Genomic DNA, 48,601 nt, shown 5'->3' with positions numbered 1-48,601 from the left:
TATCCAATCTATCGCATCAAAGAGAAATAATATTCCTAGGAAATCATTAAACTATAAAACGCCATTGGAAGTGTTTTTGAGTTATGTTGATAATGATATTTTGTCTAGCTTAATTTGACAAATGAAAGATAAATAAAATAAATTACCTATCAATTTAAATACTTCTCAATTCTCACATTTTATACCGATACATTCATCTTCAACTGAGTCCTATTTCAACATAATATATTTATTATTTTTCCAACCAAATTTAATCTTTATTTCTATTTCTTAACTCGATCTAACAAAGTATTCTTGTTCCAAATAAAAAAGACTGTATAATTTTTGATGTGGATGAAGAAATTCATCTACATCTATTTTTTACACAAAAAAAGAAACATATGAATTTTCCAGGTAAAATTACAGCGACAAAACCAAATTTTAGAAAGGAAGATTCATATGTCTCACAACCATTGTATCCGAGTTTTGCTTGATTTGAAAGATAGATGAAAATATTTACTTTGATTCTATTTTTGTGAAGAAGAGATTACTAAAGAAGTTAGATTTAAAATTTATAAAGGAAAACTTACTTATAAGCCTTGAGCTTATCCCTGCTGTAGCATTAAAAACAAAAAATATTCCATTGTCAAAAATGGTTTTATTACTTCTCGAATAAAGTGGTTAAGTGCTGCTCATTACCCAACCTATCTTTTATTAAAGAAACAACGAATTCTTTATCGTCTATGACATTCGCCTTTTCTAGCAGAGTCTTTAGAAATTGATAAAGAATGTTTTATTAATAATAGAGTTAAACAATCTATCGGCAATGATAACACTAGACTTTATCAGGTAGTTAATTTATTTTTTAAGCATCATGCCTTTATGTCAATAAATTTTCGGTATCACTTTGAGCAGTCGTGATAACCACTTCACCACAGCTACCCAAAATAACTAGTTAAACTTCTGTTGTCAGTACCATGATTGCACTCTCTATGAGCCTATCTGTAATTCTCATAATTTTTAATAGATAATTACTTGTAAATTTAAAATAAACTGTGGGATTATTATCCTTGTTCCTTTATTTTTTAGATATTTTTAATGTACAAATAAATTTATGATTAGCTATCAATAAATCACGAATGATAAGTAATCAATCGAATTACAATTCACTTTCAATCAATATTATTAAGTACGTTATAAATATTCCATAATTCATCGCAATCTTGGCGAGCAGTTATCTTTTCCATTTGAAAGCAACTTTGGTCTGTACCATTTAAGTAATTCCGTAGATGGTTATCTGGAAAACCATGCATCGCAGCATCTTCATGTGTACTGACATAATACACCTTATCGATATTTGCTAACATCATCGCACCTACACACATTGGACACGGTTCACATGTTGCATAAATTTCACAACCTGTTAAATCCATTGTCCCCAATATTTTGCTTGCCTTTCTAATGGCCATTATTTCTGCATGTGCCGATGGATCCGTATCTCTAACCATCGTATTCGCGACTGACGCTATAACACGCCCCTCTTTCACAATTGTAGCACCAAAAGGACCTCCTCCATAATTCATCATTCCTAATATTGCTGCATCACAAGCTAATTCAATATAATCTTTAGACTCCATTACTACATCCTCCTTATAAAAACAAGTTATTTGTTGGTTGAATAGTTGCCGCTTTTTTTAATATTTCTTGTGCTTTTTCATTCTCTCCAATAGTAGTTAAACTATTAGCCAAATGAAACATAAAATCTACTCTTGATGGATATTTAGCCAATAGCGTTTCCGTTAAGTTAACGGCTTCCTGATGTTTACCAAGCTCACGCAAGTAATTAGTCTGCTGATAGTCATAAAAATAGGTGTTAGTATTTTCAGCACCGTACTTAAAAAAAGATAATGCTTCTTCAACTCTACCCTGTCGTCTCTTAAGTTGAGCTAAGTAATAAATAAACTGAACATCGAATCCTGCCCCTTTTCTATAAAACATTTCTGCCTCTTTTTCATAGCCCATCTGTTCGTAAACCATCCCTTGATAAAATAATTTCTCCAGTGAATTCGGTAGTTTAGCAATATCTCTCAATGCTTGAATGTAGTTTTTCTTTTTTATCAACATGTCAATCCCAATAAAATTGCTCATTTTTTTTTCATTATTTAGTAATTTAATAACATCTTTTTGCTTCAATTCAGTTGCATAATCTATTGCTATTTTCTCCTCAAAATCCTTTATAGATATATCCGCACCATTCATTATCAGTTCATTGATAATTATTTGATATAAATAACCGCCATTTCCAAAAATCACCGCTTCCAATAATGCCGTCCATCCCAAGCGATTTACATGATTTACTGAGACACCTACTTTTAAAGCTGATCGAACGACATTCAGATAGCCCTTTTCACTTGAAGGAAGTAATGCTGTTCCACCGAAATGATTAACTTCCTGAATATCAGGACAATAGTGCAGAATTAATTCAAAGATATCGGATAAACCATTGGCTGCAGCTGCAATAAATGGTGATAAACCACTGTTATCTTTATGATTCGGGTCAGATCCTAATTCTAGTAATTTAGCTGTTTTAGTAATATTTTTAGCTAACACTGCTAACATTAAATCAGTTTGTCCCAAAGAATTAATCCCGCGATGATCTTGCACTATCGCATGATCATCAAATTCCTTCATTAAGCCATTGGTTAGTGGTTGAAAAATTTCATGATAAGAACGGTGATTTTTATTATCAGTTTCTAACACAATACTGGTATTAGTTGTTTTATCCATTTTTTGCTCAGAAACAGTCGTTTGAAGGTAAGATATCAAATAACCTGTTTCTTCAATTATTAGCTTTTCATTTAATAATGCTTCTACTGCAGCTATTATTTCATCTAAATTAACACTATTAGAAATACTCAAATTGATAATCAGATCGCTGACACTGGCATTCTGTATATCTTCATTTAATAAATCAAGCCTCTTCATTACTTCTTTATTCCTGTCAGTTCCCATTGCAATAATAGCTTTATTGACTCCCTCTATTAAATTTACCTTTTCTGAAAGATTTCCTAGCAACACAGAGTCAACATAACAATTACTGATTACTTTTACTATATGTATCATTTTTAGTTCCCCCACTTAATTTGTTATTATTAGTACGATTAGTATTTCGACTACTATATCCGTACCCGAAGATGCCCCAATCTATTGCCCCTATTTTAATTTATCATATTTTCTACACTTAATGTATAATTTTTAAACAACTAACCAAAATATATGTTGAAATATCTTAATTTCTATAAAACATATTAACTATAATACACTCATCAATAATCACCATAGTATAACCAATTTTTAACATTATATATATTATATTTATCTCGATACACTCTTCAGTATCACTTAAGACAAATTTGTGAACAATTATCGATATATTTTGAAAATAATAAAAGAGTCTTCCAGTTAACTTTATCTTTTATGTTGATATCGTAAATAAAAAGAATTTATCCACATAAATTGTGGATAAATTCTTTTTATCGTACATGAATAGTCTGTCCAGTTTCTGCAGATTTAAAAATCATTTCAATTAATTTTAAGACCGTCATAACTTCACTATTTTTTACAATAGGTACTGCTTGATGGCGTACCACTTCATAAAAATTATGATAAAATGTGTCGAATTCAGCTACACCCTTTGGCAATGGGAATGTAGTCGTGGCATCCTCAGACGGTGGTGCCATGGTCTTAGTAAGACCTTGGCCGGCTTGGATAGGTACTAGCTTGTGATGATCTATAAAACCAGTTTGTTTTACGACACGCCCTGATAAATCCCAATCATCGACTACAGCTGTGCCTTCAAGGCCCTTAACGTACCATCTTGGTAGTTTTATAAAATTAGTTGTCCCTACTTCAACAATACTTTTTAAACCATTCTCAAATGTAATGTGTGTGATGAAGCCATCATCCACATCATCTCCAAGTACAAAACTTAAGTCCGCAACAACAGATTTAATCGGACTATCCACTAGGAACAACAGCTGATCCAATAAATGAACGCCCCAATCAAGAAGCATACCGCCACCATGTTCTTTTAAATGACGCCAATCTCCAGGAATACCATTAGCGCCATGAACACGTGATTCTATTTGAAATAGACTGCCGATTTCTTGTTGGCGATATAATTCGCGAATGACTAAAAAATCTTTGTCCCATCGTCGATTTTGATGAACCATGAATACTTTTTCAGTTTCTTCAGCTACTGCTAAAACCTCATTTAATTCTGTACTTGACATCATTACCGGTTTTTCACAAACGACATGCTTTCCTGCTCGCATTGCCTGAATCGACAACTCTTTATGTGAGTCATTTGGTGTTGCAATCAACACAGCTTCAACAGCCTCATCTTGCCAAACATCTGCTAATTTATCATAAATTTTTAATCCCATGTCAGGTGCCTTAACCAATTGTTCAGGATTAATATCAAAAGCACCATAGGCATGAACACCATCAGTGTCTTTAATTAATTCTCGTGCATGGTAGCTTCCCATACCGCCTAAACCGATAATTACCATATTTATTTTGGTCATTTGTTTATTCCTCCCCTTTTAATCTCTACTGTTAAGCCCACCATAAGTCCCCAGGCTGATCTTTAATCATAATTGTTTTAAGGTTAGACACTGCTCGACTAAACCCTTCATCAATTGACATGATTGGATCTTCATGCTCAATACTCAATACATAGTCATAATTGTATAAACGTAGTGCACTAATGATATCAGACCACTCTTTCATACTATGACCACAACCGACAGAACGGAATGTCCATGACCGTGTTTGTACATCACTGTATGGTTGCATATCTGTTAAACCATACATATTTATATTTTCTTGGTCTAAGTAAGTATCTTTTGCATGGAAATGATGAATAGCATTCTCTTTACCCAAGATTTTAATCGCCCCAACAGGATCTATACCTTGCCACCACATGTGGGATGGATCAAGGTTGCAACCGATATTTTTCCCAGCTGCATCTCGTAATTTCAACATCGTATATGGAGTATGAGCTAAAAATCCTCCATGTAATTCAATACCAATTTTTACACCAGCAGTATCACACTCTTGATTAATTTCTTTCCAATACGGAATTAATTTATCTTCCCATTGATAGTGATAAATATCTGTATAATCCGTTGGCCAAGGTAATACCGGCCAATTGACGCTGGTATCAGTCGGATTACCACCAGCAACACCAGAAAAACCGTTTACTACAGGAACATTCATTAATGAAGCCAATTTAATTGTTTTACGTAATAATTCATCGCCCTCTTTAGCTTCAGCAGCTTTAGGAGAAATAGGATTATGATGCGCACTAAACGCACTGATTTCTAAGCCTTTATCTGACAACTTAGCTAGATATTCCTTACGGGCATCACTACTTGCAAGTAACGCGTCAATGTCGCAATGTGCGTCGCCAGGTGAACCTCCCGTACCAATTTCTACCGTTTGTAATCCTTGTTCAGCAACTTTTTCAATCATTTCATCAAAACTTAAATTATTAAATAGTGGTGTAAATACGCCTAATTTCATTATTTTTTTCTCCTATTCTATGATAATTTTTCCAGTGGTAGGTGGTTGCCGTAAGTTGGATAATTATTTTCCGTCGGATGACACCAATTGACTGCATTTTTTATAACTCTTTGAACTTTCGGGTGGTAATAAGACGGATACGTTTCATGACCAGGCTGGAAATAAAATATTTTTCCGTTGCCTCGGCGATAGGTACAGCCGCCTCGGAACACCTCACCACCTTGATACCAATTAATAAATACTAGTTCATCAGGTGCCGGAATATCAAAATGCTCACCGTACATTTCTTCTTTTTCTAAATCAATAAACTCCCCGACTCCCTCAACAATCGGATGACTAGGATTAACGTTCCAGATTCGACAGCGTTCATCAGCCTCACGCCACTTCAAATCACAACTTGTGCCCATTAACTTAATAAAAATTTTAGACATATGTGCTGAATGCAACACAACTAATCCCATTCCTTGTAAGACACGCTGATGTACACGATTAACAACTTCTTCAGAAACTTCATCATGTGCAATATGTCCCCACCAAATCAGTACATCCGTATCATTTAGTACATCTTCCGACAATCCATGTTCTGGATCATCTAGAGTGGCTGTCTTCACTTCAAAATCCTCTTTTAAAAACGATTTCAGTTGTTCATGTATTCCATTCGGATAAACATCTCGGACCTTTTTATCTGTCTTTTCATGACGATATTCATTCCATACTGTGACGTGTATCATATCCTTGTGTCTCTCCTCTCCTTTATTTATTTAAAAATACAGGTTCACCTGTCTTTGATGATTCGTACATCGCCTCTAATATTTCAGTAACTACTAATGCTTCTTCAGGCTTAACCACAGGATCTGTATCAGTTAAAATCGCATTTATCCATGACTCAGCTTCTTTCAATGCCGGATCCGATCCCTCGCCATCATAAAAATCTACGCCGCCTGTTTCTAGTTCAATCTGACGCTCATATAAAAGTCCACGATCTTCACCATTAATCGTTAAGCCATCTTTCATATCGGCACCGCCCAACGTTCCATGAAGTTCCGTTTGTGCCTCGCGCACATCAAGTCCATTCAATGCCCAACTTGCTTCTAAAAAAATCGTCGCCCCATCTTCCATAGTAATGAAACCGAAAGCAGAATCCTCAACTGTAAATTTTTCTGGATCCCATGAGCCCCAAGCATTTGCAGCATTTTTAGTCTGTGATAATTTATGATAAGTATTTCCAACAACATATTTTGGCTTATAATTATTCATCATCCATAATGTCAAATCTAAGGCATGTGTTCCTATATCAATTAGTGGACCTCCACCTTGGGCTTCTTCATCTAAGAATACACCCCACGTCGGAACGGCTCTTCGGCGAATAGCGTGTGCTTTCCCAACATAAATATCACCTAATTCACCATCAGAACAAACTCCATGCAGATATTCAGAATCAGTCCTAAAACGATTTTGATACCCGATTGTCAACTTTTTTCCTGTTTGTTTTGCAGCTTCAACCATTGCTCTGGCCTCTTGACTCGTTTTAGCCATAGGTTTCTCGCACATGACATGTTTTCCAGCTTCAAGACCAGCAATTGAAATTTTCGCATGTGAATTATTCGGCGTACATACATGAATCAAGTCTAACGTCGTGTCTTTTAATAATTCTTGATAAGCATCATAAACCTTTGCTGTTTTTGTACCAAATGTTTCTTTTGCTAATTCAGCTCGTGCAATATCGATATCACAAAATGCTGTCATTTCAACACCAGCAATTTTACTAAGCGCAGGCATATGTTTATTAGTAGCGATACCACCACATCCAATAATTCCGACTCTTAAAACCATAAAAAAACCTCCATCAAATGTTTTGTTATATATATCTTACAAAACATTGATAAGGTTTTCTTCCTTTAAAAAGGGTCATTTATTCCCATATATTGTCTTTTGGTATTTCAATGGTGACAAGCCGACTTGTTCCTTAAACACATGATGAAACGTCTTAACGCTATTAAATCCAGATTGTTCGGCGACATTAATCATTGGTAATTTTTTATGCGCCAAAATATATTTAGCTTGACTGATACGATAATCATTGAGGAACTGCATAAATGTTTGTCCAGTATTTTTTTTAAAAAAGCGAGCAAAATAATAAGGGCTAAACCCAACTGATTTTGCAACATCGTCCAAAGTTACTCCTTCGATGTAATGACTTTCAATATAACTGAATACTTTATTTAAGCGCTCCAGAGTTTCCTGATTATTTACTGCTTCGACAAAGTTTCCAGTTTGCATTACTTTGTTTTTCTCAGGAATTTCACGGTAATACAATACAACAAAATGATTTAAATATCCAATAACTGAAAACTCGAAACCTGCTCTTTGTTCAGCAACTTCTTCATATACCACCTTTAAATATTTAACTACTTTATTCGCAACCTCTGAAGGCCATTTCTGGCTGTGATTTTCACGTGTTTCAAATAAATTAATTAACTCATGTTCCTGATTTCCTTTTAAGTAAGCTTCACGAAACAATACTGTATCAAATTGAAAGACCAAGCGGTGACTCCCGGGTGATGCTAAGAAATAATGAGACTCACCACTGCCAAATACGAATACTTCACCCTTGTGAACTTGTACTAATTGATTATTGTACCCGATATTAACCGATCCTTCTGTCACTAAAATGATCTCTATCTCTTTATGCCAGTGGGGAGGAACAACTGTTTCACCTTCGTTTTCTAGGGTTCTAAATGGGAATGGTAATGACCACTGTGGCAGCTCCAAATAAGAACTCACTTTGTCATCTCCTTATAGTAAAAAAAGGTTAGGTATAAACTAAATCTAGTTTTTCCTAACCTCCTAAATTTTATTATTTTGCGTAATCAACAGCACGTACTTCACGTACTACTGTCACCTTAATGTGACCTGGGTATTCCAATTCATCTTCAATACGTTTGCGCACTTCTCTTACAAGCAATACTGCTTCATCATCAGATACTTCTTGTGGTTTTACCATCACACGAATTTCACGACCAGCTTGAATAGCAAAGCTGGTTTCAACTCCAGGAAAATCATTAGCAATATTTTCTAAACGTTCTAAACGTTTAATATAATTTTCTAACGATTCACTTCTAGCACCAGGTCGTGCAGCAGATAAAGCATCAGCTGCAGCAACTAAAACAGAAATAATCGATGTTGCTTCCACATCACCATGGTGAGATGCAACTGCATTAATAACAACATCATTTTCTTTATATTTGCTGACAATTTCTGTCCCTATTTCAACATGGGAGCCATCAACTTCATGATCAAGAGCTTTACCAATGTCATGCAATAGACCGGCACGTCTAGCTAGAATTGGATCCTCTCCAAGTTCCTCAGCTAAAACTCCCGCTAATTTTGCAACCTCAATTGAATGGTTCAGCACATTTTGACCATAACTAGTTCTGAATCTTAAACGTCCTAAAATCTTTATCAAATCTGGATGCAATGAGTGTACACCAACATCAAATGCAGCATTTTCACCATATTCTCTAATTCGTTCATCCATTTCTTTCTTAGATTTTTCGACCATTTCTTCAATTCTTGCTGGGTGAATCCGACCATCTTGAATTAATTTTTCAAGAGTCATGCGAGCGACTTCGCGTCGAATTGGATCAAACCCAGATAAAACGACTGCTTCAGGTGTATCATCGATAATTAAATCAATACCTGTTAACGTTTCAAGCGTCCGGATATTACGTCCTTCACGCCCAATAATTCGACCTTTCATATCATCACTTGGCAATGTCACAACAGTCACTGTCAGTTCAGACACTTGATCAGCGGCACAACGCTGTATAGCTAAAGACAACATATTTTTAGCTTTTCGATCAATCTCATCTTTTGCGCGTTGATTGCTTTCTTTTACCATCAGGGCACGTTCATGAGTTAACTCTTCAGCCATGTCGTCCATGATAATTTTCGATGCATCCTCTTTACTTAACGAGGCAATGCGTTCTAATTCTAGTTGTTGCTGTTCAATTAGTTTAGAAGCCTCGATTTCTTGTTCATCAATTAATTGCTTTCTAGAATCCAGCCTAGTTTCTTTATCTTCTAATGAGCTTTCACGTTGAACAAGAGAATCATCTTTGCGATCAAGATTAGATTCACGTTGTAATAGTCGATTTTCTTGATTTTTTAATTCAATTCTCTCTTCTTTCAACTCACTTTCAATTTTTTGACGGTAAACTTGGCTTTCTTCTTTTGCTTCTAACAAAGACTCTTTCTTTAACGTGTCCGCCTCTTTTGTTGCCAAATCAATAATGTCTGAAGCAGACTGCTTCGCAGTATTTATCGATTTTTCATAGCGTGATTTTGAGACAAAATAGCCAACTGCTAGACCTGCAATTAATCCGATGATAGTAATTGGAAGGAGTATCATAAATAAATTGGTCATAAAAACACCTCCGTACTATCTTTCTTTATATTTAGTTGTAGTTAGATATTGATAAAAAAGCATACAAAAAACCATGCCCTACAAGCATGAGTATAAAGTAATATTATACTACTATTATTCTAATAGTTGTCAGGGGTAGTGTCAACTTAATTCATTGGATAATCAGACATAAAAAAACCGCCTTCTTAACGAAGGACGGTTTTTATGTCTGATTATTTATCTAAATCTAATGCTAACCCATCTTCTGCTTCCTTTTTACTTTCCACGTCGCTCTCTTCAACAACCGGAACACCATCAATCTCATAGGCAACTCGCACTTTTTGATAAATATCTGCCATCATCTCAGGATGCTCAGCCAAATATCTCTTAACATTTTCACGACCTTGACCAATCCGCTCTTCATCATAAGAATACCAAGCGCCACTTTTATTGACGATATCTTTATCAGCAGCCATATCTAGAAGTTCCCCTTCTTGAGAAATCCCCTCACCATACATAATATCAACTTCAGCAATTCGAAACGGCGGAGCAACTTTATTTTTTACAATTTTTATTTTGGTTCGATTACCAATGATATCTGTCCCTGATTTCAACTGTTCAGCACGTCGTACTTCTAAACGAATAGTTGAATAAAATTTTAAGGCACGACCACCAGGTGTAACTTCAGGATTACCAAACATCACGCCAACTTTTTCACGGATTTGGTTAATAAATACTGCAATTGTTTTTGTCTTATTGATGGTACCTGACAATTTCCGCAGTGCCTGCGACATTAAACGAGCTTGCAGTCCAACATGTGCATCACCCATCTCACCGTCAATCTCTGCACGAGGAACTAATGCGGCAACAGAGTCAATAACGACAATATCAATAGCCCCACTTGATACAAGTGCTTCAGCAATGTTTAATCCCTGTTCGCCCGTATCTGGTTGTGATAATAATAATTCATCAATATTTACACCTAATGCTTGTGCATATTTAGGATCTAACGCATGTTCAGCATCGATAAAGGCCGCTGTTCCTCCTTCTTTTTGAACAGATGCAATAGCATGCAACGCAACAGTTGTTTTACCGGAACTTTCTGGTCCATAAATTTCGATAATACGACCCCGCGGATATCCGCCAACACCTAATGCAGAATCTAGTGCTAATGAACCAGATGAAATAGTTGAAATTCTCTGGTCAACTTTTTCACCTAATTTCATAATTGAACCTTTTCCAAAATCTTTTTCTATTTTCTTTAATGCTGCATCTAACGCCAATTTTCTATTATCAGACATTAACGAGCCTCCTAATCTTTAATCAATCTATTGATATTATCATAATCGTTTTTTACTAAAAAATCAAGAAAAAAGCGAACAAATATTCGTATATTTTAAACTAAATGCTTTCTTAAAAAATTTAATCCGTGCTTCACAGCTCCATCACGAATATAACTGCGGTTTCTCCTAATTAATAAATGTTCTGTAAATTCACCGATTGGTGTCGAAATACCAATAATAATTGTTCCCACCGGCTGACCATCAATTTCCTTGGGACCTGCCACACCAACAGCGGATACCCCGTATGTTGCATTTAAAGCAGTTCTAGCAGCAACAGCCATGGCTGTCACACACTCATCGCTCACTTCGCCATGCTTAAACATTAACACATCAGGAATACTAAGCAGTTTTTCTTTACTTTCTCTAGTATATGCGACAATCCCACCAGAAAAGACATCCGAACTCCCCTCAATATTAGTCACGCGGTGTTGGAATTCACCGCCAGTCATTCCTTCAGCAAATGAGACAGTTTGTTTACGTTGTTTGAGTTCGTTTACAAGAATTTCCTCAATTGTTATATTTTCACCGTATCCGTAAAAATAGTTGCCGACTTTATCTTGAATACGCCTTTCCAATTCATCCAGCATAGCTTCACCTTTATCCTCATTTGTACATTTTGCTGTAATGCGTAACATGACTTCATTAGACTTAGCATATGGAGCAATAGTAGGGTTAGTCTGCTCGTCCAATATTTCTTTTAACTCTGTAACTATTTTGGATTCACCGATTCCCATAAAACGCAAATAGCGTGAAACTAACTGATGACTTTGCGGCATTTTTTCTTTTAGTAAAGGAATAACTTCCTCTCTAACCATTGCTTTCAATTCACTAGGCGGACCTGGAAGTAAAATATAATTTGTATCCTTTCCCTCATAATAAGTACCGCAAGCCAACCCTGTTGGATTTTGAATAGTGAGGCTATTACTTATTGTCAACGCTTGGCGTTTATTATTTTCTGTCATTGGATTGGTTGAATATTTAAAAAAATCATTTAAGCGATTCATTGCCTCAGTATCATAAACCAAAGACTCACCAAGGAATTCAGCAACTGTTTCCTTAGTTAAATCATCATCCGTCGGGCCTAAGCCACCGCAGACAACAATAACATCACTACGTTTAGCTGCTGTTGTCAGAACATCTGTCAATCGTTGGCTGTTATCACCTACTGCCGATTGATAATAGACTTCAATACCTAATTCTGCCAGAAATTGTGAAATAAATGTAGCATTTGTATTTGTAATTTGTCCCAATAATATTTCCGTGCCTACTGCGATAATCTCTGCCTTCATTTTCATTCCCCTATCTCTAATATATGCATTTTTCTCAGTTTTATTTTAACACACATTAATTCTAAACTAACATTAAGATACTTCAACAAAATTATTAAATCTGACTAATAAGTTATTCCAGCTAATAATCTATATGATAAAATAGCAATGAATAAAATGAGGTGAAAAATATGACACAATATAAAAGCGTTTTCGATATTATTGGTCCCGTTATGATAGGTCCCAGCAGCTCCCATACTGCAGGAGCGGCCAGGATTGGTCGTGTTGTCCGTAGTATTTTTGGAGAACAACCTGAACAAGTTGATTTATATTTATACGAATCTTTTGCAAAAACTTATCGTGGCCACGGAACTGATATTGCACTTGTTGGTGGTTTATTAGGTATGGAACCTGATGATGAGAAATTAGCAGACTCTATTAAAATTGCACACGAAAAGGGAATGCAAGTAACTTTCGTTCCAAAACCTGAAAAATCTGAGCACCCTAATCTAGTTAAATTAGTTGTACGCAAAGGGACACATACACTATCTTGTACAGGTATTTCCATAGGTGGTGGTTCTATTCAAATTTCTGAACTTGACGGCTTTAAAGTTAATCTTGATATGACAACACCCACGTACTTAACAGTCCATCAAGATAAACCCGGTGTTGTTGCAAAAGTAGCAAATGTACTATCCGAACAAGATATCAACATTGGCACTATGACAGTAACACGAGAATCTAAAGGTGAAAAAGCAATTATGATTATTGAAGTAGATGAACGTGTTGAAGGCTTAACAGAAATTCTAAAAGGCATTGAACATGTTCATTCAGTTAGCTTTTTCGGATAGGAGGAATAAAAATTGTTATTTCAATCAATAGAAGAACTACTAGAACTAACAAAGAAATATGGGACAATCGCTGAAGTTATGATTCAAACTGAAATTAAAACTTCGCAATATCCGCGAGAAATAATCTTAGAACACATGTCTAAAAATTTATCTGTCATGATGGCTTCTATTAAAAAAGGTGTGGCCGGCGTTACTTCTGTAACAGGCCTAACAGGCGGTGATGCGAAACGAATGGATCACTACTTAGAAAATTCAAATTATTTGAGTGGAACAACTATCCTAAAGGCCGTACGAAATGCAGTTGCTGTCAATGAAGTAAACGCTGAAATGGGATTAATCTGTGCGACGCCGACAGCTGGCAGTGCTGGCGTGGCCGCGGGTGTTCTATCAGCCATGGTTGAAGACTATGATATCTCTCATGAAGAACAATTAAATTTCTTATTTACAGCTGGTGCTATCGGTTTGGTCATTGCTAATAAAGCCTCAATCAGCGGCGCAGCAGGTGGGTGTCAAGCCGAAATCGGTTCTGCCAGTGCTATGGCTAGTGGTGCATTAGTTATTTTACGTGGCGGAACACCACAACAAGCAGCACAGGCTGTTGCCATGACAATTGCTAACATGTTGGGATTGATTTGCGATCCAGTTGCGGGCTTAGTTGAAGTCCCTTGCGTAAAACGTAATGCCTTAGGTGCTTCCCAAGCATTTATCTCAGCTGATATGGCACTTGCAGGGATTAATAGCGTCATTCCAGTTGATGAAGTGATTGAAACAATGCATCAAGTCGGTATGCAGATGCCGTCTATCTTTAAAGAAACAGCAGAAGGCGGACTTGCAGCTACTAAAACAGGTAAAGAAATCATGCATCGACTTTATCAAAATAATAAATAAGGACAGTTGCTTTCTGCAACTGTCCTTTTATTTCATTTTTACGGTACGCGTTCGCTACTTTTTTGGACATAATCAACACCCAATCCAGTTAGAGCGCTAATAATAGAAAAAACTGGAGAAAGAATACTAAATAGTGCAAATGGCAAGTAAGTCAAAGTTGGTACACCAAAAGTATTAGCAACGAAACTACCTGCGATTCCCCATGGAATTAAATAATTTATTACTGTACCGCCATCCTCCAATGTCCGACTTAATACAACTGGATCAAGTCCTTGTTTTTTGAATTCTCCTTTAAAAGCATTACCTGGGAGAATAACAGATAGAAATTGTTCACCAATAAATAAATTAACACCAATTCCAGACAACAAAGTTACAATAATCAATGATTTAACAGAATGTAATTTAGTAGCCACAGCTCCAATCACAGTAGAAACCAATCCTATTTCCATCAAGATTCCGCCCAATGACAAGGTTAAGATAATCAATAAAACTGTGGGCATCATGCTATTGATACCGCCACGCGACAATAGTGCATCAATTTGCTGATTGCCTGTCTCAGATACAAATCCAGACTCAACGACCTTAGCAATAGTAGCAAATCCCACAGATGGATTTTGAATGATAATCATAATAATACCTAACAAAACATTTAGTAAAATTGTAATAACTGCAGGAATTTTTTTCCACGCACAGAACAGCATAAAGACGATTGGAATTAATGACCACACACTCACATGAAAATTAGTTTCTAAAACATTAGACACTTGACTGATATCACTTAAATCGGCTTGACTATTATTAAAACCAAGTACCGCAAAAACAACTAGTGAAACAACAAACGCTGGTAAAGTCGACCACATCATATGCTTAATGTGTTTAAATAAATCAGCTCCAACGATAGCTGATGCTAAATTCGTTGATTCAGAGAGCGGTGACATCTTATCACCAAATACTGAGCCAGAAACAATAGCTCCAACAACTAACGCTTCATTTAATCCTAAAGTTGAGCCGATCCCAAAAAAAGCAATACCGATAGTGGACATCACAGTAAACGCACTGCCGACAGCACTGCCGACAATCGCACAGACTAAGAAAATGGATGGTACAAACCACTTAACGCTTAATAATTTGAATCCTACTACCATCAAGGTTGGAATAATTCCCGCCTGAATCCAGACCGAGATTAACGCACCAACCAACAAGAAAATAAATATTGGAATGATTCCAGGTTGCAATCCCTTCTCAATCCCCTTATTAATATACTCTAATGATAGTTTTCTGATGATTACATATACTATGACCAACGTAATAGCTAATAAAATAGCAATATTAGGTGATATCTTCAACCCGATAACACTAACTGAAATACTTAAAATAATAATGATTAATACAATACTTGCCTCTAATAACCCTACTCGTTTATTCTCCGACATATAAACAGCTCCTTAAATAGTATGTTAACTTTCTGATATTAATTAGTGTCACAATATCGAATAATACCGCCACAGCTCATTTTTAAATTCCTCCTGACATGAAAAAAGCCCTTAACAACGTAATCATTGTTAAGGGCGAACGTGTCCGCGGTACCACCTTATTTAAAATATCACACAGATATTTTATCTCATTCGTTATTTAGATGTCTACAATTCTAGTGTAATTCATAAATAAGGCGGGTCAATTCTCAGCTTCCATTGACTTTCTGATTCTCCATACAACTTATTTACTACTTCGTTAGAAAGGTTGTTGTTAAAAGAAAAAAGCCCTTAACAACATAATCATTGTTAAGGGCGAACGTGTCCGCGGTACCACCTTATTTAAAATACCGATTTGATATTTTATCTCATTCATTATTCTCATGTCTACAATTCTAGTGTAATTCATAAATAAGACGGGTCAATTCTCAGCTTCCATTGACTCTCTGATTCTCCGTAAACTTATTTACTACTTTGTTAGAAAGGTTATCTTGTCGTTAATCATAATAGACTAAGTAGTTAAAGTCAAGAAAAATTATCTTATAATTTATCTACTTGATCAAAATCAAGTTCTGTACTTGTTTCACGACCGAACATATCAATATTTACTTTAAGTTTTTGTTTTTCCATATCAATTTCAGTAATATCACCAGTTAATCCAGAAAATGCACCTGTCTTGATTGTTACTACTTCACCAAGTTCTACGTCTAAATCTGACGTACGACGACTCATACCTAATTCGTGTAAAATACTTTCTACTTCTTCATCTAACAAAGGAGCAGGTTTACTTCCAGCTCCATGCGAACCGACAAAACCCGTTACACCTGGTGTGTTACGAACCACGTACCATGCATCATCACTCATAATCATTTCTACCAAAACATATCCAGGAAATGTTTTGCGAGCTGTTACTTTTTCCTTGCCATTTTTAATTTCGCGTTCTTCTTCTTCCGGAACAACTACACGAAAAATATTATCTTCCATTCCCATACTTTGTGCACGTGATTCAATATTTTCCTTAACTTTATTTTCATAACCTGAATAAGTATGCAATACGTACCAGCTTTTTTCCAATGATTCCATCGTCTCAGAACCTGCCTTTTCTTGATAAAATAAAAAAACCCCGTCTTCCGAAGTTTTTTCCTACGAATTCATTATAACATTGATTTTAAATCATGGCTACCACAATAAAAAGTTTAACGGATAAACAATTTTAATAATTTGTCTAAACCAAAATCGACAACAGCAAAGAATAAAGCAAATAAAATCGTTGATTGAATAACTGTTATAACATCTTTCGTTAATTTAAACTTTGTCGGCCAAGTGACAACTTTCATTTCTTCAATGACGCTTTTTAAAAATTTCATTTTTAGCTCTCCTTTACTTCGTTTCCCTGTGCAATGTATGTTTTTTACAATATTTACAAAACTTTTTTACTTCTAAACGCTCAGTTCGTGTCGCAGACCCACCATTTTTCGAATAGTTACGAGATCCACACTCAGAACACGCCAATGTTGTTTTATTTTGAGCCAAATCAGACTCCTCCTAAATTTAGCATTATCCAATTTATTTTAACATTTACACATAAAGTAGTCAAATTAGCATCAAATATTTCCATCCATATCACTGTATTTCAATGTATTCTCATAAAATTGTATGGTATTATAGACTATATGATAAATGGAGGGAGATAGACCATGCTTATTGAAACAATTTGTATACCAAAACGACGATTAACAATTGTCAATGAATCATGTACGTTAGAGGATGCTCTAGCCATCTTAGAAGACTCTGGATTTCGATGTGTTCCCGTCTTAGATGAAACCGAAAAAATCTTTAGAGGTAATATCTATAAAATGCATATTTATCGTCATAAATCAAATGGTGGCGATATGACACTACCTGTTACCCACCTGATTAAAAACGCAACAAAATTCATTCACTTGAATTCCTCATTCTTTAATATCTTTTTTACTATCAAAGAATTACCATATATTGCAGTATTGGATAACAATGATTTATTTTATGGTATTTTAACCCACAGTAGCCTGTTAACTATTCTTTCCCAATCATGGAATGTAAACGAAGGGCGCTATGCTTTAACGATTGCATCTACAGGAAAAAAAGGTGATTTGGCTAACATGACAAAAATTATTTCCAAACATTCTGAAATTGCCAGCTGCATTACTCTTGATATTGGAAAAGATGAATATATTCGTCGAACAATTATTACATTACCGGCAAACACGACAGAGGAAATACTTGACATGATTGTAAAATCTCTTGAAAAGAAAGATTTTTTCGTTGCCGAAATAGAAGATTTACAAAATCCAAGAGAAGTATAATAAAAGAATTTATAATAAGAATCGTGCTGATGGGAATTGATTTATTCCATCAGCACGATTTTTTTGCATACAAAAAAGATAGACTAATTTAATAGACTTAATCAAAGGTTTGTTTACAGAAAAATAAAAAAATGTAACACACAAATAACTATGGACAAACTTTCATCTACTCGCTAACTGCCCTAAATATCTTTCAATATACAATATACTTGTAACAAACCTGTCGAAAACGACACTTATAAAGTAATGACTCAATTTTCCGAGTTTACTCGTAGCACACCTTTCTTGGACTAAGAAGATAAAATAAACTTCGTCATAACTCCTAGTCAACTATAAGTTCAAAAAAATTTTTAGTAGACAATATTACAATCTTTCAATTGATTTGGAAAACAATCACTGTAGATTTAAAAGGTGATAAAACTAGATAAGCTCTAACGACAGATCAGGGGTAACTACAGAATCTAAAGAAAATTATTACAAGCAATACAAAAAGACAGATGGAAACCTCCATCCGTCTATAGACTCATTCTATCTAATTAATTGAATATCAACATAATTTGACGAAGAGCTCTTTTTATACAAGCTTGAAGCAATAAAAATAAAAGACAGGCATCTAGTATTAGTATTGACCATCTGCATCTGCAGATGACTCAGAACTTTGTTCAGCTTCAGCTGACGATGACATGTTGCCATCTCCTTTTGAAGCTTTAGAAATATCATCTAACTTTTCAGTTAGCTCTTTTTTAATTCTTTTGTCACTAACTTTTGATACTTTTTCCTTTACTTTATCAAATTCTTCAGGCTTTATATTAGTCCGGGCACGATTAGGATCACCATTATCAAATAAAGTCATAACGGCATCCAAAGCTGCTTTATTAGTCTTCATTTCGGGAGTCTCAGAAATTTTGGTCTTCCCTTGTGAAGAAGAAGCTTTTTGTTCTTGTTTCGAAGCTTTAGATGTATTGTTTTTACTAAACATATAGTAACTACCACCTAAAATTACAATAATTAAAACAATTATTGCAATAACTCCTTTTCCTGAACCCTTTTTTTTGGGTTCAGGATTATTTTGTTGTTCAGGATTGTTTTGTTGTTCTTCCAAGTGAATTCACACCTAATCTAGAATTAAATTCTAATTATTTACCTTTACGGAAGAATAAGAATGCAGCTGTCAATACTGACATTAAACCACCTGCAACTAAGCCAGAGTTAACTGTATCATTAGTTTTAGGTAAAGCTTTTTTAGCTTCTGCTTTCTTAGCTTCTGCTTTTTTAGCTACAGTACTTTGACCAGCTTTTTTAGCTGTAGAAGTTACAGTACCTTTTTTAGCTGTAGTTGTTGTAGTTTTACCAGTAGTTTTACCAGTTGTTTTACCAGTTGTTGAACTAGTTGGTTTTGTTGATGTTTCACTTGAAGTGTTTGTATCAGTTGTTGCTGATGTTTCACTTGAAGTATTTGTATCAGTTGTTGCTGATGTTTCACTTGAAGTATCAGTTGTTGCTGATGTTTCACTTGAAGTATCAGTTGTTGCTGATGTTTCACTTGAAGTATCAGTTGAAGTAACTAGACCTAATTCAGCACGTAATGAATTCATTACTTCTTCAACTTCTTTAGAAGTCATAGCATCGTCTACTAATTTATTCCAATATTTAACTTCCGTTTTAGTTAATTTGTCAGCATCGCCATAACCTTTAATTTCTTGTTTAGCATCATAACGAGATTGACCTAATTTGCTAGCATCAATTACGATTGCTTCAACTTCATCTACTGATTTAGCACCATCTAATAATTTATCATAGTTATAGTATTCATCTAATGAAATTTTACCATCATAATAGAATTGTGTAATTTCTTGTTTAGCAGTTTCTCTCGCTTCTTGAGTTTTCGCTTGTGCTTGTGCTTCAGCTAAAATACTATTAACTTCGTCAATTGTTGCTGCATCGTTAATTTTATCTTTGTAAGTATAGTAGTCAGAGCCTAATAAGTAACCAATAGAATGTAAATCTTCTTGTGCTTTAGCTCTAGCTTCTTTTAATTCACCTGCTGTTTGAGCTGCTGCAACTGCTGCATTTACTTCTTCAATTGTTGTTGCTGCATCAGCTTGGTTAGCGAATTTCCAATAATCTGCTGAAGATAAACCATATTTATGAGTAATGGCGCTAATTTTTACTTTAGCATCTTCTTTAGCATCATGTAAAACTGCTTGATTTTTAGCTTTTTCTAAAATTGAGTTAACTTCTTCAGCTGATTTAGCTGCACGAATTTGAGCCAAATATTCATGGTAATCAGAACCTAACTTATAACCTATTTCACCTAATTCTTGTTCAGCTGTTACCTGAGCATCAGTTAAAGCTACAGCTACATCAAGCTTACCTCTAACAACTGCTAACTGATCATTATTTTTTGCTGCAATAGCTTCATTTTGTAATTCATTACGTAGATCTTGGCTAATTTTTCCATTTTCTAAAGCAGTATCAATATCACGTCTTAATTGATTTTGTGCATCAGTTAAATCTCCAGCAGATTTTGCTGCTGCTACAACTGCATCAACTTCAGCAATTGTTGTTGCTGCATCAATTTGTTTGTCAAATGCTTCTTTTTGTTTACCAGTAATTTTTACATTACCAGAAGTATATAATGCTAGAACCGCTTTTCTTGCTTCAGCTTTTTTAGCAGCTAAATCAGTTCTTGCTTGACTTACACCTTTTGCTTCAGCAACAACTTGTTGAGCTCCTGCTTCGTTTCCAGCTACACCAGCTTGTTGGATGCGAACATTGTAAGCTGTTTTTTCATCGCGTGTTAAGTTATTTAAAGCCTCGATTTGATCAACATACACACTTGTTGCAAATTTCTTTGAAGTATCTGCTGCTTTTACAGATGCTTTTGGCGCTGTAGGTGCAGGTGTTTTAGCAGCTTCTTCAGTCGATGCTACCGTTTTAGTAGCTTCTGTAGTTGAAGCCTTTGTTGTTTGTTCTGTTTTTGGTGCAGATGCTGTAGTTGCATCTTCTGCTTGTGATACTAATGGTGCTACAACAGAACCTGCTAAGATTGCTAATGTAGCCGTTGTTAATTTAACTTTTTTCATTAGAATTATCTCTCCTTTTTCTTCGTTCATTTGATTTAGGCCTTTCAATAACATCTATCCATGTTTATAAAAAACACCGTTGCACATTTTTTTCATATAATTAATTTCTCCGCTTAGCATATCAAAAAAAGGTCAAACTATGCGTTTTTATCCGAACACTTATAGACACTTACAAAAGAACCTATGTTATTATCATACAAAAACTTATTTTTATTGTCAATAGTTTTTAATAACACTGTTGTATTTTGTTCTTTAATCATTTCAGACTTCCTGCTTCGTACAAATTTTTAAATAAACGCTAGTTATTTTCATAAATAGAGGTTTATTTTAATGTAGGACTTATAAAGAAGGGGGCTTATGTCAAAGCCCCCTTTTCTAACTATTTAACTGTTTTTAACTGTAAAAAAATCTTTTTCAACATTGGTGGAGCAATCAACGTCGTTAGAATAACTGAAATAATAACTGTTGTATAGTATTCTTGTTCCAAAAGTCCACTAGCCAAACCTGTAGTCCCGATAATTAATGCTACCTCACCACGTGAAACCATACCTGATCCGATACCTAATGAAGATAATTTATTAAATCCAGTCATACGTGCACCAATAAATCCGCCAATAAGTTTAGAGAATACAGCTACAATTGTACAAATGATTAAGAACCATAGTTGACTCGCTACACCTGTAAATGAAATACTCAAACCAACACTGACATAGAAGAAAGGAACAAAGAGTGAATTAGCAATTGGATCAACACTATGTTCAATTTCATGTTTAAATTCTGTTTGAGAAATGAATAGTCCCGCTATAAATGTACCAATGATACCAGCCATTCCTAACATTTCGCCAAAGTAGGCGAATGCAAAACAGATAATTAAAGCTGCTGTGGTCACAGGTGCCGTTACTTTAAATTTTTTCGCTACTTTAAGGATCAACGGTACAAGATAAATTCCCACACCAATAGCAACGACAAAGAAAATAACTTTCTTTAAAATAACCATTGGGATAGATACAGCTGATGCACCATCTCCACCCATAAATGACATAACAAAAGCTAACAATATGACTACTAAAATGTCATCCACAACTGCCGCACCAAGTATTGTCGTCGATTCTCTCGTTTGCATCACATCGAGCTCTTTTAAAACCTGTACCGTGATGCTGACTGATGTTGCTGAGAACAAGACACCTAAAAAGACCGAGTGGTTTAAATCAAAGCCAAATGCATAACCAACAGCAAATGCACTGATAAAAGGTATAATAATACCGATCACAGCCACTGCGACTGATGGTTTCCAATTTTTCTTTAATTGATCCATATCTGTTTCAAGACCAGCTAAAAACATTAATAACAGGACACCTATATCAGAAAACACCTGAAACACATCCGAATGATTTACCCACGATAAAACTGCAGGTCCTAAAACAATACCAATCAACAACTTTCCTAATACTGCGGGCTGACCTAACATCACTGCTAAATGCCCAAAGATTTTTGTACTAACTAAGATAATAATGATAGTCAATAAAATCTCCATAATAACCTCCCAAAAATATTTATCTCTCATTATTAATCTACAAGAAATAAATATAGTTGTAAAGAAAACTCCTTTTTCAAATTTCTACTTTTTTTCTACTATTATATATGAAGAAACTTGCATAAAAATAATTTTTTTAATACAAAAAACTGGCTATTTTAAATTAAATAACCAGTCGTTGTTTTTAAAATTTTTCAAAATGAACAGCTTTATCAACTAAATACATAATTGGTGCTGAAATTCCCATGACAAGTAATTCACTCAACATCAGTGAGCCGTAAATACCCCAAAAGGCGCCTGAACCGATAACTATTTTGGACACAAGACAGATCATAAATGCGATTAACACCATACTAATAGTAAAAACGAGCGTATTGATGACTAAACGTATTTTAACGCTCTTCACCCATTTTGCCGATACCGCAGTAATAAGCAGCGCGATTAACGTTTGACCGCCGCCGAACATGACATCAAGCACACCATTTTCTGAATAAAGCAGATTAAAGAGGACAACCCCTGCCACAACACCCCATAAGAGTTTTCGATTAAAAACCACCAGATGATTTAAACTCTCTGATACTCTAAATTGTACCGGTCCTTGTGCAATAGGCGCTACCATAATTGTCAACGTCAAATAAAGCGCTGCAATAAGCCCATTTATCACTAATAATTTTGTTTTAGATTGTGTGTAACTCTTTTCCATTTTCTTTTCTCCTCCTAGTTTTTTTTACGCAGGATGGTACAAATGAACTGCGGTTAAATTTTCATAACGTTATTATCCTATCCGCTAACGTCATTTTTGTCAAAATTTTATCAATTTTTATTGCTGTTTACTCGTTTTTCTTTTCATTTTACGATATTATATAGCATAGCGACTTAAAAAAGGAGTTGAATTTATGCAACGGACCGAGTGGCATATTATCGCCAACGAATCTGCCGGAGCCGGAAAAGGCAAGCGTGTCTTGAAGCAAGCTTGCGATTATCTCTTAAAACAAAACATCCCTTTCCATACATATTTAACCAATCACGCAGGACACGAGCGTGAAATTGCAGAGGAATTAGCGAATACGACACTGATTGATTGGTCTGACAGCGTAGATACCTTTCCATTATTAGTAATTATCGGCGGTGACGGCACACTGCACGGTGTTATCAATCAATTGGCAAAACACCCTAGAATTCCTATTGCTTATTTACCTGGAGGTTCAGGGAATGACTTCGCTCGCGGTGCGAAGATTCCTCGGCATACCATTCGAGCAATTAAACAAATTGAATCAATCACCCACCCAACTAATTTGTATTTGTTAAAAGCTCATAATAAGAGAACAAACACCATCCATTACGGATTAAATAATTTAGGACTTGGATTAGACGCTGCGATTGTTAAACAAGCGAATTCATCAAGAGCTAAGAATAACCTTAATAAAGTACACCTTGGTGGTTTAGCCTATTTGTTTGCCGCAATCAAAGTTTTACATGAACAGCCACCGTTCGGTATGACAGCTGAGACCAAAGATTATCAGCATTCTTTCAGTAAAGCATACTTATGTACCGTCACTAATCATCCCTATTTTGGAGGCGGAGTCGCTATTGATCCCACAGCTGACATTATGGAACCACAGCTCAGCTTAGTAGTTGTGGAAAAAATATCTTTACATAAAATTTTAGTCTTAGTTTGTCAATTATTAACAAAAAAACATCTTTCCTCAAAATATGTAAATCATGTAAAATCAACTGATTTTAAAATTTCAACGGCTGATCCAGTATATGGTCAAATAGATGGAGAAGAATTAGATAAGGAATCTTTTACTTTAAGGTTCTCCATTGACCAACGCTTATTTTGGCAATAAAAAACCAGTCATCTTATGATAACTGGTTTATTTCATATAATCATATGGCGAGCAGTTTGCCATACCTATTAACGGATCGATCAATTGATCCATAACCATCTCTAGTGTTAATTCACAGACAGCTACTGATTCTATTGCTTTATCCGTTAAATCATCTGAATCAAATAAAGATACTGTTGCTACTTCGTTCGTATTTGATAACTGTTGGATATCACTCTTAGTTGCTTCTGATATCTTCAATTCTTCTTTAATATCTTCCGTTTTTGTTGCTTCATAAGCCGCTAAATGCTCCGCTTCTTTTATCACGGTTAATTCATCAGTTTCTGTTAATCTATCAACTAAGGTTGTCTGCCGCGGAACCATTTCTTTTTCAATCGCCAACTTAAAAGCTTCGTATTCACCAAGCAAGATTAGTAAATTACGACTACGTGTAACAGCAGTATATAACAACTTGCGCTGAAGCATACGACCATACTGTTTTACCATCGGCAGAATAACCATCTTAAACTCGCTGCCTTGTGCTTTATGAATTGAACAACTGTATGCCAATGTAATTTTATTCCATTCATTTCGTTTATAAACAATTTCTGTTTCATCAAAAAGTAATACTAGTTCATCTACTTTATCTTCAGTTTCTTTTGATAAATTAATGCCGACAATTTCACCCATATCTCCATTAAAGACATTGACTTCTGGACTATTAACTAGATGTAAAATTTTATCCCCGATTCGATACACTTTATCTAACCATTTAACCTCTTTACGTGAATGATCCGGGTTACCATTAAGAATTTCCTGCATCATGCTATTTAAATTATCAATACCTGCTTTTCCCCGATACATTGGTGCCAGCACTTGTACTTCTTGTTTAGAAAATCCCTTGTCCTTTGCACGAATCACAACTTGTTGAATAACTGACTCAATCTGATCAACATGACACGCTATAAATGATCGGTCCTTTTTATTCTCAGTTAAATCTGCTGGTGTCTGACCATTTTTTATCCCATGTGCTAAAGAAATAATTGTCGACCCGTCTTCTTGACGATAGATGTCTATCAATTCATGCTTAGGAATATCCTCAATTGTTAATAAGTCTGTTAATACTTGTCCCGGTCCAACCGAAGGAAGCTGATCTTTATCCCCAACGAAGATAACTTGCATGGATGAAGGTACTGATTTTAATAAAGTATTAGCCAACCAAGTATCTACCATCGACAGTTCATCAACAATCAATAAACCACCCTCTAATTCTCGTGCTTCTTCTAACGGTTCATTTTCTCGTCCCGTTAGACCCAATAAACGATGAATCGTACTAGCCGGTAAGCCAGTCATCTCATTCATTCTTTTAGCTGCTCGACCTGTTGGTGCAGCCAATAATATCGGAAAAACATCCTGTGTATAATCATTTGGATCTAGCGACAAGCCGTTCAGTTCTGCATACACACTTACAATCCCATTGATAACAGTCGTTTTACCCGTTCCTGGACCACCAGTCAAGATAAAAAATGGTGACATAATTGCCTTTTGAATAGCTTCCTTCTGAGAATTTCCATAAACAATACCGAACTGTTTCTCAATTAGCGTAATATTTTTATCCACATCTTTTATTTTATAGGGTAATTTCTCGCGTTTTTCTAACCGTTTACGTAAAGAAGTTGAGATACCAACTTCAGAAAAATAGAGTGATTTTTCATAAATTTTGGTACCTTCCTGAATCACTCGGCCTTCTTGAGCCATTAAAATAATTGAGTCTGCCACAATAGTGGGTGCTATTTCCACAGATCGGCTGCTTTCTAATGTGGATAACACACAACTGAGAACTTGTTTTGCTTCCATGTATGTATTACCTGTGGATAAACACTCTTGAAATAATTCATGGATGATTGCAGCTTGAATACGTTGTGGCGCATCAGCTGATATACCGATTTGTTCTGCTAGATGATCTGCTTTTTTAAACCCGACTCCTTCGATATCTTCAACTAACTGATATGGATTTTCTTGAATCGTTTGCAAAGTTTCGCCTTTATAGAATTGGTAAATTGCAAAAGCAAGCTGATTACCAAATCCATACTGATTCAAACCGATAACTATCTGCTCCATACCATAATTTTGTCTGAGCGTTTCAACAATTGTTTCTCGTTTTTTACTATTTAAACCTGATACATTTTTTAACACTTCAGGTTTTTCAATAATTTGATTTATCGCATCTAAACCTAACGTATCTACTATGGTTTCTGCTGTTTTTTTCCCAATTCCGGGAAACTTACTACTGGATAAATAAGCAACAATCCCAGCAGAAGAACTTGGTTTTTCTTGTTGATAGCTGTCCACTTTTAATTGTTCGCCGTACTTCGGATGATTGACCACTTCGCCATAGAATCGGTAGATATCTTCTTCTTGGACTTGGCCAAAGGTTCCCGTAATAACAATTTCTGAGCCTGTATAAGATGTATTTGTATCTTTAACACTAATTAACATGACTTTATAAAAATTAGTGGAATTCTCAAAAAAGACAGCCTGTATTTGCCCAACAATATAGGTTCTTTCATCTAATTCTTCCATAAGTAAATCAATCACCTCACTCGAATCATCTTTTATTCTGCTAAGAAGGACACATCATTCCATTTGTCCAATGTGAATGCACCATCAGTATAATTTAAAATAGTTAGACTATTGTTCTTTAATCCGCCATCTTTTCGTAAATCCGTCAAAGGTGTACCCAATAAGCTTTGAACACACGCAGTAAGTGCCATCCCATGTCCGACAAACAAAAGTTTATCTTCTGGTCCATATCCAATCGCGATTCGCTTGACGAATGACGTACTGCGTTCGATAAGACTTTCATATGTTTCACCGCCAAATGACTCTGGATTATATTTGTCTGGTTCATGCATCATCGCATTCATCTCTGCAGGATACGCAGCATCTGCGATTTTGATATATTCACCTTCTAAAGAACCGAAACCCATTTCACGCAATTCCTCAACAAAAGTAATCTGCGGTTTATGACACAACTCTTCGCAAATCCCCTCCGTCGTTACTTGTGCTCTTAATGCTGCACTCGAATAGACATGAGCAAAATTAACATTCTTTATATACTGTCCCAACAAGTGGATTTCTTCATAACTTGCGGGAAGTAGCGGTGAATCACCTGTCCTCCCTTGTAATTGTCGTGATTGATTCCATTCTGTTTTACCATGACGTGTAAAGTATAACTTCAACTAAATCGTCCTTTCTTATCCTAATTTATCATTCTCATAAATATGTGTTTTTTCTAACCCAACAAAATTTTGCTGCTTCAGTGCTTCGTAAATAACAATCGCTGCAGTATTTGATAAATTTAATGACCGAACATGCTCGTCATTCATCGGTAATCTCAGACAACTATCTTCATAATCGCGCATAAATTGTTCTGGAAGGCCTGTTGTTTCCTTACCAAAAATAAAATAGTGATCTTGACCATCATTATAATCGATTTCACTATACGTTTGACGAGCAAACTTAGAAATTAAGTGCAATTTTTTTCCTTCAATACTCTCTAAAAAATTAGTTAAATTAGGATAGTAAGTGATATTAACATCATGCCAGTAATCCAAACCTGCTCTTTTTAAATGTTTGTCATCTGTTGAAAACCCGAGGGGTTCAATTAAGTGCAGCATCGTGTTAGTAGCTGCACACGTACGTGCAATATTACCAGTATTTGCGGGGATTTGAGGTTCAAATAATACAATATGATTCATGTTGTTATCTCCCTTTTATTCAGTGTTTGATTAATTTTTTTCACAAAAAAAAACGTATCGCCTCGGTGTCAGTTCACTGCGAGTCGCTACGTTGATGAGTTGTCACCTCACCAACTTTTATCAGAACAGGAATCTGATAAAAACCGTTGAAAATGACTTTTACTCATTGTAACACCAACTTGTGAAAAGAGCAACCTTATTTTTGAAAGTCAAGCTTTTCTTCCGATTAAAATTTTCACATCAATTGTTATCTCCGTGAATGGATGTACTAGTGCATATTCTTTTGATAATTCACTAGCTCCCCACATTAGAGGTGACATTTTTAGTACATGCTCGTAATCATCCGCTGTAATTGGAAAAGAATACGTTATCCTTTTTTCAGAAACTACTTTCATTTTATTTTGAAATTTATTGTAGATTTTTTCATTACTGTAGTTTTGTTTTTCTTCATTATCTTTATAAAATAATAAGCGCATCTCTTTTAAATAATTTTCTTCAGGAATTACTTTAATCACTAATCCATCGTCTTTTAAAATGCGTGTCATTTCTTCATAGTGGCTTGGTGAAAAAATGTTTAAGAGATAATCTGCTGACTGCTGCTTCAACGGCACAGCAGTAACATCACCGATAAACCAGAATGCGCGTTCTGCATAATCACTTGCTAAGAGAACACCTTCTTTGGACAAATCAAATCCGATTAATATATCAGAGGAGTTAATTTTTTTTGATAATTCCTCTAAAAAACTTCCTTCACCGCATCCCATGTCTACAATGACTCGAGAGTCATCGTTGCCTATCACTGATTTAATCTGATCTAAAATAGGCTCATATAAACCCGCCTGAATCATCATACGTCGATGTTCCAACATTTCTTTGTCATAATCACTCGACATATGATGATCAGGAAAATGAATCGTTCCCTTTTTTGATAAATTATAGTGATGCTTATTATCGCATCCCAATGACTGTCCATCAATTAGTGTCATTGATTGATGACATTTTGGACATTCAAATAATTGATCATGCTCTCTTAAAAAGTCTTGTGCGTAAGCAATCTTTTTCTTTAACATATTGCTTCCCCATTCTTTATTTTAATAGAACTATCATAACATAATTTTACATCTAGTTTGTACTCTTTATGCTATACTAAAATTGACTATTTCATTTTGAAGGGTGACAAGAGATGATAAAAGAATTTTGTGCTGAAAACTACACGCATATCCCTCGAGCTATCGCAGCTGGAGCGAACCGTATTGAACTTTGCGATAACCTAATTGTCGGTGGTACTACTGTTAGTAAAGGAGTTATGACAGCAGCGGCAGACTATTGTGCAGAAAAACATGTTCCGCTTATGGTTATTATCCGACCGCGTGGAGGTAACTTTATATATAACGATTCAGAATTAAAAATTATGGAAACTGATATTTACGAAGCAAAACAACTTGGCGTAGACGGCGTTGTTTTCGGCTGTTTAAACGAAGCAAATCAAATCGACGAAGAAGCAATGCTGATTTTATTAGAAGCCGCACAAGGAATGCAAGTAACATTCCACATGGCTTTTGATGTCATGACTAAAGATGATCAATTCAAAGCAATCGATTGGCTAGTTAAATATGATGTCGACCGTATATTAACTCATGGCGGTTCAGCAACCTTCCCCATCGAACAGCATTTAGAGTACATCAAAGATTTAATGTCCTATGCTAACAATCGAATAACCATTCTGCCTGGAGGCGGCATTACCTATGAAAATGCAGAAAGTATCGGGTCATTTTTAAATGCAAAAGAAGTTCACGGGACACAAATTGTCAACTTAGAATTTTTATAAATCAAAAGGAGTTCAGCAATAATGGCTGGACTCCTTTTGACTAATCAGTTAATAAAAAAATTCATAAATAAACCTGCAATATTAAAATAGATCAAAACACTTGTTAAATCACTTAAAGTGGTAATGAAGGGGCCGCTAGCAACAGCAGGGTCAAATCCAAGTCTTTCCATCAGCATAGGAATCAGACTCCCTGCTAAATTGGCTACAATAATGGCACAAAACATTGCTATACCAATTACTAGACCTAAAATAAAATTACCTTTCCAAATACCAACCACCACAAAAATAACCAAACCGGTGATTAATCCTGTGAGTACCCCAGTCATAATTTCGGATAAAATTAATTTCAAAAAATTTTCATCTTTGTCATCTGATACAGCTAGACGCCTGACAGCCACTGCTAAAGACTGCGTTCCTGCATTTCCAGCTGTTCCAGTAATTAAGGAAATAAAAACCGCTAAGATTGATGCTTCACTGATCAGTACCTCATAGTGATTAATCAATGTTGCAGTAGACATCCCTAAAAATAACAGCGTAATTAGCCAGGGTAATCTTTTTGATGATGCTTTAAGTGGATTTTCATTTGTCACATCAACGTCAACACCCGCTAACCCCGAGTAATCACTGGCTGCCTCATCATCAATAACATCAATGATATCATCAACGGTAATGATACCTAATAAGTGATCATCATAATCGGTAACTGGTAAAGCAAGCAAGTCATAATCTCTGATAACTTGTGCGATATCTTCTTGACCATCGCCGATTTTAGCTGAAATAACTCGTTCACTCATTATATCAAAAATCATTTCATCATCTTCACCCACTAATAAATCCCTCAATGAAATAACGCCCACGAGATGTTCTGATTCATCAATAACGTACACATAATAAATAATCTCTGCTTTTTTTGCTTTCATCTTTAATAGATTTAATGCTGATTTAACAGTTTGATTTGCGACAATCGAAACATATTCTGTTGTCATAATAGCACCAGCAGTTTCGTCTTCATAATGAAGTAATTCTTTCAAATCAAGTGCCTTTTCAGCCGCCATAATACTCATATATTGTGCTACAGCCGGTTTATCAAGCTGTTTCAAAATATCAGCAGCATTATCGGGATACATATGACCTAACATAGCTGCTGCATAGCTTGGTCTCATTTCTGCCAAATACTCTTTGACATCTTCATCTTCCTCTTCAATCATGTCAAACATATCAGCCAATTCTTCTGGAGATAAATAGCTGTAAACAATATGACGCTCTTCCTCAGATAATTCTAAATAAAATTGACCTTGTTCATATGAATGCCAATCTAAAAAACTCTCTCTAAATGCTGCGATATCCCCTTGACGAAGCAACGAACGAAGCGCATCGATTTGCACATCTGTTTCATTTGAATCGGTCATAGAAGCTCCCCCTTTTAATGAATCAAATCAGCCATATCTTGTGGCAATGGTTGATTAATCACAAGCCTCTCATTGGTAAATGGATGGTCTAATTCTAATCTGCGACAATGTAATGCTTGGCGCGTCACACCTAATTCACAATTTCCCCCATACATGCTATCTCCTAAAAGTGGACAGCCGATTGCTGAGAAATGTACTCTAATTTGATGTGTGCGCCCTGTATGCAGTCGGATATCAACTAGTGCTATATCAGAAGATACAGATTTAACTTTATATTCTGTCATTGCTTGTTGACCATTCTCCGTTACTTGACGTTTAATCAATGATGACATGTCTCGACCAATTGGCAGGTTAATTATCCCCGTGTCATTTAACTCATTGATTTTTCCACTGACTAATGCTAAATAGTCTTTCTTTAATCGACCATCCTGTAGTTGCTTATCAAGCATAGCGTGTGCAAAACCGTGCTTAGCGAACAACATCAAGCCAGTTGTATCTCTATCCAGTCTTGTCACAACATGTATAATTCGATTCGAATATTTTTTTTCATTATAGTAGTGTTTCACAATATTTGCCATTGTTCCATTTGGATGATATTGTGCTGGAATTGATGCCACATTTGCTGGTTTATTAACAATCAACAGGTGTTCATCTTCATAGACAATATCTAAATCACCAGAAAAAGGCAACATGGTTTCATGTTCGCCTTCATCAGGTATAACTATCGTTACGTTATCCTCAAGCTGTGTTTGATAGCGAACTGTTTTTTCTTCACCATTAACTAAAATCAAGCCTCCATGAAACTTAATTTTGGCTAGCAGTTTTTTTGATACACCTTGCTGCTTCAAAAAAGTTTTTAATAAAGAGGAGCTTTCTTTAACTACCCATGTGAACTCCATTAATCTTCATCCTTAATTTTACCAATAAATGAATCATTCACTCGTCGCCAAAAATGTGTATGTCGATAAGATGCAAAATGAATTCTTTTTTTTGATAAAGTTAATTCTAACGAAGATAAATTATCATACGATCTAACATAATGGTCTAAATGCAATTGATAGCGATCATCTCTTTTCAAATCAATTGTCACTTTTTCGTTAGGTGCAACAATCATTGGTGAACCTAAACTCCGGTAAACTCGATTATTAATAGACGCAATTTCATTTAACTGTAATGCATTAACTCTAGGGTGAACCACAGCTCCGCCTAAACTTTTATTATAACCTGTTGATCCTGTAGGTGTCGACATCGATAACCCGTCACCACGGTACATCTCAAAGCATTCTCCCTCGATAGACACTTTTGCTACCATCGTTCGCTCGATATTACGAATTGTAGCTTCATTCAAAGCAACATGGTGTGCATCAGCTAACTCATCATTAAAATGAATACAGACATCTAATAATGGATACGACACACTCTGACCTGTATCCTTTTTTAGACTTTCAACTAATAACTCCAATTCGTAATTACGCCAATCCGTATAAAACCCTAAATGTCCTGTATGAACTCCGATAAATCTGACGTGTTCAACCATTTCAAGGTATTGATGGAATGCGCCCAGTAAAGTTCCGTCTCCACCCACAGTAATGACAACAGTTGGTCTTTCTTGATTCAGCTCGATGTCAGCAGCATCTAATAGTCGCTTTAACTCAGTTGCCGTTACACGAGATTTTTCTGCATCATTCGCTATAATCGCTACCCTCATTCATCCTGCTCCTTATCATCCGAATCATTTTCGCAACAATTCCTAATCAAACCGCGATATGAAAATAAATGTTGTGCATCTTGAATCTCATCTCTTATTTTCGACATTTCTTCATCAAGCAGATAAGCTGCTTCAGCCGTTCGTGCCAGACGTTGATTAATTACTTCCGGAAATTCACCCTGGTATTTATAATTTAATGAGTGCTCAATTGTTGCCCAAAAATTCATAGCTAAAGTTCTTATTTGTATCTCTGCATAAATTATTTTTTCACCCGTAATTAATTGAACTGGGTACTCAATGATCAAATGATATGATCGATAACCACTACACTTCTTATTAGCGATATAATCTCTTTCTTGAATAATTTTAAAATCTTTACGTTTTCTTAAAATTTCCACCACTTCATAGATGTCTTCTACAAATTGGCACATGATCCTTAATCCCGCGATATCTTGCATGTCATCGGCAATTCTTTCAGAATTGATACCGCGATTTTTAGATTTTGTTATGATACTATCTACAGGTTTAACGCGACCTGTAACAAATTCAATCGGTGTATGTAAATTCTTTTCACGAAACTGTGTTCGAATACTTTTTAATTTAATTTTTAATTCAGCCACCGCTTGTTCATAGGGTTCTAAAAATAAATTCCAATCTCGCTCCATAAATCTGTCCTCACCTTTTCTCGTCAACATTCAGGTTTTATTCTAACATAAGTTAAATTAAAAAGTTAGCTACTTCAATAGCCTATTAATTGTTTTTTTTAATAAAAAACGATACTCTAGCGGTGAGGTGAAGGATATGAGCAATGAATTAGAGATCGAATTTAAAAATATGTTGACTGAAGAAGAATACCGTTATTTAGTCCAAGCATACAGTACTCCATCGACACACACTATTACACAGACAAATTACTATTTTGATACAAACAGCAATTTATTAAAAAAACACCGTATGGGGCTGCGAATTCGCATGACTGATGATTTTAATGAATTAACTTTAAAAGTTCCATCAAAATCCGACCACACACTAACGGAAATAACTGATTCATTAACTGAAGCAGACACAGCGCTATTTATTGGAAAACGGCTATTGCCTGATAATTCAGTTGTTCAGGATTATTTAAAACAAACATTTAACTTATCAACAGCTGACTTAACCGACATCGGTAATTTAACGACCTATCGAATTGAAAATCATTTAGACAATAATCATTTACTTGTACTAGACCATAGCTGCTATTACGGTAAGGATGACTACGAACTCGAAATGGAAGTGACTGACGAAGACGAGGGACAAAAGTATTTTACTCATTTTCTCAATACACACCATATACCCGTGCGTCCAGCTCAAAAAAAATTAGCTCGCATGGCTGCTGCTCGAAAAAAGTAGCAGCTTGAAACTTTTCACAAGTATTTCTCTTTGAGGTTTTCGTTTTTTTTGTTATATTTTAGATGACAACTAGTAAGTTAGTTGTAAAATATGGAAAATTGGAGGGGGGATTCAATGATTGAGGCATATTTGTTTATCAACCCGTTGGATGAAGGCAGTTTAAACCTTGAAAAAAAATTTATTGAATTAGCTGCTGTAGGGGCGAATCATATTCAGCAAAAGTGGATTCCTGTACTTAACCCGCAGATTTTACATCGCTATTTACTAGAAAATCACTTACAAAATAAAGGATTAGATTATCGTAACTGGTTATTTGATTTACTTTACTCTACTTGTTTAGATTTTAAAACAGCTCAGCTTCAAGGACAAGCTGTTGCGAGGACGTTCTTAATGACTTTGCAAGAACGGGTTTTAACAGACGGCTTGACTTACTCAGATGAACTAGTCGAATCCGTCCTTGCTGACTGCAATATTGACTTACCTAATTTTATCGACGACCGAAAATCACAATTAGTAATTGACTTTTTCAACAAAGACCAGCAAATCGCACGTGAAATGAAGATAGAACGGTTTTCTTCTGCGGTTATCTTTAATTATGACAATAATGATGAGTACGGTATTTTGTTAGATGATCAAGTACCGGATGAGTGTTTAATTGATTTGCTCATAACACCAGGCTTTTCAAACGTATCTGGACTTGTCAGCAACAATCATTTATCGCGCTATTACTATTTACAAAAATAAAATAAGCCGGTGAGTTTAACTCTCACCGGCTTATTTTTATAATTCTTTGATTAATTGTTCCAACTCATTTAAACGTTTTTCAAAAACAGACATCGCTTCTTCAATATACGCTGATTGCGTCATATCAACTCCTGCTTTTTTCATAACTTCAATCGGATAATCACTACTTCCGGATTTTAAATACGCAATATAATTCTCTAGTGCACCTGGTTCTTTTTTAACTATCTTATCCGCTAAGGCTGATGCTGCAGAAAAACCAGTGGCATATTGATACACATAATAATTATAATAAAAATGAGGAATACGTGCCCATTCATCAGCTATTTCAGTGTCTCGAACAACGTCTTCACCGTAATATTTAGCATTCAAATCACCATAATAATTTGAAAGATACTCACTTGTTAATGGTGTCCCCGCAGCATCTTCTGTATGAATGAAATGTTCGAATTCAGCAAATTGTGTTTGTCGGAAGATAGTTCCTTTTACACCATCTAAATAGTGATTTAATACAAAGGCACGGACTTTAGGATCTTTTTCTGTTTCCAGCAAGTGTTCAGTTAAAATATTTTCATTGGTAGTTGACGCGATTTCTGCTAAAAAGATAGAGTAATCACCATAAACATAAGGTTGTGATGACCGCGTGTAATAACTATGAACACTGTGACCTAATTCGTGAACCAGTGTATAAAGATGGTTAATGCTGTCATGCCAATTTAATAAAATATAAGGTTTCGTATCATAGCTTCCTGATGAGTACGCACCACTGCGTTTTCCTTTATTCTCAATCACATCAATCCAACGATCAGCAAAGGACTCTTTTAATATTGAGCCATATTCTTTGCCCAGAGGAGCTAAAGCTTCTAACGTTTTTTGTTTAGCCTCATCATATGTATACTTAATTGGGGCATCACCTAAAATCGGTGTATACATATCATACATATGCAAATCGTCTACTTTTAATAATTTTTTACGCAATGCCACATATCGATGTAGCAAAGATAAATTTTTATGAACGACTTCTAACAATGTATCATAGACAGACTCTGGAATATGATTGTTACTTAACGCTGCTGCTCGAGCAGATGGGTATTTTCTGATTTTTGCGCTAAAATTATGCTTTTTAACATGTGCACCTAATGTAGAAGCAAACGTATTGCGGAATTGGTGATACACACTGTACAATCCTTCAAATGCGTCTTGACGAACTTTACGATTTGTACTTTCTAATAGTTGACCATACAATCCATTTGATAATTCGACTTGATTGCCATCTTCATCTTCAACTACTGGGAATTTCAAGTCAGCATTATTCAGAATCGAAAAGGTATTACTTGATGCGTCAAATATTTCGCTGGCACCTGCTAATAATTCTTCTTCAGCTGAAGACAAGACATGTACCCGATTATCTGTCATTTGCTTAACAAAGTGGCGGTAAACCTCCAAATCCTTATTATCGTCAAAATATCCAGCAATCTCATCGTCCGATAAAGTTAATAATTCCGGTTGAAACCAAGCAACTGCTTCGCCCGCTTGCGCTGCTAATGTGCTGGCTCTCGCATATAAGGCTTGATATTCAGTGTCTGCTGTATCTTGATCATTTTTTAAGTGAGCATACACATAAATTTTTTCCACCTGACGATAAACAGACAGTATATAATCCAGTGCGGATAAAAACGCTGCTGAGCCATTTTTTAGAGTTCCTTGATATTCCTTAGATTTAGCTATCAAGTCATTTGATTTCCTAAAAGCTGCATCGACATCGGTCATATTTTCAAAGATATATGTCAAATCCCATTTGTTTTCTTCGGATACCTCTTGACGGTTTGGTAAAGACTTTGGTTCTGTCATAAAACAAGACCCCTCTCTTCATTCTAATTTAATCTGGTTATATCATATCATATTCTAATCTTATATAGGAAGATATTCAATCATTTTAAGAGATAAAACCACAACATAAAAATTAATTATTAGAAAATAACAACTAAATGAGAGAATTTTGTGATTTATACCTTCTGTCTCTGATATTTCCAATAGCGACCTGTGTAATAAATTTTTCGATAACCATATTGTATTAATGCCTGCAAATAGTTTTCAACAACTGGCGTCAGCATCTCTTCACTACGTATCAACGGATACTGAGCTAACTCATTAATAAGCCAGTTATCTGCCATTAAATAAGCTGTTAATTCTTGAGTAGTCGCTTGAGCGAGGTGACTCAGGCATGCTAAAATTTTATACCGAATAACCAGCTCTTTTTCTTCAAACAAACAATGGGTTAATCTTGGAACCAGTAACCACTTGGGAGGTTGTCTCAAATTAATCTGGTGCGGATAAAAAAATTGTTGCAATGCCATTATAGTTGGCTCTTTTCTTGTTAATCGCTGATTCCATTGATAACTCTGTCTCAAAAAATATGATTCTTTTTCTTTCGGAGACATACATGTAGTACTGGCAACCTGTTGACTATCTTCTATAAGCAATTTTTCTAACGGTAAACTTGATAATCGTCGAATATCTTCAGCAAAAGAAAGTTTCCCCTCATAAAAAACAATATGATGGTGTCTTATCAACTGCTTTTTTTCCAAATCTAATCCTAATAAAAAACAACCCCATGATGCTGAAAAGTCTACAAATTTCCTTTGCAGCTGTGTCAACCTGATTGTTTTTTTAGAAGTCATTAGTTTGTGGCCCAACAACCAAATCGGGATGTATTCATTTTCTATGTAATTAGTTGTCCGCTCATGCATTCGCTCAACTGACAATCGGCTGCACTGCCATTCAATAGCCAACTTAGCACGAAGAAGAATATCAGGACGTTGTTTTAAAGAGGGCAAATAAGCTTCAAGCTGATAAGCGGTCCCAAACTTTTGACAATTAACAGCAATCAATTTTTTGCCTTTAAGGTGCTCTTCGCTTTCATTATCTGTAAAAGCATCACACAAAGCAGTTGAGCGATGTGCAAAATGCGACAGTTTAAAATTTCCGTTTTTCACCACTAACTCTGTCTTACAATGACAACAGTACCATTTTCGTGCCTTTAAATCCGCAATGGCCTTTTTAGTCAATTGGCTTAAATCAATGATTGTTCCTTGCTCATCTTGACCCACTAGCATCTCATCACATCCTTCACTAAAAGATTCGCTTCCTTATTCGAATTTTTTTAGGTAAAAATAGTTTCACTTAATATTTTTTAATAGCTTTTACTTGTATTATTCAGCCATATCATGAATACTGATAAATAATAGTTACGATAAGAGAGGACACTATATGTACCAAACATTAAAGCAACAGATTATTGAGGCCAGCAAAGATATTGGTATCGATAAAATCGGTTTCACTACTGCTGACCCATTTGATCACTTAAAGGCTAGTTTAGAAGAACAAAAAGCAAAAGGGCATACGACAGGTTTTGAGCACCCTATGATTGATGAACGATTATATCCAGAATTAATTTTTGATCAACCTAAATCAATTATTTCAATCGCACTAGCCTACCCGACACGTGCAAAACAACGGCCAAAATCAATCCGCGGTGAAAAAAGAGGTCGGTTTGCGCGAGCTTCGTGGGGAATTGACTATCATCATATTTTACGTGACCGTCTCAATAAATTAATTGACTTCATCAATACGACTTGTGAAACTGATGCTTCTTTTACATTTAAGCCTATGGTCGACACAGGAGAGTTGATTGACGTTGCTGTCGCACAACGTGCCGGATTAGGTTTTATTGGCAAAAATGGTTTATTAATTACCGAAGAATTCGGTTCTTTTGTTTACCTTGGAGAAATCATTACCAATATCCCGTTTGAACCGGATATTCCAATTGAGAACCAATGTGGTGACTGCACCAAATGTATTGATTTCTGTCCGACTTCAGCCCTATTAGGTGACGGACGAATGAATGCTATGCGTTGTTTATCCTACCAAACTCAGACAAAAGGATTTATGCCAAAAGAATTTCGTCCTAAAATTCGAACAATTATTTATGGTTGTGATATTTGTCAGGAAGTTTGCCCGTACAACAAAGGGAAAAATTTTCATTTTCATGAAGAAATGGAACCTGATCCAGAGACAACTCAACCTTTGTTAAAACCTATTTTAACCATCTCAAATAAAGAATTTAAACAACGCTTCGGTTATCTCGCAGGATCTTGGCGCGGCAAAAAACCAATTCAAAGGAACGCCATCATTGCCTTAGCTAATGCACGTGATAAAACTGCCGTCCCCAACCTGCTGCAATGTATTGACCATGATCCTAGACCTGTTATTCGTGGCACAGCAGCTTGGGCCTTAAGCATGATAGCACCAACTAATACCGAAATCAGATCTTTCTTAGAAGATTTCTTAAACAAAGAAGAAGATCCAGAAGCTCGAAAAGAAACCGAAGAAGCTATTGCTTACATGATTGAGACAGAAAAAAAACAAAAAGAAAAAGACTGAAATTAACCCTAATTACTGGTTTCAGTCTTTTTTTGCGGCTTCCGTTGTATCACAAAATTAATCATATCGCCGTATTAGTAAAGCTCTCTCATCGATACCTACAACTCCCTACTTACTTTCCTATACCAAAATAAGCAGACGTCTCCTGACGAAACCCCTGCCTATCTAACATTATTTATCAAATTCTTCAAGTGCCAACGATGCTTCTTCCCAATCTTCAAGTAATGTTTCTTGTTTAGTATAGTAGGCTTCTAATTCTTTATTTAAATCTTGTAGCGCTCCGTGATTATCAATATACTCTGGCTTTTCCATTTCTTGCTGCAATTCGTCAATTTTTGCTTCAATTTCGTGAAGGCTCTCTTCTAGCGTTGACACTTTCCTTTCACAATTACGCCGTTCACGCTGTTTTTTCTTATCCATTTCAAAGCTCTTTTTCGTATCCGTAACAATTATTTCTGCTTCAGTTGTTTCTTCAGCAAGTAATTCAGCAACATGCACTTCTTCTAACTTCTTCTCGATATAATAATCATAATCACCATGATAAAGACGACTGCCTTCAGGCGATAATTCGAGTACGCTTGTCGCAATTCGATTAATAAAGTAACGGTCATGCGATACAAATAGCAGCGTACCATCATATTCAATCAATGCATTTTCTAACACTTCTTTACTATCAATATCCAAGTGGTTTGTCGGTTCGTCAAGAATCAAGAAATTGTCTTGATTCATTGATAGTTTAGCTAAAGCAACACGTGCCTTTTCACCACCGCTCAATAATGGGATTGTCTTTTGCACATCTTCCCCGAAAAATAAAAAACTCCCCAAAATACTGCGAATATCCTTTTCTGGCGTAGTGCGATGCTCGCTCCACAATTCTTCTAACACTGTTTTATTCGAATGCAAATTTGCTTGTTCTTGATCATAGTAGCCGATATCAACATGATGCCCTAACTTGATTTCTCCCTTAATCAGCGAAATTTGTCCCAGAATCGATTTCAGTAATGTTGTTTTACCGACACCATTAGGCCCCACTAAAGCAATAGCTTCTTGTTTTCTCACTTGAAAATCAACGGGCTCGGATAAAATCTTAGCTGCCTCATAACCAATAGCTGCGTCCTCAACAAACAGCACCTCTTTGCCAGATGAACGCATGGTACTGAATAAAAATCGGGCCGACTTTTCATCACCCACCGGTTTATCAATACGATTCATTTTTTCTAATTGTTTGCGCCGGCTTTGAGCTCTTTTGGTTGTTGATGCGCGAACTAAATTTCGCGCGACAAAATCCTCTAATTTAGCAATTTCGACTTGTTGTTTTTCATATTCTTTCCATTCCTGTTCAAGACGTTCCGCCTTTTGATCCAGGTATCGGCTATAGTTCCCTTTATAATGCCACATTTTTTGTCTACTTAATTCATAAACCTCGGTTACAATTTTATCTAAAAAATACCGGTCATGAGATACAATCAATAGTGCACCACGATAGTTCTGCAGATAATTTTCTAACCAATTTAATGTATCAATGTCCAAATGGTTTGTTGGTTCGTCCAATATTAACAGCTCTGGACGTTCCAAAAGCAGTCTTGCTAAAGCTAAACGAGTTTTTTGACCTCCCGACAACGTACTGACTACCCGATCATAAAAATCTGCTTCAAATCTAAAGCCATGTAGTACTGATTTGATTTCTGATTCATAGCCGTAGCCATTAATTTGATCAAACTCTTGCTGCAATATTGCATACTGGTTCAAAATTTGTTCATATCTATCACTTTCAATCAGACCCGCAGAAGACATATCTGCAATCTCTGCTTCCTTTGAACGCAATTGCTGCTCAATCTTCCTAACATTATCGAAGACTGTCAGCATTTCTTCCCATACAGTATTTTCAGACTCCAAACCCGTGTGTTGATCCAAATAACCTATAGATAATTGTTTTGTTTTTGAAATTGTCCCTAAATCGGGGTCTTCGATACCTGCTAATATTTTTAATAGCGTCGATTTGCCTGCACCGTTACGACCAACTAATGCCATTCGACTTCGATCTTGTATTTCTATCTGAACATTCTCAAACAAGACATCATCACCAAACAGCCTCGCTACTTGGTTTGCTTGTAGTAAAATCATATTTTTTCTCCACCTTTAATATTCTGCACCTAGTTTATCATATTTCATCTAAAAAATGGAAAAGCTTTCTTGTTATTTACTGGTCAATCATGAGCAAGAATATTGATTTTATCCCATACTAAGGGTATTCTAGTAAAGTGAATGTATGAATATGTTAGATTTAATAATCTGTACTCATAAATACAAGCATATAAGAGGGGGAAATTACAGTGAAAGACGTAACGATTCCAAAGGCAACCGCTAAGCGTTTACCTTTGTACTATCGCTATTTAAAATTTTTATTTGACTCTGGCAAGCAAAAAGTATCTTCTACTGAACTGAGTGATGCAGTTAAAGTAGATAGCGCAACTATCCGCCGTGACTTCTCATATTTTGGGGAACTTGGAAAAAGAGGCTACGGGTATGATGTAGAGAGCTTAATGAATTTTTTCGGAAAAACATTAAATGAAGACACATTAACTAACGTTGCACTTGTCGGTGTTGGTAACTTAGGACACGCTTTATTGAACTATCGCTTTCATCAAAGCGACAGCATACGTATCAGCGCAGCATTTGATGTAAACCCTGATATTGTCGGACGTATCTTGGATGGTGTTCCCGTTTACTCATCAGATGATATGATTGAACAAATTAAAGCACAACATATTGATGTTGCTATTCTAACTGTTCCTTTAGAAGTTGCCCAACAAAATGTGGATAAATTAGTAGATGCTGGTATTAAAGGTATTATGAACTTTACACCCGTTCGTATTAACACACCTGATAACGTTATGATACAAAACGTTGACCTAACAAATGAAATGCAGACGTTGATTTATTTTCTGTCTCATTATGATGATAAAACTGAAGAAGAATAATATTGGTCCTACATCAAGTGATGTGAATAGATAAAAATAAGTATATTTAAGCAATGAAAGTCTGTTGGCTTTTGTTGCTTATTTATTTATGTTTAAAGATGAATAATAATCCACATCCATAGTTTTGGACGTTTCTATACCTGTAAACTATTTTTATCTAATCAATCTATTTTTTAATTAGTCCCCTCAAATTGTTCCATTATAAAGAATTGAGAGGAATTAATTTACCTTCAGTCTATAACTCTGTTAATTAGCGAAGTTATTTCTATGATTTAATTAACACTAATTGCATGACAACAACCACTGTATTCATTCCAGCATGAGTCAATATTGAACTCCATATGGAATGCGTCTTGCGGTAAACCAAAAAGAAAATAAATCCTAAACCACCATAAACCAACCAATGTCCATCTCCATGCATCACAGCAAAAAGAAGTGAAGTAATTACCGCTGCAAAAATTTCAGGTAATTTTTGGCCAATGAAGTTAGTTAGACTGAAACGAAATACCAATTCTTCCATAATAGGACCAGCAATGGATACAGCAAAAACAAAAAAGGGGGCCTGCTGAACAATTCTTATAATATTTTTAGTGTTCTGTGAATCCAGTGATTGACCAGTTAAAACCATTTCTAAAATATTTAACAGACTTTGCGATAATAAACTAATAAATACTCCCGCTATACTAATTAAAATGATGTGTCTGAATGGCACAACTACCTTTTCAGACATAGTTCCCTTTTTATCTGTCTTTAAATAAATAAAAATTAATGCCACCGCACCAACAATGTAAAAAAAAGCAGTACCATTCATTATAAATACCGAGCTAGTATTTAATTTTTTTAATAATATCGGACTGTTCAGAGCTATCAGAAAAATTAGGACAGTCCATAATGTATTTTTTTTTATTGACATGCTATTCCTCCTAAACCTTTATTTTTCAAGGATAACATACTTAATTTCATTAATAAATTCTCTTTTATCTGCATATTACTTGCAAACAATAGTCAAAATGAGTATTATGATACTAGATTTAGCAGTTAAAAAGTTTGACTGCTAAAAATAAAATTTAAATTTTTGTGGAGGGATATATTGTGTTAAAGCCATTAGGAGACCGTATTATTATTTCAGTTACAGAAGAAGAGGAACAAACAGCTAGCGGTTTTGTTTTACCATCTGCTTCTAAAGAAAAATCTCAAACTGGTGAAGTAATCGCAGTAGGTGATGGTCGTACCCTTGACAATGGGACTAAACTACCTGTATCTTTATCAGTTGGTCAAACAGTCATGTTTGAAAAATATACTGGTCAAGAAGTAAAATATGACGGACAAGAATTTCTAATCGTCCATGAAAAAGACATTGTCGCAATTGTCGAATAATAAAGCAGAATTAACGTAATAATAAAGTAAATAACATTAAAATATTTATGAGGTGACTAAGAATGGTTAAAGAAATTAAATTTTCAGAAGATGCACGCAGTTCAATGATGCGTGGCGTTGATACATTAGCGGATATTGTTAAAGTAACATTAGGGCCAAAAGGACGCAACGTTGTTTTAGATAAATCATTTGGTTCTCCATTAATTACCAATGACGGTGTCACAATCGCAAAAGAAGTTGAATTAGAAGACCGTTTTGAGAATATGGGTGCTCAATTAGTAGCAGAAGTTGCTTCTAAAACAAATGACATTGCTGGTGACGGTACAACAACAGCAACTGTTTTAACTCAATCTATCGTTCGTGAAGGTTTGAAAAACGTAACTGCTGGTGCTAATCCTATCGGTATCCGTCGCGGGATCGAATTAGCAACTAAAAAAGCTGTTGAAGAATTGCACGCTTTATCTAAGCAAGTTGATTCAAAAGAAGCAATTGCACAAGTAGCTGCTGTTTCTTCAGGTAGCGATACTGTGGGACAATTAGTTTCTGAAGCAATGGAAAAGGTTGGTAATGACGGTGTCATCACTATCGAAGAATCTAAAGGAATCGAAACAGAATTAGATGTCGTTGAAGGAATGCAATTTGACCGCGGTTACTTATCACAATACATGGTAACAGATAACGATAAAATGGAAGCTGTCTTAGACAATCCTTACATCTTAATCACAGATAAAAAAATCTCAAATATACAAGATGTTTTACCATTATTAGAACAAATTTTACAACAAGGCAAACCACTATTAATTATTGCTGACGATGTTGATGGTGAAGCATTGCCTACTCTTGTCTTGAACAAAATCCGCGGTACTTTCAATGTAGCTGCAGTTAAAGCTCCAGGCTTTGGTGACCGTCGTAAAGAAATGCTACAAGATATCGCTGTTTTAACCGGTGGTACAGTCATTACTGAAGATTTAGGTTTAGACTTAAAAGACACAACTATTGAAGCTTTAGGAACAGCCAGCAAAGTCGTTATTGATAAAGACAGCACAACTATTGTTGAAGGTAGCGGTGACAAACAAGCTATCGCTGACCGCGTCTCTTTAATTCGCTCACACATTGCAGAAACAACATCTGATTTTGACCGCGAAAAATTACAAGAACGTCTAGCTAAATTATCAGGTGGTGTCGCTGTAGTTAAAGTTGGTGCAGCCACTGAAACTGAACTAAAAGAATTAAAATTACGTATTGAAGATGCTTTAAACGCTACTCGAGCAGCAGTTGAAGAAGGGATTGTATCCGGTGGTGGTACAGCATTCGTTAATATTCTTGATCATTTATCTGCACTTGAAGCTGACGGTGATGAAGCAACGGGTGTTAATATTGTTTTACGTGCCTTAGAAGAACCTGTTCGTCAAATCGCTGAAAATGCTGGTTTAGAGGGATCTGTTATCGTTGATAGATTGAAAAAAGAAAAACCTGGTATCGGATTCAATGCTAAAACAAATGACTGGGTAAATATGATTGATGCTGGTATTGTTGATCCTACAAAAGTGACTCGTTCAGCTTTACAAAATGCAGCAAGTGTTGCAGCATTGTTATTAACAACTGAGGGTGTCATTGCTGACAAACCTTCTAACGACGCTGCTCCTGCAATGCCTGGCGGCATGGATCCATCAATGATGGGCGGTATGATGTAAACTCTTTAAAAGAGATATGTTGATATAAACAGAACCACATGAGATTTTAGTCTCATGTGGTTTTTTTGATGTGGAATGTGATGTAATTTTCATAAATCAGTTCATCTTTAATAAATCTTTAAGATATTCTATTTTTTTCGAAATCCTTACTTATTTTTCCCAAATCATATGTTTTTAATTTCATATATCCTCCATTGTCCTATCAAAGTTTCTTTATTAACTCTTTCCTAACAATTAGTAAAGCTGACCTTTATTCGTTTAACTTTTTTAATTCTAAATCAACTTTTGATAACTCAGTATCAATCATATCTAAATTAGACTTCCATTGTTTTTTAGTTCCACAGTATTCTTTATTTTCTTTTATTTGTTTAATAATTTTAATAGATAATCCCATGTTTCTCAATTCTCTTATGCTTTTGAAATCACTTTTTTCAACTTTTGTAAATTTATACTTTCCTTGTACCTTTTCTGGTGTAAGCAACTGCTCATCTATATAGTATCTAACAGTTTCTTTAGTTGTTTCCATTTCAGTAATAAATTGTCCTATTTGCATTTTTCTCTTTTAAAAGCTTGACGTGTTGTGTACCACACATAGTTTAATAAATTAATAACAAAAAAAGGAGTGTTTTAAAATTGAAAATCTTATTAATTATTTTGTCTTTTTTATATGCTACTTTAATGGCAATTACATCCATTAAAACAATTTCATTTTCCGAATATCCATTAATTCTTTTATGTAACTTATTGGGAGTGATATTCACATTATTATACATCATTGACTATCGCTTTTTGTATCTTGGTATTATAGTTTTATTTGTTTCAGCAATCCTAAACGGTTATTTTATACTTAATGGTATTACCTTCTCACATGTTTTTGTTCGTTTATTTTTTTCTATAGCCCTTATAAGTTTGAATTATCTCGTACATAAAAAGTAACATATTAAATTTAAACTACTTGAATTTCTAGTTCAAGTAATTTTTATGTCAGTATTCAAACACATCTTCCAAAAATATGATTTCTTGATTGAGAGCATCAACTCTTGCCTTTACACCAATTGGCAGTACACATCTTGGTGTTGCATGCCCAAAGTTAACATTGTAAATAATAGAAACTTCTTTATTGCCTACTACCTCAGTCAGTATCTGTTTATATTCTTCATAAAAAACTTCGTCCTGTGGCTTTCCAAAAATAATACCATTAACTACTTCAAAAATTCCCATTTGTTTTAACTTTAGTAACATCTTTCTAATTATTTTAGGATTCTCTTTAATCTCAGAAGTTTCAAGAAAAATAATTTTTCCTTTCCATTCTTCTAAGGATGGAAATATTCTATATTTTTTTATTATTTCAGGTTCATCCTTGTGCGTATCAAATGCTAACATATTATAAATACTATCGATACAGCCTCCTAATAATTCTCCTTCAAAAACTGGTTGTCCTTGTAACAACTCATACCCTTTATTATCAACATGGCTTATTCTATTTTTACCTATTGATTTAGCAGAAAAATCTTTTCTTTCTTCATACCAAACATTACTAGGATAAATTGATTTTAATGTTTCTGAAGCGTCTAAATAATACTTAAAATATTTTTCTGTATAAGGCAACATCTTTTCGCTAATTTCTCCAATATCTGGGATAAGAGACATACCATAATAGGTTACTAATCCTAGTCTATGAAACATAAAGTGATTGACTGTTGTATCTGAAAAGCCTGTGAACAGCTTAGGATTAGTTCTAACAGCCTCTGAAAAGTCTTTGTTTCCCATTAAGTACGGTATAGTTCTATAAGTATCATTACCACCGATAGCACATATAATCCCTTTAATGGATTCATCTTTAAACGCCTGAATTAAATCGTCAGCTCTTTTCTCAGGATGCTCTTTTAAATATGCAATTCCTTTTAACGTATTTCGCATACAAACTGGTTCTAATCCAAATTCTTGCAACCTTCTTGTTCCTATCTCTAAATTATGTTTAATAAAATCTTCTCCAAGTAAACCTTTAGATAAACTAACAATAGCTACTTTATCTCCCTTTTTTAAACGTTTTGGTTTCAACATAATCTTGTACCCCTTTCGGTTTCTCAAAATTCAAGTAATCCACCATATACTTAATCCTTTCAGAAGATGGATTAACGTAATACCTCTCTGTCATTGCTATACTTGAATGCCCCAAAGCCTCGCTTACTAATTCAAGAGGCATATGGTTATTTAGTAATCTTGTTCCAAATGTATGCCGTAAAACATGCAAATTAAAGTACCTTACATCAGGATACCTACTTACCACATCTTCCATAAACAACTACCATTTCTGAGAAATCGAATGTGGAGCGTATGGTTGTCCTAGCTTATTTTTTGTTTCGGGAATAAATAACTTTAAAAGCCTCATCTATAATAACTTTTGATTCATAAGGACTAAAACAATCTACTTTTTATTCTTAGTTGAGTCTCTTTTCTTAAGAGCATAAGGTAAATCCAATTCATACTGTCTTATTGGATTAGAAGGTACTATTTTCTTTTGAAACAATTTTTTTATTAGACAATTGAGGTCTGTATTTCTTGACAACAATTGATTTTAAACTTAATTGTTTCATTAATTTCTGGACATGTTTAAGTGATACTGAAATACCTTCTTTTAACATCATTTGACGTATTTTGGTTGCACCATAACGCTGTTT

46 protein-coding genes and 1 pseudogene are annotated in these 48,601 nt (G+C 35.2%); 13 read left to right on the top strand and 34 right to left on the bottom strand.

Annotated features, from left to right (window positions below; translation table 11 throughout):
• Both CBF37_RS11980 and CBF37_RS11665 read left to right on the top strand, forming a co-directional pair.
• Positions 1-118, top strand: a pseudogene (locus tag CBF37_RS11980) (IS30 family transposase); the annotation flags it as partial.
• A 211-nt stretch (positions 119-329) separates the two neighbouring features.
• Positions 330-473, top strand: coding sequence for a hypothetical protein (locus CBF37_RS11665; protein ID WP_165866687.1), 144 nt, complete (start codon positions 330-332; stop codon positions 471-473).
• A gap of 678 nt (positions 474-1,151) precedes the next feature.
• On the opposite strand, the gene CBF37_RS09470 is transcribed toward CBF37_RS11665, so the two are convergent.
• From CBF37_RS09470 to CBF37_RS09425, 10 genes are all read right to left on the bottom strand, one after another.
• The gene (locus tag CBF37_RS09470) at positions 1,152-1,616 is read right to left on the bottom strand and encodes a nucleoside deaminase (protein ID WP_125984510.1); all 465 of its coding nucleotides are present in this window, start codon (positions 1,614-1,616) and stop codon (positions 1,152-1,154) included.
• Between the two features lie 13 nt (positions 1,617-1,629).
• On the bottom strand, positions 1,630-3,102 hold the full coding sequence (locus CBF37_RS09465) for an ankyrin repeat domain-containing protein (RefSeq protein WP_125984509.1): 1,473 nt from the start codon (positions 3,100-3,102) through the stop codon (positions 1,630-1,632).
• A 410-nt stretch (positions 3,103-3,512) separates the two neighbouring features.
• Positions 3,513-4,565: a Gfo/Idh/MocA family protein gene (locus tag CBF37_RS09460; RefSeq protein WP_125984508.1), complete on the bottom strand. Its 1,053-nt coding sequence runs from the start codon at positions 4,563-4,565 to the stop codon at positions 3,513-3,515.
• 31 nt (positions 4,566-4,596) lie between these two features.
• On the bottom strand, positions 4,597-5,565 hold the full coding sequence (locus tag CBF37_RS09455; RefSeq protein ID WP_125984507.1) for a sugar phosphate isomerase/epimerase family protein: 969 nt from the start codon (positions 5,563-5,565) through the stop codon (positions 4,597-4,599).
• 17 nt (positions 5,566-5,582) lie between these two features.
• Complete coding sequence (locus CBF37_RS09450) at positions 5,583-6,296, bottom strand: ThuA domain-containing protein (protein ID WP_125984506.1); 714 nt, start codon at positions 6,294-6,296, stop codon at positions 5,583-5,585.
• A gap of 22 nt (positions 6,297-6,318) precedes the next feature.
• Entirely contained in the window at positions 6,319-7,398 is a 1,080-nt protein-coding gene (locus CBF37_RS09445; RefSeq protein ID WP_125984505.1) for a Gfo/Idh/MocA family protein, read from the bottom strand.
• 75 nt (positions 7,399-7,473) lie between these two features.
• Positions 7,474-8,349 carry an AraC family transcriptional regulator gene (locus tag CBF37_RS09440; RefSeq protein ID WP_125984504.1) on the bottom strand — a complete coding sequence of 292 codons (876 nt, stop codon included), beginning with the start codon at positions 8,347-8,349 and terminating at the stop codon, positions 7,474-7,476.
• Between the two features lie 73 nt (positions 8,350-8,422).
• Complete coding sequence (gene rny, locus CBF37_RS09435) at positions 8,423-9,991, bottom strand: ribonuclease Y (protein ID WP_165866686.1); 1,569 nt, start codon at positions 9,989-9,991, stop codon at positions 8,423-8,425.
• A 212-nt stretch (positions 9,992-10,203) separates the two neighbouring features.
• Positions 10,204-11,271 carry a recombinase RecA gene (recA, locus tag CBF37_RS09430; protein ID WP_125984503.1) on the bottom strand — a complete coding sequence of 356 codons (1,068 nt, stop codon included), beginning with the start codon at positions 11,269-11,271 and terminating at the stop codon, positions 10,204-10,206.
• Between the two features lie 95 nt (positions 11,272-11,366).
• A complete protein-coding gene (locus tag CBF37_RS09425; RefSeq protein WP_125984502.1) occupies positions 11,367-12,602 on the bottom strand; it encodes a competence/damage-inducible protein A in 1,236 nt (411 codons plus the stop codon).
• A 161-nt stretch (positions 12,603-12,763) separates the two neighbouring features.
• Here CBF37_RS09425 and sdaAB point away from each other — a divergent pair, with 161 nt between their 5' ends.
• Positions 12,764-13,432 (top strand): L-serine ammonia-lyase, iron-sulfur-dependent subunit beta, encoded by a 669-nt coding sequence (gene sdaAB, locus CBF37_RS09420; protein ID WP_206168063.1) that lies wholly within the window; start codon positions 12,764-12,766, stop codon positions 13,430-13,432.
• 12 nt (positions 13,433-13,444) lie between these two features.
• Complete coding sequence (sdaAA, locus tag CBF37_RS09415; protein WP_125984500.1) at positions 13,445-14,320, top strand: L-serine ammonia-lyase, iron-sulfur-dependent, subunit alpha; 876 nt, start codon at positions 13,445-13,447, stop codon at positions 14,318-14,320.
• A gap of 38 nt (positions 14,321-14,358) precedes the next feature.
• On the opposite strand, the gene nhaC is transcribed toward sdaAA, so the two are convergent.
• The 4 genes from nhaC to rpmG all read right to left on the bottom strand — a co-directional run bounded on the left by nhaC (position 14,359) and on the right by rpmG (position 17,325).
• Complete coding sequence (gene nhaC, locus CBF37_RS09410) at positions 14,359-15,753, bottom strand: Na+/H+ antiporter NhaC (protein WP_125984499.1); 1,395 nt, start codon at positions 15,751-15,753, stop codon at positions 14,359-14,361.
• Between the two features lie 579 nt (positions 15,754-16,332).
• Complete coding sequence (gene nusG, locus CBF37_RS09405; protein WP_125984498.1) at positions 16,333-16,875, bottom strand: transcription termination/antitermination protein NusG; 543 nt, start codon at positions 16,873-16,875, stop codon at positions 16,333-16,335.
• A 113-nt stretch (positions 16,876-16,988) separates the two neighbouring features.
• On the bottom strand, positions 16,989-17,159 hold the full coding sequence (gene secE / locus CBF37_RS09400) for a preprotein translocase subunit SecE (RefSeq protein WP_125984497.1): 171 nt from the start codon (positions 17,157-17,159) through the stop codon (positions 16,989-16,991).
• Between the two features lie 13 nt (positions 17,160-17,172).
• Positions 17,173-17,325, bottom strand: a complete 153-nt coding sequence (gene rpmG / locus CBF37_RS09395) for a 50S ribosomal protein L33 (RefSeq protein WP_125984496.1) — start codon at positions 17,323-17,325, stop codon at positions 17,173-17,175.
• A gap of 164 nt (positions 17,326-17,489) precedes the next feature.
• Here rpmG and cbpA point away from each other — a divergent pair, with 164 nt between their 5' ends.
• Positions 17,490-18,137, top strand: a complete 648-nt coding sequence (cbpA, locus tag CBF37_RS09390) for a cyclic di-AMP binding protein CbpA (RefSeq protein ID WP_125984495.1) — start codon at positions 17,490-17,492, stop codon at positions 18,135-18,137.
• 619 nt (positions 18,138-18,756) lie between these two features.
• Here cbpA and CBF37_RS09385 read toward each other — a convergent pair.
• The 4 genes from CBF37_RS09385 to CBF37_RS09370 form a co-directional block, all read right to left on the bottom strand.
• Entirely contained in the window at positions 18,757-19,239 is a 483-nt protein-coding gene (locus tag CBF37_RS09385; protein ID WP_125984494.1) for a hypothetical protein, read from the bottom strand.
• A 34-nt stretch (positions 19,240-19,273) separates the two neighbouring features.
• Positions 19,274-21,223, bottom strand: coding sequence for an LPXTG cell wall anchor domain-containing protein (locus tag CBF37_RS09380; RefSeq protein ID WP_165866685.1), 1,950 nt, complete (start codon positions 21,221-21,223; stop codon positions 19,274-19,276).
• A 379-nt stretch (positions 21,224-21,602) separates the two neighbouring features.
• Positions 21,603-22,757, bottom strand: coding sequence for a cation:proton antiporter (locus tag CBF37_RS09375; RefSeq protein WP_125984492.1), 1,155 nt, complete (start codon positions 22,755-22,757; stop codon positions 21,603-21,605).
• Positions 22,758-22,941: 184 nt separating this feature from the next.
• A complete protein-coding gene (locus CBF37_RS09370) occupies positions 22,942-23,460 on the bottom strand; it encodes a QueT transporter family protein (protein ID WP_125984491.1) in 519 nt (172 codons plus the stop codon).
• Positions 23,461-23,653: 193 nt separating this feature from the next.
• On the opposite strand from CBF37_RS09370, the gene CBF37_RS09365 reads away from it, so the two are divergent.
• Positions 23,654-24,607, top strand: a complete 954-nt coding sequence (locus CBF37_RS09365) for a diacylglycerol/lipid kinase family protein (RefSeq protein WP_125984490.1) — start codon at positions 23,654-23,656, stop codon at positions 24,605-24,607.
• 27 nt (positions 24,608-24,634) lie between these two features.
• Here the strand turns inward: CBF37_RS09365 and recD2 are convergent, their stop codons facing one another.
• The 4 genes from recD2 to CBF37_RS09345 form a co-directional block, all read right to left on the bottom strand.
• Positions 24,635-27,181 (bottom strand): SF1B family DNA helicase RecD2, encoded by a 2,547-nt coding sequence (gene recD2, locus CBF37_RS09360; protein ID WP_420824173.1) that lies wholly within the window; start codon positions 27,179-27,181, stop codon positions 24,635-24,637.
• A 20-nt stretch (positions 27,182-27,201) separates the two neighbouring features.
• The gene (locus CBF37_RS09355) at positions 27,202-27,828 is read right to left on the bottom strand and encodes a histidine phosphatase family protein (protein WP_125984488.1); all 627 of its coding nucleotides are present in this window, start codon (positions 27,826-27,828) and stop codon (positions 27,202-27,204) included.
• 15 nt (positions 27,829-27,843) lie between these two features.
• Positions 27,844-28,347, bottom strand: coding sequence for a tRNA (uridine(34)/cytosine(34)/5-carboxymethylaminomethyluridine(34)-2'-O)-methyltransferase TrmL (trmL, locus tag CBF37_RS09350; RefSeq protein ID WP_125984487.1), 504 nt, complete (start codon positions 28,345-28,347; stop codon positions 27,844-27,846).
• 209 nt (positions 28,348-28,556) lie between these two features.
• Complete coding sequence (locus CBF37_RS09345; RefSeq protein ID WP_125984486.1) at positions 28,557-29,417, bottom strand: methyltransferase domain-containing protein; 861 nt, start codon at positions 29,415-29,417, stop codon at positions 28,557-28,559.
• Positions 29,418-29,530: 113 nt separating this feature from the next.
• Here CBF37_RS09345 and CBF37_RS09340 point away from each other — a divergent pair, with 113 nt between their 5' ends.
• Positions 29,531-30,175, top strand: coding sequence for a copper homeostasis protein CutC (locus tag CBF37_RS09340; protein WP_125984485.1), 645 nt, complete (start codon positions 29,531-29,533; stop codon positions 30,173-30,175).
• 44 nt (positions 30,176-30,219) lie between these two features.
• Here CBF37_RS09340 and mgtE read toward each other — a convergent pair whose 3' ends face one another.
• The 4 genes from mgtE to yjbM are packed head-to-tail and all read right to left on the bottom strand — an operon-like array spanning position 30,220 to position 33,957.
• Positions 30,220-31,584: a magnesium transporter gene (gene mgtE, locus CBF37_RS09335; protein WP_125984484.1), complete on the bottom strand. Its 1,365-nt coding sequence runs from the start codon at positions 31,582-31,584 to the stop codon at positions 30,220-30,222.
• A gap of 14 nt (positions 31,585-31,598) precedes the next feature.
• Complete coding sequence (locus CBF37_RS09330) at positions 31,599-32,483, bottom strand: RluA family pseudouridine synthase (RefSeq protein ID WP_125984483.1); 885 nt, start codon at positions 32,481-32,483, stop codon at positions 31,599-31,601.
• Entirely contained in the window at positions 32,483-33,292 is an 810-nt protein-coding gene (locus tag CBF37_RS09325) for an NAD kinase (protein WP_125984482.1), read from the bottom strand. The genes CBF37_RS09330 and CBF37_RS09325 overlap by 1 nt, the downstream gene beginning before the upstream one ends.
• Entirely contained in the window at positions 33,289-33,957 is a 669-nt protein-coding gene (gene yjbM, locus CBF37_RS09320; RefSeq protein WP_125984481.1) for a GTP diphosphokinase, read from the bottom strand. The genes CBF37_RS09325 and yjbM overlap by 4 nt, the downstream gene beginning before the upstream one ends.
• 136 nt (positions 33,958-34,093) lie before the next feature.
• On the opposite strand from yjbM, the gene CBF37_RS09315 reads away from it, so the two are divergent.
• Both CBF37_RS09315 and CBF37_RS09310 read left to right on the top strand, forming a co-directional pair.
• The gene (locus CBF37_RS09315; RefSeq protein WP_125984480.1) at positions 34,094-34,684 is read left to right on the top strand and encodes a CYTH domain-containing protein; all 591 of its coding nucleotides are present in this window, start codon (positions 34,094-34,096) and stop codon (positions 34,682-34,684) included.
• 114 nt (positions 34,685-34,798) lie between these two features.
• Positions 34,799-35,428 carry a DsbA family protein gene (locus CBF37_RS09310; RefSeq protein ID WP_165866684.1) on the top strand — a complete coding sequence of 210 codons (630 nt, stop codon included), beginning with the start codon at positions 34,799-34,801 and terminating at the stop codon, positions 35,426-35,428.
• 36 nt (positions 35,429-35,464) lie between these two features.
• On the opposite strand, the gene pepF is transcribed toward CBF37_RS09310, so the two are convergent.
• On the bottom strand, positions 35,465-37,276 hold the full coding sequence (gene pepF / locus CBF37_RS09305; protein ID WP_125984478.1) for an oligoendopeptidase F: 1,812 nt from the start codon (positions 37,274-37,276) through the stop codon (positions 35,465-35,467).
• A gap of 155 nt (positions 37,277-37,431) precedes the next feature.
• Positions 37,432-38,541, bottom strand: a complete 1,110-nt coding sequence (locus tag CBF37_RS09300) for a competence protein CoiA (RefSeq protein WP_125984477.1) — start codon at positions 38,539-38,541, stop codon at positions 37,432-37,434.
• A 154-nt stretch (positions 38,542-38,695) separates the two neighbouring features.
• Between CBF37_RS09300 and queG the strand changes: the two genes are divergently transcribed.
• Positions 38,696-39,868: a tRNA epoxyqueuosine(34) reductase QueG gene (gene queG / locus CBF37_RS09295; RefSeq protein WP_125984476.1), complete on the top strand. Its 1,173-nt coding sequence runs from the start codon at positions 38,696-38,698 to the stop codon at positions 39,866-39,868.
• 171 nt (positions 39,869-40,039) lie between these two features.
• Here queG and CBF37_RS09290 read toward each other — a convergent pair whose 3' ends face one another.
• Positions 40,040-41,992: an ABC-F family ATP-binding cassette domain-containing protein gene (locus CBF37_RS09290; RefSeq protein WP_125984475.1), complete on the bottom strand. Its 1,953-nt coding sequence runs from the start codon at positions 41,990-41,992 to the stop codon at positions 40,040-40,042.
• Between the two features lie 209 nt (positions 41,993-42,201).
• Here CBF37_RS09290 and CBF37_RS09285 point away from each other — a divergent pair, with 209 nt between their 5' ends.
• Complete coding sequence (locus tag CBF37_RS09285) at positions 42,202-42,849, top strand: redox-sensing transcriptional repressor Rex (RefSeq protein WP_125984474.1); 648 nt, start codon at positions 42,202-42,204, stop codon at positions 42,847-42,849.
• 265 nt (positions 42,850-43,114) lie between these two features.
• Here the strand turns inward: CBF37_RS09285 and CBF37_RS09280 are convergent, their stop codons facing one another.
• The gene (locus tag CBF37_RS09280) at positions 43,115-43,762 is read right to left on the bottom strand and encodes a CPBP family intramembrane glutamic endopeptidase (protein WP_125984473.1); all 648 of its coding nucleotides are present in this window, start codon (positions 43,760-43,762) and stop codon (positions 43,115-43,117) included.
• Between the two features lie 179 nt (positions 43,763-43,941).
• Here CBF37_RS09280 and groES point away from each other — a divergent pair, with 179 nt between their 5' ends.
• Complete coding sequence (groES, locus tag CBF37_RS09275) at positions 43,942-44,226, top strand: co-chaperone GroES (protein WP_125984472.1); 285 nt, start codon at positions 43,942-43,944, stop codon at positions 44,224-44,226.
• Between the two features lie 62 nt (positions 44,227-44,288).
• On the top strand, positions 44,289-45,920 hold the full coding sequence (groL, locus tag CBF37_RS09270; protein ID WP_125984471.1) for a chaperonin GroEL: 1,632 nt from the start codon (positions 44,289-44,291) through the stop codon (positions 45,918-45,920).
• A 250-nt stretch (positions 45,921-46,170) separates the two neighbouring features.
• Here the strand turns inward: groL and CBF37_RS09265 are convergent, their stop codons facing one another.
• From CBF37_RS09265 to CBF37_RS09250, 4 genes are all read right to left on the bottom strand, one after another.
• Positions 46,171-46,473: a MerR family transcriptional regulator gene (locus CBF37_RS09265; RefSeq protein ID WP_125984470.1), complete on the bottom strand. Its 303-nt coding sequence runs from the start codon at positions 46,471-46,473 to the stop codon at positions 46,171-46,173.
• A 431-nt stretch (positions 46,474-46,904) separates the two neighbouring features.
• Positions 46,905-47,984, bottom strand: a complete 1,080-nt coding sequence (locus tag CBF37_RS09260; protein WP_125984469.1) for a S66 family peptidase — start codon at positions 47,982-47,984, stop codon at positions 46,905-46,907.
• Positions 47,950-48,219: a tyrosine-type recombinase/integrase gene (locus CBF37_RS09255; RefSeq protein WP_125984468.1), complete on the bottom strand. Its 270-nt coding sequence runs from the start codon at positions 48,217-48,219 to the stop codon at positions 47,950-47,952. Before CBF37_RS09255 ends, CBF37_RS09260 begins: the two co-directional genes overlap by 35 nt.
• Before the next feature lie 202 nt (positions 48,220-48,421).
• The coding region (locus CBF37_RS09250) for an IS3 family transposase (protein ID WP_165866683.1) at positions 48,422-48,601 on the bottom strand (180 nt) is incomplete at its 5' end.

Source organism: Vagococcus vulneris (assembly GCF_003950515.1).
GTDB classification, from domain to species: Bacteria; Bacillota; Bacilli; order Lactobacillales; family Vagococcaceae; genus Vagococcus; species Vagococcus vulneris.
Note: the sequence above shows the minus strand (reverse complement) of the source record. Positions and strands in the feature narration are given on the sequence as shown.

Coding starts and splice junctions, on each gene's coding strand:
- secE (WP_125984497.1), bottom strand. CDS start 17,159: ATGAAATTTTTAAAAAGCGTCATTGAAGAAATGAAAGTTGTCACTTGG.
- queG (WP_125984476.1), top strand. CDS start 38,696: ATGTACCAAACATTAAAGCAACAGATTATTGAGGCCAGCAAAGATATT.
- CBF37_RS09455 (WP_125984507.1), bottom strand. CDS start 5,565: ATGAAATTAGGCGTATTTACACCACTATTTAATAATTTAAGTTTTGAT.
- CBF37_RS09330 (WP_125984483.1), bottom strand. CDS start 32,483: ATGGAGTTCACATGGGTAGTTAAAGAAAGCTCCTCTTTATTAAAAACT.
- trmL (WP_125984487.1), bottom strand. CDS start 28,347: ATGAATCATATTGTATTATTTGAACCTCAAATCCCCGCAAATACTGGT.
- CBF37_RS09460 (WP_125984508.1), bottom strand. CDS start 4,565: ATGACCAAAATAAATATGGTAATTATCGGTTTAGGCGGTATGGGAAGC.
- mgtE (WP_125984484.1), bottom strand. CDS start 31,584: ATGACCGATTCAAATGAAACAGATGTGCAAATCGATGCGCTTCGTTCG.
- rny (WP_165866686.1), bottom strand. CDS start 9,991: ATGACCAATTTATTTATGATACTCCTTCCAATTACTATCATCGGATTA.
- nusG (WP_125984498.1), bottom strand. CDS start 16,875: ATGGAATCATTGGAAAAAAGCTGGTACGTATTGCATACTTATTCAGGT.
- CBF37_RS09315 (WP_125984480.1), top strand. CDS start 34,094: ATGAGCAATGAATTAGAGATCGAATTTAAAAATATGTTGACTGAAGAA.
- CBF37_RS09445 (WP_125984505.1), bottom strand. CDS start 7,398: ATGGTTTTAAGAGTCGGAATTATTGGATGTGGTGGTATCGCTACTAAT.
- CBF37_RS09380 (WP_165866685.1), bottom strand. CDS start 21,223: ATGAAAAAAGTTAAATTAACAACGGCTACATTAGCAATCTTAGCAGGT.
- CBF37_RS09370 (WP_125984491.1), bottom strand. CDS start 23,460: ATGGAAAAGAGTTACACACAATCTAAAACAAAATTATTAGTGATAAAT.
- CBF37_RS09375 (WP_125984492.1), bottom strand. CDS start 22,757: ATGGAGATTTTATTGACTATCATTATTATCTTAGTTAGTACAAAAATC.
- pepF (WP_125984478.1), bottom strand. CDS start 37,276: ATGACAGAACCAAAGTCTTTACCAAACCGTCAAGAGGTATCCGAAGAA.
- CBF37_RS09265 (WP_125984470.1), bottom strand. CDS start 46,473: ATGCAAATAGGACAATTTATTACTGAAATGGAAACAACTAAAGAAACT.
- groL (WP_125984471.1), top strand. CDS start 44,289: ATGGTTAAAGAAATTAAATTTTCAGAAGATGCACGCAGTTCAATGATG.
- CBF37_RS09260 (WP_125984469.1), bottom strand. CDS start 47,984: ATGTTGAAACCAAAACGTTTAAAAAAGGGAGATAAAGTAGCTATTGTT.
- CBF37_RS09340 (WP_125984485.1), top strand. CDS start 29,531: ATGATAAAAGAATTTTGTGCTGAAAACTACACGCATATCCCTCGAGCT.
- CBF37_RS09255 (WP_125984468.1), bottom strand. CDS start 48,219: ATGGAAGATGTGGTAAGTAGGTATCCTGATGTAAGGTACTTTAATTTG.
- CBF37_RS09310 (WP_165866684.1), top strand. CDS start 34,799: ATGATTGAGGCATATTTGTTTATCAACCCGTTGGATGAAGGCAGTTTA.
- CBF37_RS09325 (WP_125984482.1), bottom strand. CDS start 33,292: ATGAGGGTAGCGATTATAGCGAATGATGCAGAAAAATCTCGTGTAACG.
- cbpA (WP_125984495.1), top strand. CDS start 17,490: ATGCTTATTGAAACAATTTGTATACCAAAACGACGATTAACAATTGTC.
- CBF37_RS09470 (WP_125984510.1), bottom strand. CDS start 1,616: ATGGAGTCTAAAGATTATATTGAATTAGCTTGTGATGCAGCAATATTA.
- CBF37_RS09450 (WP_125984506.1), bottom strand. CDS start 6,296: ATGATACACGTCACAGTATGGAATGAATATCGTCATGAAAAGACAGAT.
- CBF37_RS09465 (WP_125984509.1), bottom strand. CDS start 3,102: ATGATACATATAGTAAAAGTAATCAGTAATTGTTATGTTGACTCTGTG.
- nhaC (WP_125984499.1), bottom strand. CDS start 15,753: ATGTCGGAGAATAAACGAGTAGGGTTATTAGAGGCAAGTATTGTATTA.
- recA (WP_125984503.1), bottom strand. CDS start 11,271: ATGTCTGATAATAGAAAATTGGCGTTAGATGCAGCATTAAAGAAAATA.
- CBF37_RS09345 (WP_125984486.1), bottom strand. CDS start 29,417: ATGTTAAAGAAAAAGATTGCTTACGCACAAGACTTTTTAAGAGAGCAT.
- CBF37_RS09365 (WP_125984490.1), top strand. CDS start 23,654: ATGCAACGGACCGAGTGGCATATTATCGCCAACGAATCTGCCGGAGCC.
- CBF37_RS09280 (WP_125984473.1), bottom strand. CDS start 43,762: ATGTCAATAAAAAAAAATACATTATGGACTGTCCTAATTTTTCTGATA.
- CBF37_RS09290 (WP_125984475.1), bottom strand. CDS start 41,992: ATGATTTTACTACAAGCAAACCAAGTAGCGAGGCTGTTTGGTGATGAT.
- yjbM (WP_125984481.1), bottom strand. CDS start 33,957: ATGGAGCGAGATTGGAATTTATTTTTAGAACCCTATGAACAAGCGGTG.
- CBF37_RS09300 (WP_125984477.1), bottom strand. CDS start 38,541: ATGCTAGTGGGTCAAGATGAGCAAGGAACAATCATTGATTTAAGCCAA.
- CBF37_RS09425 (WP_125984502.1), bottom strand. CDS start 12,602: ATGAAGGCAGAGATTATCGCAGTAGGCACGGAAATATTATTGGGACAA.